Genomic DNA, 57,671 nt, shown 5'->3' with positions numbered 1-57,671 from the left:
ACGCGTCGGATCCGCACCGAACTCGTCGGCTCGCTCGACGAACCAGCGCAGCGCGGCGAAGCTGTCGTCGATCAACGTGGTGCCGGGGAACTCCGGCGACACCCGATAATCGATCGACAGGAAAGGCACTCCGGTCGCCTCGACATACTTGGCCACGAGTCGGTCATAGCTCTCCAGCGAACCGCAGATCATCCCCCCGCCGTGCATGTAGACGACGGCGGAACGCGTCTGCTGCCCGGTGCGGCGATACCACCGCACGAGGATGCGGGAGCCGTCGGCGGTCTCGACGAAGTGATCGGCTCGCGTGACGTTCGGCGACTCGGGCTCGATGAGGTTCATCTGCTCCAGTCCCGCATTCGCGGCATCACGGAGCCCGATGGCGTCGCCGCGGTCCGTCGGCGTCGCCGCGGGAGCATCGGCGAGAGCTGCGAACAGGACAGCGATCTCTGGGTCCAAGGTGAGGGGCATCATTGCCACCAATCTCCACGCCAGCGTGGCTAGAAACGAAGTGCCATCATCTTGGCACTACGTGCCAGCAATGACAAGCCCCGACCTCGCGGCACGTGGATCTTCTCCCCGGGGGAGCCGAGGAGTACCTTGTCAGCGTGTCGACTCATTCGAGGAGCGGACGGGCGCCCGGCGCCCCGGCTTCTCTCGACGCGGCCATCGGCGACGTCGATTGGACAGTCCCTCCGGAAGGTTCGGTGAGGTCGTGGTTCTCGGCTCCGAGCGGAGACCTCGCCGTCGTCTCGTTGGGCGATCCGGCGCAGCCACGCGTGGTCCTGGTGCCGGGGGCTACGGGCTCCAAAGAAGATTTCGCCCTGATGCTGCCGCTGCTGGCACGGGCTGGCTACTTCGTGCAGTCGTTCGACATCGCCGGGCAGTACGAGTCGCACGCAGCAGGGGCGAACTCTGCGTATACCTACGAGCTGTTCGTCGCCGACCTCATCGCATTCCTCGACGCAGACGCCCCCGCGCATCTGCTGGGCTACTCGTTCGCTGGCACCGTCGCCCAGCTCGTCGCCGACCGCCGCCCCGACCTCGTCCGCTCCCTCGCACTGCTGACCACTCCCCCAGGCTCCGGCAATGTCTTCGCGAGCATGAAGTGGCTGGGCCCGCTCGCCCCGATCACCACCCCTCACCGCGGAGCCGGCCTCATGATCTGGGGGATCGTGACGAACAAGAACCGGGTCCCGCCTCGGAGGCTCGAGTTCGTGCGCTCGCGGTTCGCGCTCACGAGCCGGCGCAGCGTCGACGAGATCGTCGGCCTGATGATGACCGCGCCCGATCTGCGCAGCCGCTTGCGGGCACTGCCTATCCCCAAGCTCGTCGTCGCCGGCTCGCACGACCTGTGGCCGCTCGCCGCCCACGCGCGATTCGCCCACGACATCGATGCGGAGTTCCGCGCGTACCCGACAGGGCACAGCCCGAGCGAGACGACACCGCATCAGCTGACCGCAGACCTGCTCGATCTCTACTCGCGGGCTCGCGCCTGAATCACGCGCCGAGCACCGGCCGCGTCACTGACCGACCGACGACCGGTCGGCCTCGCGGCGTGCCTGCCGCCGCCGATGCAGGGGCTCCTCCGCCAGATGCAGCCGCACGGTCGGCACCACGTAACTCAGCCGCCGTCGAAGCGACGCCCAGTCCTGGAACGGCCGCGCCGACACCTCGACGACGAGATCCCGATCCCTCAGCACCGTCATCCCCGGCCGGATGTGGAACGACAGGTCGAAGTCGTCATGGATGTTCGTCTGCTCGCGGTGCACCTCGGCGCTCAGCATCCGCCAAGCGGAGGCACGCATCGCCATGTTCGATCCGTAGAGGGGCGCGTGCCCGAGCACAGGAGCCATCGATGCGTACATGCCGCCGATGTAGAGGTGCTCCCCCATCCAGTGCACCAACGGGGTCGAGCCGTAGAAGCGCGGCTCTCCGGTGACGAAATCGACGCCTTCGCGGGTGCGGAAGGTGCGCTCGATCCGCGCGAGCCAGTCCGGTGCCGGCCGCGAGTCGGCGTCGAGCCGTGCGATGATGTCGCCGGTCGCCGCGTCGTAGCCGGCCGCGGATGCTCGGGGAATCCCCTGGATCGGCTCGCTCACGACCCGTGCACCGAACCTCTCGGCGACGGCGACCGTGTCATCGCTGCTGCCGTTGTCGACGATGACGATCTCCTCGGGCTGCCGGGTCTGCCGGGCGAGGGCGCCCAGACACACCTCCAGCAGGCGTGCATCGTTACGCACCGGGATCACCACGGAGACGGAACGCGGGAACACGGTCGTCATCGTTCTCCTCTTTGTGCAGCTCAGCACTCACGCACAGTCTCCACCGTGCGCGGTCATCGGAGGCGATTGAGCGAGGATGGTCGCCGACATCGACACGCGCTCATCCGTTCCGGCGCATCCGCTCCACTGGGAGAATCGATCCATGACGGATTCCTTCGAGACGCTGATCGAGGCCGGAAACACTGCAGACGTCACCGGGTGGGACTTCGCCTGGCTGGACGGCCGCGCAACGGAAGAACGCCCACCCTGGGGCTATGCCCGCCTGCTGTCCGACCGTCTCGTCGCGGCCTCGGCGTCACTCGACATCCAGACCGGCGGTGGTGAGGTCCTGGCCGAAGCAGCGTCTTTCCCGCCGGCGGCCGCGGCGACCGAGTCGTGGCCCCCGAACGTCCTCCGCGCGACGCAGCTACTCCGCCCCCGGGGCGTGGTGGTCGTCGCCGATCCGGACGAGCCACCCCTGCCGTTCGCGGATGAGGCCTTCGACCTGGTCACCAGCAGGCACCCCGCGACGATCTGGTGGTCGGAGATCACCAGGGTGCTCGAACCCGGCGGCACGTACTTCGCCCAGCACGTCGGACCGGCGAGCGCGTTCGAGCTCATCGAGTTCTTCCTGGGGCCGCAGCCCGAGGCGCGTCGCGGCCGTCACTCCGATGACGAGGTCGCCGCCGCCGAAGCTGCCGGCCTCGAGATCGTCGACCTGCGCACGGCGCGACTCCGCATCGAGATCCGAGATGTCGCTGCAGCCGTCTATCTCCTGCGCAAGGTGATCTGGTGGGTGCCCGGGTTCACGGTCGAGAACAGTCGCGACCGGCTTCGAGCCCTGCACGAACTCATCCAGGAGGACGGGCCGTTCATCGCCCACTCAACCCGTCACCTCATCGAGGCCCGCCGACCGTAACGAGCGCCTGGCCTCGAGCCACCCAGCACCTAGTACACGGTCCCCATCGCCTCGCGCACCTCGTCGAGGGTCACATCCGCGATCTCGCGGGCGTGCTCGTTGCCGCGCCGGAGGATGGAGCGCACGAGCTCCTCATCCGCGGCGAAGCTTCGACGCCGTTCCCGCAGGGGCGCGAGGAAGTCGTTCACCGCCGTTGCAGTCACCGCTTTCAGCTCGCCGCTACCACCGTCGCCGATGTCGTCCGCCAATTCCTCCGGTGTGACATCCAGGCACAGGGCGGCCGTCGACAGCAGCGCAGAGACACCCGGCCGCCGCTCCGGATCGAACGTGATCCGCCGGTCCTGGTCCGTCCGCGTGCGGCGGATCGCCGCGACCGTCTCGTCCGGTGTCATCGACAGGGCGATCGCGTTGCCGTAGCTCTTCGACATCTTCCGGCCGTCCAGCCCTGGCACCTCGGGAGTCGCGGTGATCAGCGCGTCCGGAACGGGGAAGATCGGGGCGTAGCGCTCGTTGAACCTCCGGGCGATCACGCGCGTCATCTCCACGTGCGGCAGGTTGTCCTTCCCCACCGGCACGAGGTTGCCCTTGCAGAACAGGATGTCGGCGGCCTGATGCACCGGATAGGTCAGCAGCAGTCCGCTCAGCGCACGCCCCGAGGCCTCCAGCTCCGACTTGACCGTCGGGTTCCGGTGCAGCTCCGCTTCGGTGACGAGGCTGAGGAACGGCAGCAGCAGCTGGTTCAGCGCCGGGATCGACGAATGCGTGAAGATCGTCGTGCGCGCAGGATCGATCCCGGCGGCGAGGTAGTCGAGGACGGCGCCGTACACGTTGTCGCGCACGTGCGCCGTCGTGTCCCGGTCGGTGATGACCTGGTAGTCGGCGAGCACCAGGAACGTCTCGACCCCGGCGTCCTGCAGCCGCACCCGCTCCCGGATGGTGCCGAAGTAGTGCCCGAGGTGAAGTGCCCCCGTCGGCCGTTCGCCCGTGAGCACGCGGAACCTCTCCGGGTTCCGGGCCACGGCATCGGCGACCTCCATCGATCGCTGCGCGGTCGCGGTGAACGAATCCATCTGTCTCTCCCAAGAATCGGGAGCCGCACGGAGTTCTCGGGTGCTGTCACGAACTGCCGTGCAGCCCGTGAACATGCTTCAACCGGCTGCTATCGCAGCCACCACCATGCGGTGCGGGTGAAGTTCATGAAACAGATGCTACCGCGCGGTGCGATCGCGCCTCGCTCGCGAGCACGGCCGCCACCCCCGCCGCGCAGAGGACGAAGCCAAGGAGCGTGATGACGGTGAGCGGCTCCCCGAGCAGCAGCGCGCCCGCGGCCGCGGTCGTCGGGGCGACGAGGAAGAGGAGAGCGTTCAGCGCCGTGATGCCCACCCGACGAAGCAGCCACCAATACAGTCCGTAGGCGGCGAGGGTCGGAGAGGCCGCGGCGAAGACGGCGGCGAGCCAGAACGAGACGGATGCCGGCGGGATGAGCGCCCCGAACGCCGCGGCGATGGGCACGAGCGCCACGGCGGTCACGCCCACATGGATCGTCAGCGTGACGAGCGTGCCAGTTCGCGGCACCGATCGCCGCTGGAGGAACGTGCCGGCGATCAGGCAGACCATCGCCAGCACCGGCCAGACGTACGCTGCCGGATGCGCCTCGGAGTCGTCGAGCTGCGAGCGCACGACCAACAGCACCCCGACCGCCCCGACGAGGAGCCCGATCCACTGCGCACCTTTGACCCGCAGCCCGAGCAGCGGACCGACCAGCACCGCGACGATGAGAGGTTGCACGGCATCGATCAACGCCGTCGTGCCGGTGGACACCCCCGCCGCGATCGCCGCGTAGACAGCGGCGCAGTAGCCGAACTGGGCGAAAAGGCCGATGAGCGCCTGCCGCCCGACGTCGGCCCGGGTGACGCCTCGAGCCGCACCGGTGAAAGCCACGATCACGACCAGGGCGGCGGCGAGAGGGACGAACCGCCACACGAGCAGGGTCAGCGGCGAGACGTCATCGGCGGCGATAGCGGGCACGAGGAAGCCGGAGCTCCAGGTCACCACGAATGCCGCAGAGGCCGCGACCGTCACCGCGACCGAAAGTATACCGATCTGTTTACTCATCTACTCGACTATACAGGTTGGTATAGTCGACGCATGGCCGTCCCCGTTCCCGAACTCGCCCCGCTCACACCTGGTGCCACTCGCGTCCTCGATGCGGCATCCCGCCTCTTCTACGAACGCGGCATCCATGCGGTCGGTGTCGACACGATCGCGGAGGCGGCCGGGGTCACGAAGAAGACGCTCTACGACCGCTTCGGCTCGAAGGAGGCTCTGGTCGTCTCCTACCTGCAGCACCGGGATGCCCTGTGGCGCGCACATGTCGCCCGACACCTGGAGAGCGTGCCCGCGCCCGGCATCGAGCGGGTGCTCGCGGTGTTCGACGCAGCGATCACCTGGTCGGACGAGTACAGCCCGAAAGGGTGCAGTGCGATCAACGCGAGGGCGGAGATCGGCGACGGCCACGACGGGCATCCGGTCTTCCCGGAGGTCTCGCGTCAGAAGGCGTGGCTGCTCGAGGTCTTCGCCGAACTGTGCGCCGAAGCAGGTGTCGCCGACCCCGCGCTGATGTCGAAGGCCATGATGCTGCTCTACGAAGGCGCGATCGTCACGGTCGGCATGGAGACCTTCGCCGAGCCGTTCGAGGTGGCACGCGGCCTGGCGCGCACGACGCTGGAGCAGGCTGGGCGCTGATCTGCTCAGCTCCCAGCCGGAGTGCGGCCCCGACCGCATGATCGGGGCCGCACTCTCTCGCCGCTAGGGAACTACGTCGTATCGGGTGACCCAGGTTCCTGAACCCTGGTTCCAGACGACGAGGTCGTCTTTCCCGTTGGGGTCGATGTCGGCGGCGCTGGGAGCCCCGTTCCCCGGTGCGCCTGCGAGCGCGGTGGCGGCACCGAGATTGCCGGCGCCGTCCCCGACCCTGACCGTCCAGTTCGCCCCCGACCAGTACGCGACGTCGGCCTTTCCGTCGCCCGTGAAGTCGCCTGCAGTCAGGGCCACACCGCTCCCTGGCGATGCGATCACCTGGTGAGTCTGGCTGCCGAACATTCCGTCGCCGACGCCGTATCGGATGTAGAGGTGGCCGTCGAGCTGCCAGGCGCCGAGGTCGCTCTTGCCGTCGCCGTTGAAGTCACCGACGACGAGCGACGCCCCCGGCTGGGCGGTCCACGTGTACGACGTCTCACCGCCGAACGTCGTCCCTGTCCCGTACCGGATCTTCCACGATCCGGACGACGTGCCGGACCAGGCGCCGATGTCGAGCTTTCCGTCGCCGTTGAAGTCACCGCCGAAGCGCACGCCGGCCGGGGCCCACACGGTCGGGCTCAGCGGGGTGAACTGCGTGCCCGAACCATCGCCGACCCGCGGGTACAGGTAGCCGTCCGCCCCCTGCCAGGCGACGATGTCACCCTTGCCGTCGCCGTTCACGTCTCCGGCGAGCGCGGTCGATCCGGGCTGCGCCGTCCACGTGTAGCTCGTGGTCTGCGCCGTGGAGCCCGGACGCACCGTGATGGTTCCGGCACCTGCCGACACGTCGTAGTCGACGACTCCGCCGACGCGTGACCCCTCGACCACGCGGCCGTTCGTGGTGTGCAGCTTGAAGGCCACATCCCAGTTCGACGGCCACGCGTTGAACAGGATCGCGTCGTCGCCCGCACCGGGGTGCAGAAGCATCGCCTGCAGCGCGATCTTGCCGATCGAGCGCGGTTCGTTGCCCGGCTCACCGTCACCGCCGCCGGGGCCGAAGCCCGTGTAGCGCCACGCGCCGCTGCGGAACGCCTGCACCGTCTGGTACCGCGCTTCCTCGGTCAGCCCGAGGTAGGCGGCATGGGTGGCGTCATGCCGCCAGTCCTGCGTGCCGTTCGCCGGATACTTCCCCCTCCGGTCGTTGTACGAGGCGATCGCGAGATCGAGGTTCGCCTGCCCGTTGCCGAACATCCGCAGCGGGAAGATGGGCCAGAGGTTCTGGTTGTTCGTGTCCGTGCCGAGGAAGACACTGGATGCCGTCTTCAACCGGTCGTTCGGCCCGTAGGTCAGGTCGTTGTCCGTCGCACTCGAGCCGATCGGCAGGTTGGGCAGTCGCCCCTTGATCTGCATCCAGTAGGTGCGTTCCGCAGCGCTCGTCAAGGTCGTGGGTAGTGCGAGCAGGCCGTCGATGGTCTTGTGGAGTCCGGCGGTGTCGGCCATCGGATTGTGGAGCATGCGATCACCCTCGCCCGAGTACATCGGGTACATGTCGATCTTCCCGTTCGCCAGGTTCCAGTGGGTGTCGTAGAACTTCACCACCTCGCGCGCGACCGGCAGGAGCTTCTGCTGTGCGAACGCGGTGTCACCCGTGTAGCTGAAGTAGTCGAGCATCATCGAGGTCAGCTCGACGTTGTTCGCATAGAGATAGCGAGTCCAGGTGCCGGACGACCAGTTGGCTGGCTTGCCGGCGCGGTTCCAGCCGTACTCCCCACCGACCGCGTGCCCCCAGAGTCCCATGACCTCGGGCCACATCGCGCCGTCGGTCGCCGGCACGCTGACGTTCCCGTCTTCGACGGCGCCGTTGCCCCAGAAGACCTCCACCCTCTCTTTCGCGAGGGGGAGCGATGACGCGTACTGGTCGAAGTAGGGCTGCATCAGATCGAAGTCGCCTGAGGGGAGCATGCTCCAGTAGGCGAAGCGCTGGTTGAACCCGTGATAGCTGTTCCACCACCGCGCATCGGCATCCGTCGCCGTGCCGGGGGTGAAGAGCGAGCCGTTGAAGCGGATCGGCATCTGCGGCGTGCGCCCGGCGATCGCCTCGGTGTAGCGGGTGTGCAGCCAGCCCTTGGTGACCCGATCCGCATCGGCATCGCCGGTGGCGAAGATGTACGACTTGTCCCAGAATCCGCTCCAGTACTGGCGGTGCGCGGCCCGGAGAGTGCTGATGGGCGTCGCCGCGAGCGTCGACGATGCTGCGGCGATGCTGTTCTCCCACGCCGGGAGCCAACCCGATCCGAGGTCGATCCGCGATTCGACGTTGATGTCGAGGCGGTGCGAGCTCGCCGAGGCTGAGACGAGCCGTGTGGGCGATGCCGTCGTGAATCCGGGTCCCTGAATCAGCCCGCCGAACGTGCGGCCGGTCAGTGGATCGTCGAACTCCGCGGGATCGAGACCCTGCAGCTGCATGATCTCGTCGTAGCGCGAGTCGGCGTTGTGGTGCGTCCACAGGAGCTTGTCCGTGCGCGTATGCACCGTGTCGGCCGTGACCGATGGCGCATAGGTGGAGGTGTACGGCGACTCGGTGTCGACCAGGTCCATGAAGTTGAAGTTGTTGCGTGGCGGGTTCGCCACGGCAGTGGGTCTCGCGCTGGCGAAGTCGACCTGCACCGTGAACGCCGATCCGGCATCGCTCTCCACGTGGAGGGCCTTGTTGTTCGCGTCAGCCCACACCCGCGTCGTGATCACCGGGCTCGTGCCGGAGGTGATGACGATCTCGCCCTCGAGCAGCTTCAACTCCTGCCGGAAGTCGCCCGCAGCGAAGGGGTTCGGACTGAACGTGATGTCGAGACGCCCGAGTTTCGCAAGTCGCACGTTCTCCTCCCACGCGTCGCCCGCCGAGAGCAGCAGTTTGAGAGTGGATCCCTCGACCCAGACGTTCGCCGCCTGGATGCCGTTGCCGATCGGCATAGATCCGGTGACACCGGTGCTCTTCGAGGTCCACACCTCGTTGTACGTGGCGAGTCGCTGCGTGACGGGAGAATCCGCCTGCACGGGACTCGGAGGAGCGAAACCGGTGAACACGGTCGCGATCAACGCGACCGCGACCGCGGCGGTCAGCCCCCTTCGAAGATACGGAACTCGATGACTGCGAAGCATGCGTCCTCCTCTGAATGGATGACCGGAGGGCAGCAGCCATCGCATCGGGGGGATGCAGGGGGCGACCGCCGTTGGTCACAGTGATTTCGGTGTGATGCGTTCTTGCTGTGCGTGGTGCGAGTACTGCGGTCGGAAATGTCTCGGGCTTACCCCTTCGTCGCACCTCCTGTGAGACCGGTGACGAAGTGTTTCTGGAAGAGCAGGTAGAAGATGAGGATGGGGATCGTCGCCAGGAACATGAAGGCGAAGACCGCACCGTAGTCGCGCAGATACGTGCCGATCGACCGGTAGATGCCGACCGTCACGGTGTTCCCCGCACCGGGCCCGAGCACCAAGAGCGGTGTGAGGAAGTCGTTCCAGATCCAGACCCCGAGGAAGATGAGCACCGAGGCGGACGCCGGCCGCAGCAGCGGGAAGACGACCTGCCAGAACGTGCGGAACTTGCCCGCACCATCCATCGCCGCCGCCTCTTCGAGTTCCCTAGGGATGGATCGGACGAAGCCCATGAAGACGAAGACCGCGAACGGAAGGTAATAGCCGACGTTCACGAGGATCGCGCCGGGCACGGTCGACATGAGGCCGATCTCGCGAAGGATCCGGGTGATGGGAACCATGATCACGGCGGGCGGGATCATGAGGCCCATGAGCATGATCCCCAGCAGAACCTTGCCCCAGACCTGTTCGGAACGGACGAGGTAGTGCGCACACATGGCCGCCAGCAGAGTGGCGATCACCATCGACACCCCGGTCAGCTGGATCGAGTTCAGCAGCCCGGACCAGAACAGACCGTCCGGGCGCGTGACCACGCCGATGATGTTGTCGAGCGTCGGATTCAGCGGCAGCGCGAGCGGGGAAGCGATGACCTCACTGCTGGGCTTGAACACGTTGACGAGCGCGATGTACAGCGGCAGGAAGAACATGGCCGCGACCACCACGGCGACGAGGGGTCGGATCCACAGGGAACGACGCATCAGTAGGTCACCTCTCGGCGCTGGAGGACTCGGAGGACGATGATGTTCGCGGCCGCGACGATGAGCAGCATGATGCCTGCCATGGCGGAGGCCATGCCCGTGCGCTGTTCGACGAAAGCCGTCTGGATGACCTCGAACGCGATCGTGGCTGTGCTGCCGGAACCCGGACCGCCGTTGGTCAGCACCGCGATCTGGTCGTAGACCTTGAACGAGCTGATCATGAGCATCACGGTCGTGATGGTGAGCGACGGCGCGAGAAGCGGCCAGGTGATCGCACGGAAGCGCGCGACGGGCCCTGCCCCGTCGATCGCCGCAGCCTCGGTGAGCTCGGTGGGGATGCCAGCGAGACCGGCGAGATACACGACGACCGCGAAACCGAGCATCTGCCAGACGATGATCGACGACACGCTGTAGATCGCGAGCGACGGGTCGGACAGCCACCCCGGAGGGTTCTCGACACCGAGGGAGATCAGCGTCGTGTTGAGGAGACCGTCGTCGACGAGTATCGAGCGCCAGATCACCGAGACGATCACGGCGGAGAGGATGACCGGGGTGAAGAAGACGCTCCGGAGCATGTTGTACAGCCATCCGCTGCGGTGCAGCATCATGGCGATCGCGAGCCCGAGGATGTTCGTGAGCCCCACCACCAGGACGGTGATCAGGAGAGTGTTGCCCAGCGCCTGAAGGAACGAGGGGTTCGTCAGCAGGAACGCGAAGTTCTCGAATCCGATGAACGAAGTCGTCGGTCTGGTCGCACGCTCATCCGTGAACCCGATGGCGAGCGTCCACACGATGGGGACGAACACCATCGCGGTGAAGACCACGAGGGAAGGAAGGACGAAGATCGCGAAGTTGCCGGCGGACTGCCACCTCCGAAGCCCCCGCTGGACCACGCTGGTGGGCCGCGGCGCGCGTGCTTTCTCCCTCGATCGCTCGACGATCTCGATCTCGGTGTCTGAGACGGGCATCGCCCGCTCCTCTCCGGCGCCATCTGCGCCTGGCATGGGTGCCGCCGCCGCTCCGAGAACGGAGTCGGCGGCGGCCGGCCGTGGGCTCACCGGGTGAGTTCGGCGTACTTCTGGTTGAGGTGGTCGACGAATCCGTCGACGTCGATGCGACCGTTCACGAGGTCTGTGATGGCGGCGAAGACCTCGGCGTTGAAGCCAGAGGGCAGCGACGGGATGCCGCCTTCATTGCCGAACACCGTGACCACGGTGCCGTTCTCGACGGCTTCGTCGTAGAGGGCGAGCGACTCGTCGTACAGCTTCGTGGTCCCGTCCGGCACCGTGAAGTCCTTCAGCGCGACGAACAGGCCGTCGTTGAGGACGCCGCCGTTGTTGTTCTCCTGCACCTGCGACCAGGCGAGAGCCCATTCCTTGGCCTTGTCGACGTCGGGAGCGCTGGAGCTCACCGAGAGTCCACCACCGGTGTAGGTCGGCATGATGAGCGATCCATCGTCCGACGGCCATGCGAACACGCCGAGGCCTTCCTGCGCGGCCTCGTCAGGGGCGACGCTGAACCAAGAACCCATCGGATACATGGCGCCTTCCCCGGCGAGGAAGGCCTCCTGGCCTTCGGCGTAGGTCTGGGAGAGAGTCGACGGGCTCACATACCCCTGATCGACCAGGTCCTTGAACTTCGTGACCGCGGTGACGAAGTCGGGGTCGGAGAAGTCGGTGTCGCCCGAGGCGAGCTGTCCCAGGAAGTCGGGGTTGTTCGCATAGACCTCGGTGCCGATGAGGCCGTCGAGCGCGTAGATGTTGGCCCAGGTGTCCGCGCCGCCGCCGTTGATGACGAAGGGCGTGATCCCGGCAGCCTTCAGTTTCCCGGAAGCATCGAGCAGTTCATCCCACGTCGTCGGCGTCTCGGTGATGCCGGCCGTCTCGAACGCAGCCTTGCTGTAGTAGATGTTGGGGATCGTCTGGGTGTTGGTGGGCAGCTGGTAGATCTTGCCGTCGAAGCTGTTCGATGTCGGATCGATCCAGTTGTCGAGCTCCTTCTCCGAGAACTCGGCGAGCTTGCCCGCCTCGGCGAGACCGGTGGGGTTCACCGCGACCATGATGTCGGGCAGCTCCCCCGTGGAGTCCAGCTGACGCGCATACGCGTCGCGGTCGGTGCTCGGGGCGACGAGCCGTTCGATCTTCACGCCGGGAACGAGCTCGTTCGTGCGCTTGATCGTCTCGTCCCAGTAGGCCGCATCGAGGTTCGGGGTCTCGAACGTCAGGAACGTCAGAGTCACCTCGCCCGATTCGTCGGAGCCGGTGTCTGCGCCGACCGTGCAGCCGGTGAGCATGGCGACGGCGGCCGCGAGAACGCCGACGCCGGCGATTGTCTTCTTGATCACGGGATCTTCCTCGATTCGTGGTGCTGTGGATGCAGGTGGAACACGCCAGCGATGCTGACTCGGTTGTCAGCGTGCGTTCGCTACATTACTAAAGGACGCTCCTTATTTATATACGAGAGTCACGACAGGCGCAACGTCGACGCCTCTGCGCACCCAGGCGGGTTCAGAGATATGTTGAGGGAGCGGTTACCACTGACGGGGCGCACGCCCCACGAGCTAGGCAGAGAATGAGCTATCAATCGAACGGTCGGACCGGGGACTCCTCGGCGCTTCGACGGATGAACCTTCAGTCGGTGTTCCGAGTCTTGCACTCCGGCGGAGTGCACACGATCACCGAGCTCACCGAGCTCGCCCAGCTCTCCCGCCCGACCACGCGGCAGGCCGTCGACGATCTCGTCGCCAGTGGGTGGGTCGTCACCGCGGAGGCGCAGCGCGAATCCGCCTCCGTCGGCCGCCCCGCGCAGGCCTTCGAGTTCCGCCCCGATGCCGGATTCGTGCTCGGCGCCGACATCGGCGCCGCAAAGGCCGTCGTCCTGATCAGCGATCTCGAGGGCAGAGTGGTCGCTCGCGCTCGCGCCACCCTCTCCCCCGACCTCGCACCCGAAGAGCGGCTGGAGGTTCTCGGAAAGACCATCGACGAGGCCGTCTCGGCGTTCGACCGGCCCATCGAGAGCATCTCCCACGCCGTCATCGGCACTCCGGGAACCGTGAACCGCGAGGGCGAGGTCATCTGGGGGCGAGCAATGCCCGGATGGGTGGGGCAGAACCCCGCACGATGGGTCGAAGACCGCTACCCGATCCAGGCACAGTGCGTGAGTGACATGCCGATGGCCGCGCTCGCGGAGCACTGGGTGGGAGCGGCAACGCATTCCGAGGCCGTGGTCTACGTCCACGTCGGACGCCGCCTCGGTGCAGCGGCGCTGGTCGACGGACGCCCGCACTACGGCTTCCACGGAGCGGCGACGCAGATCGGCCTCTGGCGTGCCACCCCCTGGCGCGAGGACTACGACGACCTCCTCGAGCCGGGCGGGGCCGGGGCGACCGGCGATGCCTCTGCTCTCTTCGCGAAGGCCGAGCGAGGCGACGAAGACGCCCGCTCCCGGGTCGACGCCCTCGCCGACGAACTCGTCGCCGGGCTCCTGCCGATGGTGATCGCGATGGATCCAGAACTTCTCGTGATCGGCGGTGGCGTCTCCCGCGCCGGAGAGGGCATCGCCGCACCTGTCCGCTCCCGTTTCCGTGAAGAGACGCCGTTCGCGCCGGATGTCGTCTGCTCATCGCTCGGCGACGAGGCCGTGGCGCTCGGCGCGCTTCGCGCGGCGCTCGACGCCGCAGAGGAGCGGCTCTTCGCCGAGCTCGCCCCCGTCACACGCGGCTGAAGCGCACCACCAGCACCTGCTCGGGATCGATGACCGGCGTCTCGAGGCCCGACTGTGCGAGGACTCGACCAGGGAGAGTCGTGCCACTCGTCACCCACGGCATCTCGGTGTATGCCCGTGAGCGCAGAGCCGGCCCCGGCGTCACGACATCCACCCGGTAGCGGGCGTCAGGGTCGAGCCCCGGAACGCGCACGCGACCTGCCGAAGGCGCCAGCGCGGATGTCAGCTGCGCGAGCGTGAAGATCGCTTCCGACCGATCGTGCGCGACGACGCCGCGCACCATCAGGGAGGGATCGGCATGATCGGTGTTGACCGCACGCCCCGAATGCAGCAGTCGTCGATGCGACTTGTACAGGGCGACCCATTCGGTGAGCTCCGAGAGTTCGACCTCCGTCGCCCTGGTCAGATCCCACTGGATGCCCAGATAGCCGAGGAAGGCGACTCCGGCGCGGAAATCGAGAGAAGACGTCCGCCCTGTCGTGTGCGATGCGCTCGCTGAGATGTCGTTGCCGCTCATCTCGATGGGCAACAGCAATCCGGTGTATTTCTGAGTCATCGCACGTTCGAGCGGATCGGCGCAGTCGCTCGTCCAGGTCCGCTCCGTCCGCGCGAGAATCTCCAGGTCGATCCGCGCGCCACCGGACGCACAGTTCTCGATGTCGACGTGCGGGTGACGCTCGCGCAGCTCGTCGATGAGCCGATACACGGCGAGCGTGTGTTCGTGGAGCACCGCATGCCCGCCGCGTCCCGGCTCGAGCACATCGCGGTTGTGGTCCCATTTCAGATAGTCGAGGTCGTGCGATCCCAGCAGCCAGTCGAGGCGTTCGAGGATATAGGCGTAGACCTCGGGGTTCGAGAAATCGAGGACATGCTGCCACTTGCCGACGGGCGGCAGGCGGTCGCCCGGGCGGAGGATCCAGTCCGGATGCGCGCGCGCGAGCTCCGAATCGACGCTGACCATCTCCGGCTCGACCCAGATTCCGAAGCCCATTCCCCGACCCTTGACGTGACGGATCAGGGGGTCCAATCCCTCCGGCCAGACCTCCGGATCGACGTACCAGTCCCCCAGGGCGCGGCGATCATCTCGCCGCCCCAGGAACCACCCGTCGTCGAGCATGTAGAGCTCTGCGCCCACCTCGGCACCGATGTCCGCCAGCTCGACGAGCTTGTCGAGACGATGCTCGAAGTACACCGCCTCCCAGACGTTCAACACGACGGGCCTTTCGCCCGACCGGGCTCGAGCACTCTCCCTGACCTGCCCGTGGAAGCGTCCTGCCAGCTCGTCCAGTCCGTCGCCGTGCGACGCATAGACCCACGGAGTCCGGTAGCTGTCTCCTGCTGCAATGGCGATCTCGCCGGGGAGCAGCAGCTCCGCCCCCGTGATCACGGTGCCGCCGAGCACCGTCCGCTCGGCGGCGAGCTCATGGTTGCCGCTCCACGCGACATGCACACCCCTGACCTGCCCGCGCTCGAATCCGAACCCCGGGGCGCCGGCGAGGAGAAGCAGAGAACCGTCGGCGCCCGGGCGCCCCTTCCGCCCTTCCCGCACGTGCCGCCCCACCGTGAGCGTGTGGCGTTGCGGAACCCGCTCGCGCATCCAGCGGCCCGTGAAGTCGAGCACCTCGGTCAGGTCGTCGGTGAGCGGGAAGCTCGCCCGCAGGGAGCCCAGACTGTACGAACTCGGCCCGAGGTTGTGCAGTTGCATCCGCTGTCGGACCAGACCTGATCGCGTGATCTCGATCTCGACCACGAGCCGGAGGCCGGACTCGGCGTCGTCGCAGCGGATGACGACCGACGCAGGTCCGACCTCGCCCTCCACGGATACTCCCGGTCCGCCGTCCACAGCCGTGAGAGTGAACGCCGGCGAGAACGCGAGACCCTGCCGATCGCCTTCCAACCCTGGCGCGCCCGTCCACCCGTCCGACGGCAGCGGAAGAAGCGAGACCGCACGGGGCTCGTCGACATCACCGACGCGGTGCTGCGGCCTGTTCGCCTCCACCAGGGATGCGAGATCAGCAGCGATGAGCACTCCGAGGTCAGGACCCCAGTAGCGGATCGCCGGCACACCGACGGTGGGGAACTCGATGACCACCGACGTTCCACCCTGCCGCAGGTGCAGCGGATTACAAGCGCGCATAACTTCCTCTCGATTATGAAAATACATTACATAATCAGGCGACATAATTGCAATCGCGAGAGTGGAGGCGCACCTCACGGGATCGTCGCCGGCGCTCAGCCGCCCGCCGAGACGCCCTGTTTCACCCGGGAGTCCGACGACGTATGAGCGGCACCACGGCGGCGACGACCACCACTATCGCGGCGACCAGCGCCGCCGTGGTGAACCCACCGGCGACCACCGCGGCGATCGTTCCGAGAACCGCGATGCCCAGGCCACCGCCGAGCGCGAAGCCGACCTCCTGGATCGCACCGACCTGGCCGGCATCGTCTTCGGTGGTGGCATCGAACAGCGCGGTGGCCGCGAGCGTGGCTCCGATGCCGAACCCGAGCCCGACCAGCACGAGCGGCACGGCGACGACCTCGGGATCGGTGAACAGCCACGCCATGCCGGCAGCCTGCAGCAGCAGCGCCCAGACGGTGAGCGCTTCGGCCCGCACCCAGCGGAGCGCGATCGGAGCGACCACTCCGCCGATCGCGATGGCTGCCGCCTGCGGGAGGATCGCGAGACCGGCTTCCGCTGCGCTCCATCCCCTCGTGTCCTGCAGATGCAGGCTCACGAGGAGGACGGATGCCGACGAGACACCACTCGCGACGAGGATGCGGGTGATGGCAGGACTGAATCCCGGGATCCCGAACAGACGCATGTCGATGAGCGGCTCGGACAGCCGGCGCTGGCGCAGGATGAAGTACACGAGGCTGCCGACCGCGACCACTCCGGCGATGGCTGCCGGCACCGGTGCGGCGAGCGCCTCGTGCAGCGCGAAGGCCAGGGCGCCGAGGGCGACGATCGACGTGACGATGCTCGGAAGGTCCCACGACGGCGTCCGGGAGCTGCGGGAGTCGGGCACCAGCCAGAGGGCCAGCACACCGGCGAGCACCGCCAGCGGCACGCTCCCCAGCAGCAGCCAGCGCCATCCCGGTCCCTCCGCCAGAAGTCCGCCCAGCACCGGCCCGAGCGCACTGCCCACCCCGAACGTCGCCGTCCACAGTCCGTAGGCGAGCACCCGCTCCCTGGCGTGATACTTCGCGCCGATCGTGGCCACGACCCCGGCGACGACGAACGCCTCGGCCACACCCAGCAGCGCCCGGATCACGATGAGCAGCATCCCACTCTGCGCGAAGCCGCCGACGGCGTTGAGCACCGCGAATCCGGCGAGACCGATCAGGACGATCTTCTTCCGCCCGAAGGCATCACCGATCCTCGCCGCGAGGATGAGGGTCGCGGCGAGCGAGAGCGCGTACACGTCGGCGAGCCAGAGACCCTCGGTGTCACTGAGCGCGAGCTCGCCGCGGATGGCCGGAAGCGCCGTGGAGACGCTGCTGATGGCGAGCGCGCCGATGAGGATTCCGAGGAGCAGGGGGACCATCGCGAACCAGAGGCGGAGGGTCGAGCGCGAGGCGGCGATGGTGGGGGTTGAAGTCACAAGCTCAGTCTGTAAAGTACAGACAGAAGGTGCAAGTACGGTCATTTATGACACGTACTGACATTTTGGATACCAAGGCAGACGACACGAGGAGCGTGTGATGAGGGAGAAGACCGAGCGGATCGTTCGCGACTGGTCCGAGTCGTGCGACGCCGAGGTGTCGATCGCGGTTCTCGGCGGCGCCTGGAAACCGAGCATCCTCACGCTTCTCGGCGAGCACGAGGTGCTGCGCTTCGGCGAGCTCGGCCGCCTGCTCGAGAACCCGACCGCCCGCGTGCTCACCCGCCAGCTGCGCGAGCTGGAAGAAGACGGCCTCATCACCCGTACCGTCTACCGGCAGGTGCCGCCGAAGGTCGAGTACCGCCTCAGCGAACTCGGCACCAGCGCCACCCCGTTGCTCATCGAGCTGACGCGGTGGGGCACGCAGTACGCCGAGCGGCAACGCGCGGCCTCGACCGCCAGTGAGCCCCTCGACCGCGACCCCGTCGTCGCGTAACCCCTCGCCTACTCGCTGTCGAGGAAGACCCCGACGCGCTCGCCGTCGTACACGAACTGCAGCGCCGTCCCCGAGGGGAAGCGTTCGCTCAGCTCCTTGGGGACATTGCTGTCGAACGGCACTTCCACGGTCGCGGGGAACGTACCCACGGCGCACCCGGAGTACGTGGGTCCGTCGTAGCTCCAGCCCTCGGAGGAGTCGAACTCGTCCTTCTCAGGAATCTGATCGGCACGGGCGACGGTGAGGCAGTCGGCTCCGACAGAGCCGTTGAAGTACCCGCCGGTGCTCTCCATGAGAGCCAACCCGTAGAAGTCGAACACCGCGGAACTCGGCCCAGCCCCCATCCACCCGGCCGGAATCTCCAGCGTGGATGTCGCCTCCAGCGTGGCGATCTGCGGAGCGCCTGCGGAAGTGGAGGAGACGGGAGAGATCTTCACCAAGGCGAAGGTGACGGCAGCCGACACGGCGGCCGCCGACAACGCGGCCGCCGCCACGATCGCGGCCAGCCAGACGATCCTGGACGTCCGTGCCGAGAACCACGCTGACAGCCGCTCGGCTGATCTCTCGCGTGCCGGGACCGGCTCCGACGGTTCGGCGGGGGCGCCGGCGAACACGTCGAGCGCATCCTCCACCGAATCCTGGGCGCGTCGCCCCGAACCTGCCTCTCCCCGAACGGGTTCAGCCGGTCGAATCGGCTCCACGTGCCGAACGGTCTCCGCTTCCGGAGCGGGCACGACGGCATCGTCGACAGCGGCCCTCGGCTGTCTCATCGCCTCCAGCTGTTGGAGGCGGCGGAGCGCGGCAGGATCGTTCTCGATGTCCGCCGTCGGACCATAGGCGCGGGCCCGGAGGGCGCGAAGCTCTTCATCAGCCGCAGTGCTCATCTCCGGCATCGTCTCACAGGCCGGACGGTCAGCCGCAGAACGCCGAGGCCGAGTCCTTGAGCTGCTCGATGGCCTCCACCGTTTCCGGAGCCTGCAGGTCGGTCATGCCCCCGATCTGGGTGGCGCCGGAGCGGATGAGGTCGCCCAGCTGTCCGTCGACGTTGGCCGCGAGACCTTCGAGTGAGGCGACGAGTTCGTCGCGCGCCGCGTCGGCCTGCTCCGCCGAGACCTCGCCCTGGTCGAGCAGCGCCTGGTACTGCCCGTAGGCGTCGTCGATCGTGGTGCAGGTCGCCTGGACGTCGATCCCCACTGCGTCACCGGCCATCTGCGTGACCTGCGAGCAGCCGGAGAGGACCCCGGCGGCGAGCCCTGCAGCGAGGACGAGAGGAAGGACCACGATTCGGCGCATGGCATGAGGGTAGCGGCTCGACCTGACGCCTTCCTGCGACCCATGCCGGTCGCCGCATGGAGCACTTGCACGGGCGAAGGCGTCTAACATCGCAAGCGCGCGATGGCCGGGGAGGTGGGCGCCTGATGAAGGTCATGCTCGTGGATGACGATGCGGAGATCCGCCTCGGTTTCACGACCGCCCTGCGGCGCCGCGGCCACACCGTCGACACCGCAGCGGACGTCGCCTCTGCCCGCCTGCTCGCCGAACGGATCAGTCCGGATGTCGCGATCATCGACGTCATGCTCCCCGACGGCGACGGGTTCTCGCTGTGCCGCGAGATCCGCACCCGATGGGGCTTCCCGACCGTCATGCTCACTGCGCGCGATGAGGATGCGGATGTCGTCATCGGCCTCGACGCCGGAGCCGACGACTACATCGCGAAGCCGGTCAGCGTGGCAGTGCTCGAAGCGCGCCTGCGGACGGTCCTGCGTCGCAGCTCCCGCCTCACCGCGGAGCCGCTCCGGGTCGGATCGCTCGCACTGCACGAGGATTCCGCAGAGGCACTGGCTGCCGGCGAGGCCCTTCCGCTGAGCGCCACCGAATTCCGCCTGCTGTACGAGCTCGCCCTCAACGACGGGCACACCCTGAGTCGTTCGCGTCTGATCGATGCGGTCTGGGCGCAGTCCCGGCCCGACACCCCGCGGGTGGTCGACACCGCCATCCAGCGCCTGCGCGCGAAGCTGACCGCGGCGAACGTCTCGTCGCCACAGCTGGAGACCGTCCGCGGGATCGGATATCGGCTGCGATGACCGCACGCCGCCGCCTGACCCTCCGCTCTGCCATCGCCCTCGCTCTCATCGGCAGCACGATCGCGGTGTCGGTCCTCGTCACCGGTGTCGTCGTGTTCACGGCCGGCAAGATCGTCTACGAGTCCAGACAGCAGGGTCTCCTCGACGAGTTCGCGACGACGGCCGACGCCCTGTTCACCTCCATCTCCACCGCATCACCGGAGGACACGTGGAAGTACTACGCCGAGATCCTCCCCGGAGAGACGGTCATCATCGACCTCGACAGCGGCCGGAGCGCCGGTGAGCTCCGGCCGGATCAGGTGCCCGACGCACTGCGCATCGACGACAGCAGCCGCTCCGGCGAACCGACCTCGCTGATGACCACGCTCGACGGCCGAGAGGTGTTCTTCGTCTCGGTCGTGCGGGACGATCTCCCCCAGGACCCGAGCGCCCGGCTCGCCGTGGTCACCGCCTACTCGATGCAGCCGCAGCAGGAGCAGGTGCGAGAGCTCATCGTGTCCGGAGTGCTCCTCAGTGGCGGGGTCGTGGTCCTCGTCATCCTGCTCGAGCGCCTGCTCGGTGGCGCGTTGACGCGTCCGCTGCGCCGCCTGGTCGACACGGCGCGCGCGGTCGGGTCCGGCGACGGTCCGCCGGAATGGAAACCGTCGTTCGATGACGTCGACCGCGTGGCCGACGCCCTCCGTCTCTCGTCCGAGCGGCTGGGCGACACCATCGGGCAGCTGCAGCGCCGTGAGGCGGAGTCCCGGCAGCTCGTCAGCGACGTCGCCCACGAGCTGCGCACCCCACTCACCTCGATGATGGTGGTCGACGAGCTCCTCGACGAAGACGAGCAGGCGACCGCGGAGGAACGGGCTGTCGCCGCTGCGGTCGTGCGTACCGGAACCCGTCGGCTGCACGCCTTGACCGAGCACCTCCTCGAACTCTCCCGCCTGGATGCCGGAGTCGCGCGAGTACACCCGACGACAGTCGTGCTCCACGACCTGCTCATCGACGTGGTCGACGCGACAGGGGTCGATGTCTTCGAGGCCTCGGTCGCCCCCGATCTTCGGATCCACACCGACGCCGCGCGGCTGCACACCGTGCTGGCGAATCTGCTCACCAACGCCTCGCGGCACGGCCGACCGCCCGTCACCGTTCGCGTGCATGAAGACGGCGATGTGCTGCACATCGATGTCGGCGACCACGGCCCCGGCATCGCCGAGACCAACGTCGAGCGGGTGTTCGACCGCTTCGTGACCACCGACCGTTCGCGCTCCGACGGGGCCGGCACCGGGCTCGGACTCGCGATCGCCCGCGACAACGCGCGACTCCTCGGCGGGGAGCTCGCGCTGCTCGCCCGCTCCCCCGGTGCGACGTTCCGCGTAAACCTCCCTCTTCTGTGACACTCGTGTGACATTCGTCGTCGACACTGGCTGCTCGCCGATGTCGAGAGGTCTTCCCATGAGTCTTCCCCCGCCCGCTGCCCCGAGCAGGCTGCGCCGACGACGGCTGCGGCGCTTCCTCACTCTGACCGCGGTCGCCATCCTTGTCATCGGTGGAGGGACGGTCGCCGTCGCAGCGATCCGACTCTCGCAGAACGTCACCACGGTCGAGCTGCACCCCGCACACACCGACGAGCCTCCCTCCGTCGCAGACTTCGACGGCGAATTCGACGTGCTGCTCGTCGGATCAGACGGTCGTGCAGGGCAGGGCGCCCAGTACGGCGAGGGCGGTGACGTCGAAGGCAGCCGGAACGACGTCACCCTGCTGCTGCACGTGAACGAGTCGCACGACGCGGCCACTGTGATCTCCTTTCCCCGCGACCTGCTCGTCGATATGCCCTCGTGCACCGACCCCGACACCGGGAAGACCTGGGATGCCGGTCACCGGGTTCAGTTCAACGAATCGCTCGCCCGCGGAGGGCTGGGGTGCGTCGCGTCGACGGTCACGGCGCTCACCGGAATCGACCTCGCCTACGCGGCGGAGATCAGCTTCACCGGGGTCATCGACGCCTCCAATGCGGTCGGGGGCGTGCCCATCTGCTTCGCCGGCCCCATCCACGATCGGCACTCCGGGCTGGAGATCCCGGAAGCGGGAACCTACGACCTCAGCGGCGAACAGGCTCTGGCGCTCCTGCGCTCCCGCTACGGCATCGGTGACGGGAGCGATCTCGCCCGCATCTCGACCCAGCAGGTGTTCCTCTCATCTCTCGTGCGAACGCTGCGCGACCAGTCGACCCTGACCGATCCGGTGAAGCTGTTCGGGATCGCCGATGCCGCGACGCGGAACATGACGCTGTCCACGCCGCTCGCAGACCTCGGAACACTCGCATCCATGGCGAAGGTCTTCAGCGACCTGCCCCTGGAGAACATCGCGTTCGTGTCGTACCCGCACCTTCCCGCCGGCGACCGCGTCGTCCCCGACGAGCAGGCCGCCGCCGCTCTGATGGGGCGGGTGAAGTCGGGCGAGACGGTGAACATCAGTGCCGACCACACGGGCCGTGGGAGCGAGTTGTCCGAGCCGTCCGCCCCGCCGTCTGCCGACACCGAAGAACCGACGACGACGGAGCCCGAGAGCCTGCCGGAGAACATCGACGGGCAGAGCGCGGCACAGGACACCTGCGTGCGCCCGTACTCCGGGTAGCGTCGGCCGCGCTGCGAGCGCGGTGCCGGCTATCGACGCAGGACATTACTCCGACCTGTCCGGAAGGTACTCAGCGAGATCGCGGCGGCTCGTGGTCGCGGTCTTCTTCATGATGCGGTGCAGATGGCTCTCGACTGTGCGCACGCTCAGCACCAGCTCCGTGGCGATCTGCTGGTTCGACCAGCCCATCGCCGCCAGGCGCGCCAGTTGGATCTCACGCTTCGTCAACAGGATGTCTGCGCTGCGGAAACGTGCAGCGTCGAACGTACCCGGTTCGAGACCGGCGATGAGTTCCTCGCCCGCACGGCGCGCTCGCTCCGCGTCCTCGGCATGGCCGACGTCTTCGAAGAGCTGCGCCGCACGATCGTAGGCATTGACGGCGAAACCGGCACGTCCGGTCCGCAGGAGCCGCGGTGCCGATTCCTCCAACTGTGTCGGGTTCTTCGTGACGAGAGCCTCCACGTACGTGCGCAGCGCGCCGACGAACTCCCCCTCCACAGCGTCGAGGCGTGGGCGGAGATCTTCGAATCGCTCAGGATCCGGCCACAACTCCAACTCGATCAGGTGCACCAGCACTGCATTCCACCGCGCACCGCGGCGCCAGAGTCGCTCGGCTCCTTCGAGTAGTTCCTGCCGTGCGGCATCGGCGCGTCCGGCGGCGAGTTGAATCTGACTTCGTGGCCAGCTCGTCGACATGGCGGGAAACGGCCCGTCCGAGATCACGAGGCGTTCGGCCTGATCGAGTCTCGTCTGAGCGAGTCCGGGGTTCCCGGTGCGTCCGGCCACGATGCTTCCGATGCACAGCGCTCCCAGAAGGGATGTCGGGGCGTTCGAGTTCGGAGTTCCGACGGCGAGCGCCGTCTCCACCAGGGTGGTGGCTTCCCGATAGTCGCCGCGGATCAGCTGGCACAAGGCCGCGAAGTAGGCGGTCGTGCGCACGGCCGTCGCATCGGCGGAGGCGCGCGCATGGTCCAGGGCACTGTATGCGAGGAGAGTGGCTTGGGAGTGCTCGCCCTTCGCCAGGCGCACCAGGCCGCGGATGCTCTCGTGGTCTGCCCAGTCCGCCCCCAGACTGTGGGGATCGACTTCGGCGAGCTCTTCCTCCGCCGCCATGATCCGCCCGGCGATGAGCAGGCCGGCGGCGCGGATCACGTGGACGGAACCGCGCACGTCATCGGGGAGACCGACGGGAGGAGCCACCTCGTCACGGATGTCGCCATCGTGTCCCTCGTACAGCACCTCGAGGCGCATCCGCGCCGCCTGCAGGGCTGGGCGGAACTTCCCTGCAGCCTGCTCCCCGTCGCGCAGCAGCTCTTTCGCCTGTGCGACATTGCCCCGGCCGGCAAGCCAGGCCGAATGCCACCCCAGCAACCGGATGCTGGGCATCAGGTCATCACCATGAACCGTGCGGCTGAGGATCGAGCGGACCTCTCGCGGGGCAAGATCCCCGGAGCCCAGCGCGAGCAGATAGGTGAAGGCATTCTCCGCGCTCGGTTCCTGCTCCCACTCAACACGGGCGTGAACGAGTCGTGCGCGCGCCGCGTCCTGCACGGCGCGGACGAACATCGCATCCGGTTGCGCGGCGCGGAGGTCGGCGACGTCGGTGACACCGGCCATGAGCGAGTCGACCCCGATGTATCCCTCGTGCCCTCGGGACAACCGAGCGGCGCGGGCCGGGAGCCCGAGGTGTCGGAAGTACTCGGCGATGAGGGGCGGTGCCACTGCCGAACGCTGCTCGCCGTTGACCGACTCGAACGTGAGGAGTGCTTTCTCCTCGAGCTTCTCGACGAGAGCCGCACCGAGAAGAGAGACGGTGCTGTCGAGGTCGAGCGGACCACCGAGGCTCAGTCGTTCGAGCGCTTCCCTCTCCCGTCGCCGCAAAGGCCCGATGTGACGTTCCACGAGGCGTCCGAGCGCCGGGCTCCACAATTCGCTCTGCGCTATCCATACGCCGTCCACGAGAGCCAATTGCCCCTCCTGGATGCCGACTTCCCAGATGCCGATGGCGAGTCCGGCGAGCCCTCCGGACTTTCCGAAGATACGGCTCAACGTCGCCGGGTCGATCGCCGCGTCTGCGCGCTGTTCCAGCAGACCCTCGAGTTCATCCAGCCGCAACGGCTGCAGGCGCAGTTGGTAGGCCCGTCCGAGGTGGGGATTCCGTGCTCCCTGCAGCACTTCCTTGACGCGACGGTGGGTCGTCACGATGGGGAACATCGCCTGATGCTGCGCGGCACGGATGACCCCCCACGATGCGTCGTCCAAGTGATCGGCGTCATCGACGAGGAGGACGAACTCGCCCTTTGCTGCTTCCTTGACGAGGCGCTGCGCGTACCCACCGACGTCAGGCACGCGCGACGCCTGCGTCGAATCACTGAAGTACGCCGACAGTCCTCCCAGCGGCACACCCTTCAGCCCCGGCGTCCCCGCGAGGAGGAGAGCCGTGTGGCCGCTCGCTCGCAGCACCTCCTGGAGACGTCGCACGAATGTCGTGCGCCCGTTTCCTGGCCGCCCGTAGACGACGACGTCGACACCGGAGCGGATATAGGCGACCGCATCGGTGAGGGCGATCTGATTGCCGAACATGCGCTCAGTCTGGCCTGGTAGGGCCGAAGAAGCGAGGGACCGGTAGGTCCGCGACCCCGGGCGGGAGTCAGGGGACAACGAGATGAGCTTCGATCACCGTGTTCTGCACCGAGCGTTCGCCGGACGGGAGCTGCTGACAGGTGATGATGACGAGCCGTCCTGGACGGTCCTCCCACAGCGCGGATCGCTCGGAGAGCTCCGTCTTGTCCACGGAATACGACGAGTCGATCGCATATATCGCCTCGCCCACCTGAACCTGTTCGCCGGCCTGCACTGCGGCGCGACCGTCGGCGACGTCGATCAGATAGTTGCCCGGAGCGACACCTGGATCCGGAATCGAGTGCATGACGACGTAGGTGCTGCCCACAGCGGGATCCGCCGGCGTCCCCAGATTGCGCACCGTGTACGCCGAGGTGAAGCCGGGAGGAGTGATCTCCCCGTCGACCATATCGAGCCCGCCGAGCGGCACATCCAATCCCACGGACGGAACCCTGAAGCGCGTGCCCTCGTCTTCGACGACATCCATCAGGGCGAGTGCCTGCGGATCCTCGATCGGGTCTTCGAGCACCACCGCATTGCCATCCATGTCGAGCGTCGACGAGGTCGCCGCAGACGAGGGCGCCCACGCGCCCGAGGCCAGCCACAGGGTCGCTGCGACGATGACCAGGCCGACAGCGCACGCGACCCAGACGAGCGCGGTGCGGCGTCCCCGTCGGCCAGGGGAAGAGTCAGGACCGCCGGGTGATGGCGATGCGAGCGAAGTGTTCATGTCAACCAGTTTGTCCAGAGGGTTCGATCACATTGGCGAGCCTGTGAGGATCGGCTCGCACCGAGAAGCCGGCCCGCGTCGTCGGGAGACGACGGGACCGACTTCACGGAAGAGGTTCTCAGCTGCGCTGGGCGCGGACCTTGCGGAAGCCGATCACACCGGCAGCAGCGGCCAGCAGTGCGAACAGCGCGGATCCGCCGACGAGCCACGGAGCAACCGAACCGCCATCGGCGTCGACGACGCCACCGGTGTGGACGGAGGGTCCACCCGCGGTCGTCGCACCGGTGTCGGTGTTGCTACCGGTGCCGTTGTCGTCCGGTGCCGGGACGACCGTCGCGTTGACGGTCCAATCGAACGTCGTGTCGACAGCCGCGACCGTGTCGGACGAAGCCGAGACCGTGACGGTGTAGTCGCCAGACGTGGTCGGGGTTCCCGAGATCACGCCGGTCGCGGCGTCGATGGTCACGCCCTCGGGGAGGTTGCTCGCGGAGTAGGTCAGCGTGGACGAGTCGCTCGACGTCGCCTGAACCTGCACGGACACGTCGTCACCGACGGTGTTGATCTGGTCGTCGACAGCGCTCACGGTGATCGCCGGAGCGGGCACGACGTCCGAGGCGACGACGGTGACGGTGCTCGTGGCCGCGGCCGTCGGGGTGATGACACCGGTCTCGGGGTCCATCGCCGCTGCGATCTCACGGGGGGCGAACAGGGGGTGCGTGCCGTAACCGCCGGCGATCGCGGTCAGCGAAGAGCCCGTTGCGGCATCGTCGTGGACGGTGACCTGGAAGGTCGCGGTCACGGGGTCGCCGGAGCCGTTGTCACCGAGGCCGGCGGAATCGAGCTCGCCGGTGGTCCAGTTCAAGCGGTCATCCGAGTCGATGCTGGCGACACCGCTGGTGGAGGTGAGGGAGCCATCGACGAGCGTCGCGTTCGCGAACAGGTCGCTGAGGTCGGCCGCCGCAATGACGGACTCATTGCCGTTGTATGCGTGCGTGAGGGCGGTCAGCGTGTAGGTGATCGTGTCACCGGCCTGCACCGTGCTCCCGGTCGCTGGGCTGCTGGCGAGGGTGACCTCTGACAGGAACGTCTGGGGCAGAGCCCAGCTCGCCGCACAGCCCGACTCGCCGCCGGTCTGGCAGTTGCCGTTCTCTGTTCCGGCGCTGGTCGTGATCGTGCTGCCGGTGACCGCGAACGACTCGGTGTGCGCGTCAACGGTCCAAGACCGCATCGTGATCGGAGCCGACACGATCGCCGTCTTGCCGGCGGGAACCTCGAAGCTCAGCGTCTTGTCGAGAGTGCCCGATTCGCTCGTGTAGGTCAGAGGGATCTCGGTGCCGTCGACGGTCGCCGTCACGGGTACGGAGGTGTGACCGAGGATGCTCGCGTCCCATTCGGTGCCGATGACGCCGGTGGTGTCGACGACCAGTTCGACGGATCCATCTGCGTCGGTGTTGTTCGCGGCGGCGATGCTGACGATCTGCTCGTCACCATTCGCCCACTCGGAGGTGGGCGTGACGGTGATGTCGAGCGCATCGGTCTCAGCCGCAGTTGCGGCGAGCGGGGCCCCGAACAGACCTACGGCCAGGATGGCGACGGCGCCTGCGCTCAGCGCGAAGCGGCCGGTCTTGGCGTTTCTCATTTTCTTCCTTACTTCGGCGGCCGAGTGGAGGATCAGCCGCAGTTGTCGATGGGCACGGCTCGCGATGTGCTTTCCCCCAGATCGGCGGACCGTGCACCAATCACTCCACCCTTGCGTCACGGCGCCGAACCGCGATCAGCCCCATTTGCCGCACTCCCTGGGCTTGATTGCAGTGGTCATCTTGAGCGCCTGCCGGGGAGGGTCAGGAGGCCTTCAGTAGGCCGCGGGGTGCGGGGTGCGGGGTGCAACCAGGCGGGCGGGCGACTGTGCCGCTCTGAGGAGTGGGCCGCCGCTGATTCAGTACGTGCCGGATCGTGATTCGCCTCGTCCCACGGCAGAGCGCCGTGCCGGAGATGGCCGCCCGACGCGGATATCTCTGGCCGCTGAGACGGCATGACGATGCGAAACGTGCGTACGGTGATGGCGTTCATTCCGAAGAAAGAGGGCTCCTCGTGTCCGAAAGCAACCACTCCGCTGAGAATCCCGTCGCGCCGTCCAACAGAGCGAAGGGCGTCAAGATCGTGGGGATCCTCGGAATCGTCGGCGGGATCGCTTTGATCGTCGTCGGCCTCGTCGTCTGGGTCATGGTGTCGACTCAACTGCGTGCCGAGAACATCACGATTCCGGACGACGCGATCGCCTTCCAGGGCCAGACGGTCGCCGGTCCCTTCACCGCCTTCGTCCAGGCTGACATCATCCAGCATCACGCACTCGAGGCCTCCGGCGGCAGCACATACTCAGAGCTGGCTTCAGATGACCCGATCCGCGCGACAGTGATGAATGCATCGTTCCTGCGAGCCTCGCTCTTCACGTCTGTCGTGTCGTTCGGAGTCGCTGCATTCGCCATGGGGATCGGCGTGCTTTCCATCCTGTTCGGCTGGGCACTGCGTTCGCTCGCGATCACGCGGCGGACCACAGCGTCCTGAAGATGTCGGTGGGCGGTATCTCGGCTCCACCGAGATACCGCCCACCGCGTCAATGTTGCAGATTGAGGTGTGCCGGTAACGGAACGTGAGTGAGGCCGCGCCCGTCCGAATCCAGCACGCGCCCCATGAGCTTCACCGTTCGCAGCACGAGCACCCTGTCGTGGATCCTCGCTGCGGGTGTGCTCTCCTCGATCGCGCCCTCGACCACATCGACGTCCGTGAGATCACGCAGCCAGGTCACCGCGGCGAGATCGAACGGACCGATGGTATGCATCACCGCGCGGCACTCCGGCATGGCAACCAGGGTCTGCACATCACGCTCTCGATGAGCTGCGGAGGAGGAAATGAGGAACCATGCGCAGAACGGCCACCCCGAGAGCGGCCGTGCGACCTCGGTGCGGAAGCGTAGTTCTCCTGATTCGACGAGCTGTCCGAGGGCGCTGCGTGAGGCCCGGATGCCGATGTCGAGTTGCCTGGCGACATCGTGTGCTGTGGCACGACCGTCGTGCGCGAGGACCGTTGCGATCGCCTCAGCCAGGTCCCGTTGTGGGAGCTGCGGGCGAATGCGGCTAGCGGGTCTCGCTCGTCGATCATGCTGTTCGCTGGCGGCGCCGGCGAACACGCGCCATCGACTCGCATCGCGATAGGTCCAGCTGGCTGGGTAGGAGCGGATGCCTTCGATTGACTCGTGCGTGTCGAGGGCGTCGAGAAGGAACTCGGACAGCGCATGCGGGCTGCCTGCGATCACGGTGAGCATGAGGCTTCGCGCCCCGGCGGCGAGTTCGATTGTCGCGATCTCGGGATGTGTGGAGAGAGTTGCAGCTGTGCTCGTCAGGCATCCGGATTTGACGCGGACTTCCACCAGAGCCATGCCCATCGCGAGCGCACCGTGTCCGAGCGACAGGTTCGGTGCAACCGTCATCCAGGCGGCCCCGGCCTCGTTGAGAATCTGCCATCGGCGAGCCAATGTCGCGTCGCTGGAGCCGAGCGCGCGGGCGAGAGAACTCCACGACGCCCGAGGACGGGTCTGAAGAGCGTTGATCAGCCTTAAATCCAACGCATCGAGAGCATCTTTCTTCATCGTGAACTCAGTCTGACGTCGAATTCCGCATTCGGCTCGGGCGGGAGCCGTAGATATTTAGCGTGATGAGTACCCGGAGCCCATTCCGGGTCGCCAGCCACCAAAAGTAGCCGGCGTTTGAATGAGCCCGCCCGGATAGAGCGGCTCGACCACCACGAAAGGTCACGAACGATGACACCCGCGGACAGAGTTCTCGCTGAACTCGCAGCGATCCGAGACTGGCAAGAACTGCTCTACCTGGACTTCCATCGCAACCCCGAACTCAGCTCGCACGAAAAACGTACGAGCCAGGTGATCGCACGCCAGCTTCTGGAGTTCGGGTACAAGACGCATCACGTCGGAGGCGGAATCGTCGGGATCCTCACGAACGGATCAGGACCTCGCGTGCTCCTGCGGGCGGACATGGACGCCCTGCCGGTCATCGAACGGACCAGCCTGCCCTACGCTTCCACCGTCACGACTGTGGATGACGACGGAAACGCCGTCGGCGTGATGCACGCGTGCGGACACGACGTGCACGTCACCGCGCTGCTCGGCGCGGCCCGCTTGATGGCTGAGAACCGCGACGCCTGGACGGGGACCCTCATCGCGCTGTTCCAACCGGCAGAAGAGACCGCGGCAGGCGCACAGGCGATGCTCGATGCGGGGTTGCGCGATATCCTGCCTCGCCCGGACGTGGCTCTCGCGCAGCACGTTCTCGGACATGAAGCGGGAAGCGTCGTCACCGTTGCCGGCCCCAGCCTGGCGTGCGCTGACAGCATCCGCATCACCATCCACGGAGTGGGCTCGCACGGGGCTATGCCGCACCTCGGTATCGACCCGGTTCTCGTGGCCGCTGCGGTGATCCAGCGGCTGCAGGGCATCGTGTCGCGCGAACTGCCTCCCGGAGAGCGAGCCGTCGTCACCGTCGGAGCGGTGCATGCGGGGTTGAAGAGCAACGTGATCTCCGACCGGGCGGAGCTTCTCGTCAACACGCGGGCGTACTCGTCCGAGACGAGGAACAAGATCGTCGCAGCGATCGAGCGGATCGTTCGCGGCGAATGCGCCGCGTCGGGCTGTCCGAGCGAACCCGAGTTCACGTACTACGACCAGTTCCCCTTGACCGACAACGACCCGGCGACCACGCAGAAGGTCACGGACGCGCTTCGCAACCGGCTGGGCGACGACAAGATCGGCGTGCTGGCGCCGCTGGCGGCCAGCGAGGACTTCAGCCGGATCCCGGATGCGTTCGGGGTTCCATACACCTACTGGGGCCTCGGCGGGTTCCCGCCGGGGGTCGACGCGCCACCGAACCACTCGCCGTTGTTCGCGCCCACGATGCGACCGACCCTGAGCACCGGCACTGAGGCGCTCGTGGTCGCTGCCTTGGCATACCTCGCGGAGGCTGAAGGGGAGGCGACCCGATGAGCACCGACATGGCTCCAGTGACCGGATACCGCGGCACCACCAAGCTCCTGACCGGCATCGTCCTCGGCGTCTTCACGTTCTGGCTGTTCGCCGGTTCGATGGGCACAGTCGCGCAGGAGGTCCTGGCGGACATCAACACGGACCAGACCTACATCACCCCGGACCAGATGAACCTGGCGGTCTCGATAACCGCCCTGTTCTCGGGACTCTTCATCGTGCTGATGGGTGGGGTCGCCGATCGGATCGGCCGAGTGAAGATCGCGATCGCCGGCAACATCATCGGCATCGTCGGCTCGCTGCTGGTGGTGTCGGCGGCTGGTTCCGTCGCCCTCCCGCTGATGCTCAGCGGTCGTGCCCTGCAGGGTTTCTCCGCCGCGCTCGTCATGCCCGCAACGATGGCGCTCGTTCGCACCTACTGGGAAGGCCCAGGGCGCCAGCGCGCCGTGTCGATGTGGTCGATCGGCTCGTGGGGCGGGTCTGGACTCTCCGCGATCGTCGGCGGGCTTCTAGCCGAGCAGAACTGGCGTTGGATCTTCATCGCGTCGATCATCGTGTCGCTGATCTCGACCGCCCTCATGTGGGGGACACCCGAGAGCAAAGCGCCGGCAACCGGTCACAAGAAGTTCGACGTCCCCGGCCTCTCCTCGTTCATGGTCATGACGCTGGCGCTGATGATCATCATCACGTTCGGTCGCCAGATCGGCTGGACGACGCCCGTGATGCTCATGCTGGTGCTCGTCCTAGTGGTCGCCGCCGTGGCGTTCTTCCTCATCGAGCGCCGCAACACGGAGAACCCGTTCATCGACCTGGCACTGTTCAAGAACGTCACCTTCACCGGCGCAACCCTGTCGAACTTCATCCTCAACATGACGATCGGCCTGCTGCTCGTGTCGCAGCAGTTGTTCCGAGCCGCGGAACCGAACGGGCTCGGTTCTCTGCAGGCCAGCATGCTCACCCTCGGGTACGCGATCTCGGTCATCGCCCTGATCCGCGTAGGCGAGAAGATGCTGCGCCGATTCGGACCACGCAAGCCGATGATCTGGGGCACGCTCGTCGTGGCCGTGACCGCCATCCTGCTCATGCCGACCAATCTCCTGCTCGGACAGTACGAGATCCTCGCGGTGATCGGCTACACGCTCTTCGGCGTCGGTCTGGCCTTCTACGCCACACCGTCGACCGACGCCGCTCTCTCGAACCTTCCCCCGAGTCAGTCCGGATCGGGTGCAGGTATCTACAAGATGGCTTCGTCCCTTGGCGCCGCCATCGGTGCGGCGATCTCGCTGACGATCTTCACCTCGATCACGGATGCGGGTGGCGTGGCGTGGCTGCGTGATCTGGTCAGCTTCCAAGGGGAGCAGGCGAACATTGCCGTGCGCGAAGCGGCGATGGTCGCGTGCGGAGTCAACCTGATCTTCCTCGTGATCGCGGTCATCTCGATCGTCGCGACCGTCCCCAAGGGACGCAAGTACAACGACGAGGACGATTTCTCCGAAGACACCGCCACACCGACGAGAAAGGGCTGACGAGGAACCGGATCGGAGTGGAGGGTGAGGAGCAGACGGTGCTTCTCACCCTCCACTGGTGCGTCCGTGCATCGCTGAAGACGAATCCGTGGCGCACGTTCGCTCGAGATCCGCGCCGACACCTACGTATCGGCCGGTGACCACTTGCTGCTGCCCGACCGGTACGTCAGTCGAGTGCCGTCGATACTGAGCCGAGGCGGAACCGCGTCGGAACGCCTCCCCAGCTGGTCTGATGGTCTCAATGGAGACGGGGGGTTGTCTCCACCCTGGCAGCGGCTTCCCCGCTGCCACGACTCCGGCTCCCCGGCCGGTGTCCATGAAGACGGTGGGGACTGTCTTCATTTCGGTAGCGGCCTTCCCCGCTACCGGCAATGCTGGCTCCCCGGCCAGCGGAGGTGGGTGGCTCGTGCTCTCCCCAGCGCCCAGGCCACCCCCTCCCCCTTCGCTCGATGACGCACCGACATCCGCCGATCGTCCCGACTTCGAAGGGGACACAGAAGGCGGTCCCCGGGATGCAGAACATCCCGGAGACCGCCTTTCCAGTGACTTCGACTACCCGCTGACGCCCGTCAGTGTGAACGGGACGGTCGTGGCATTGCCCGCCACGTCGTAGACGACCAGGGAGTTCGCGCCGGCGACGGCGCCGAACGCTCCCGGCTTCACGAAGTTGAGGTCCGACCAGACGTTGTCCGTCAGATCCTTCCCCGCTCCGTTGAGGGTCAGCCGGTCCACCTTGCCCGCATCGTTGAGCTTGTACGAGACCAGGCTGTAGGCGCCGTCGGCCCCGACGGTGAACTGTCCGCCCTCCTTGACCGTGACCGCGGGCGCGGTGACGTCGAGCGTGAATCGAACGGTGGTGGCATTGCCGGCCAGGTCGTACACGACCAGGGTGTTGGCCCCTTCCACCGCCCCGAACGCACCCGGCACCACCGCGTTCAGGTCAGACCAGACATCGTTCGTCAGGTCCTTCTCGCCGCCGTTGAGCGTCAGCCGATCGATCTTCCCGGCATCTTGCAGCTTGAACGACACCTTGCTGTAGATGCCATCGCGTCCGACCGTGAAGTCGGCCCCGCTCTTGACGGCCGCGACGGGTGCGGTGGTGTCCTCGGCAGCGGCCGTGACCGAGAGGTCGCGGAGGCGTCCGAAGTTGTCGAAGGACCCGAAGCCCACCCGCCCCTCGGGGAAGGTCTTGTCGTTCGCGGTCATCAGCGGGGTGTCGAGCCCGTCGACGTACACGGCGATGTCTCCCGTGTCGGCGCAGCGCAGCACGCGCACGTCATGCCACTCCTCGTCCGTGACCGCGGGCGGCGCCCCGACCGCACCGTCCCACTGGTCGTCGATCCGCTCCCGGTCGGCCTTGTTCACCTTGAAGATGCCGTTGTGCGGGTAGATCGAGTTGTCCTGCGAGAGGTGCGCGTAGTAATACTCCGTGTCCGACTTCCACCCGAAGACGATGATGACGTCGCGGTTGTTGACCGATGCCTTCTCGTCGAGTCGCACCTGGCCGGTGAGGTCGAACGAGCCGAGCTCTTCGCCCTCGGTGAGCACGGCGTACTCAAACGGACGGCGGATCCCGTCGTTCGGGTTCGTCCCCGCCTCGGTGAGCACGACCTCGTCACCGGGGAAGTCCCACTTGGCGGGTGTCCGCGGCGCCCAGTCGTCCTCCGACATCACGTCGGTGAGGGTCTCGCCGTCCGGCGTGCACGCGGGCGGCACCGGCGGTTCGACGGGCGGCACGGCGTAGAGCGCGTACTGCGCGGCGACCTGTTCGGCCGTCGGCACCGTGTCGAGCAGCATGATGTCGTCCATCCGCCCGTTGAACGGATTGGCCTCCTTGGTGTTCTGCGGGAAGCTGCCGCCGATCTTGATGCCGGCCGGTGCGGTGTCGGAGGTCGATCCGTCTCCCCACGGGTTCGCTGCGGTGTACTTCCCCGCGAGTTCCTCGCCGTTCATGAACAGCTTCATCTCGCCGGCGGCGAAGTCGAAGGTCGCCGCGAGATGCACCCACTGCCCCTTCTTGAGGATCTCGTTCCAGGGCAGGTCAGCCGCGAACGTCCAGGAGCCGGCACCGTCGACGCGGCGCCCGAGCGCCACGAGCTTGAGCTCGCCGTCGACGGTGATGACCTCGAGCAGCGCTCGCACCGCGTGCCCGTCCGAGGTGCCGGTGAGCACACCGGCGAGACCGATGGCGTTGTACACGTCGTCAGGATTCACGGTGCCGGAGTTGAGGGCCGGGTGATCGCCGGTCGGCTTGAACCAGCCCATGACGGAGGCCTTGTCGGTGCCGGCGAACCTGTCGAGCGACTCGACGCCGTCCGCATCGTAGACACCGGCCTTCCAGTCGTCGTTCGATGCGGTCCGCGGACTCATCTGCTGGGTCTGGAGGGCCTCGCCCGCACCCGGGTAGGCGCGATCGGCGACCCTCATCTCGACCCCGCCGTTGATCAGCGAGATGGGGGTGCCGGAGCGACCCTGATCGAGCTCGATCGTCGGCTTCGCCGCATCCGGGTGATCGAAGTCGTGGTGCGTGACGAGGTTCGGTGCGAGCGCAGGGAGAACGAACGGGTTGGTCGGCTCATCGACCGAGCGCGCGCCCGTCACCTTCCAGATCTTGCCGTTCGCCTTCGACACGAGGTAGAGCTCACCGTCGGCGTCGGAGCCGAACCGCAGGTCGACGCGCTTGTCGCCGACCAACTCCTGGAACGTGGTCTCCACGCCGTCGGCGAAGACCCGCAGCTCCTCGATCGTGGCGAGGTCGGCGATGTCACCGTCATTGCGCACCATCTCCGCGGAGTCGGTGGACAGCACCCAGCCGCGCACCAGATCCGTGAAGAGGTAGCGGCCCTGGAGCTCGGGAATCTCGCCGCGATAGACGAACCCGCCGTTCACGGCCACGCCGGCGTCTCCGGTCTGCCCGGGATCGCGGTTGTGGTCGTAGGCGGCCACCGGATACGTGAAGCCGTTCTCGGCATCGTCCTCCGGCAGCGGGAAGATCTGTCGGTTCTCGGCCAGGAACGAGCCCTCGCGCACCGACCAGCCGAAGTTGTCTCCCGGCTCGACGGCGTAGACCGACTCGACCTGCCATTCGCCGATGTGGGCGAGGTACATGGTGTGGTCGCCCTCGGGGTCCCAACTGATCCGGTGCGGGTCGCGCATGCCGACGGCGTAGATCTCGGGCAGCGCATCCGCCTCGTCGACGAAGGGGTTGTCGTCCGGAACGCCGTAGGCGCCGTTCTCACTGTCATCGCCGGTGGGGTTCACTCGCAGGATCTTGCCCTGCGGAGTCGCCAGGTCCTGCGGGTTGCCGTTGCCGACGCCGTTCCCGCCGTCGCCGACGAGCACGTAGAGGTTGCCGTAATCGGCGTCTCCGGCCGACACCGTCGGGTTGAACGCGATCTGCTGCACGGTGTGCACACGTCCGGCGAACGGGATGCGCATGACCTCGCGGTGCGTACCGGCGAAGGTCGCAGCCGACGGGTCATCGGCCTTCCACTCGGTGATCACACTGTGGAACGCGGTGGTGCCGAACGCGGGGAAGTCCGGGGTGTCTTCCGTCAGCGCCGTGCCGCCCTCGGTGTGCACGGTGTAGAACAGCCCGTTCTCGGCGAAGTCGGGGTGGAACTCGGCGGAACCGAGACCCGTGCCGAGCCCTGCGCTGTTGTGGAAGTTGTCGATGAACTCGTTCCGGACGTTGAGGTACGGGACGTATTCGCCCGATTCCTTGTCGACCAGATAGAGGATGTCGTTGTTGTCGGGCACCATCAGCCGGCCGGAGTCGTCGGGCACCTCGTCGAGGTGCGTGATGCGGTTGTGCCGAACGAGACGCTGGTCCTGGGTGGCCGGGGTCGTCTGCGACTCCGGAAGCTGCGCGAGCTCGGTCACCTCGATCCCGAGGTCGGCGAGAGCGGGATCGGGCAGCGGGTTGAGCAGCGGCTGGTTCGCCGTGCCACCCGGTGCGCAGTCGCCCGGGTTGCCTGTCGCGATAGCCAGGTTCTCCCCCGTGTTGTCGACGGCCACGTCGTCGAGCAGCAGGCGTCCTGTGCTCGTGGCACCGTTCTTCCAGAAGAAGCGGTCGAGCGCGCCGTTCACGGCCTGACGGAAGCCGAACTGCTGCTCGGTCCCCTCCGGGAGGCGGGTCTGCTCCTCGTACGCGCCGCCCTGGCTGTACACGGTGACCTTGTCGGCCGCGTTGTCGGCGACGATCCACACGCACTGCCAGGCATCCTTCGACCACACGCCGGCAGGCTTGAAGGCCCCGCCGTCACGGACACGCAGCACGTCGTCGTTCTGGTTGTTCACGTAGGCGCGACTGTTCACGTAGTCGTTCGGTGCATCCACATCCGTGAGTCCGAACGAGGTGTCGACGCTGCCGGTGCGCAGGAAGCGGAAGAACAGCGTGCCGGTGTCTCCCTCTGCGATGGCGGGGATGGCACGGTACGACTGCTGCCCTCCCCCGACGGATTCGACGACCTGATTGTTGCCGTTCAACGGGTCGGCGATCACGCGAGGCGCCCCCGACGCCGCCCATCCGTCCTGACCGTTCAGGGCGACGCGCTCGTATCCCTCGAAGTCGATCAGCTCGGTGAAGGGTTCCGCCGCGGCAGCGGGAGTCGCGGTCAGCAGGGCTCCGACCACGGCGACCGCCGCGACCAGCGCCCCCGTTCGTCGGACGCCGAAGGATCGAGGAGGCGGTGCGGCCGATCGAGTGCTCGAGCTCGCGGGGCGCATGGTTCGTTCGTGCATCAGAAACCTCTCAACGTCGTCGTCGTGTGGTGTCGTGCCGATGGTCGTGCCCCTTCTCCGGGGCGGCACTGCAGCGGAGAAGGCGTGGGACGGAACTGCGGCTCAGGACGCAAACGCTTTCGCAAGCGCTTTCGTCGAATGGACGAGAAAGGCGGGAGGAGGCCGTCGTCGCCTCCTCCCGCCGGAGGTTCACCCCGCGTCGGTTACCGAGGGCTTGCCGCCGAGATACAGCGCAGCGAGGGTCGGATCCGCGAGCAGCTCGGACGCGGGGCCCGAGATGTGCACCCGACCGAGGTCGAGGACGCACCCGATGTCTGCGGTCTCGAGGGCCCGCCGCGCATTCTGCTCCACGAGCAGCACGGCGGTTCCGGCGTCGCGCATCCGCACGATCTGCTCGAAGACCTTCTCGGTCGTCTTGGGGTCGAGGCCCATCGACGGCTCGTCGAGCAGCACCACCTTGGGGCTGACCATGAGCGACCGCGCGAACTCGACCTGCTTCTGCTGACCGCCCGAGAGCAGACCCGCGAGCTGCTTCCACCGCTCCCCCACGATGGGGAAGAGGTTCTGCACGAAATCGACGCGCTCCTGGATGACCGTCTGGTCCTTGAGGGTGAAGGCACCGAGCATCACGTTCTCGCCGACCGTCATCTCGCGAAAGACGCTGTGACCCTGCAGCACGTGCGCGAGCCCGTGGCGCAGCATCGACTGCGGTCCTTCGCCGGTGATGTCGCGGCCGTCGACGCGGATGCTGCCGGAGCGCGGCTTGAGCATGCCGCTGGCGACCTTGAGCACGGTCGACTTGCCGGCGCCGTTGGGCCCGACGAGGCAGACCACCGATCCGGGCGGCACCTCGACCGTGAGGCCGCGGAGCACGAGCGCCGCACGGCCGTAGCCGGCCTCGATGTCGCGCAGCTCGAGCAGGTTCTTCGCTTCAGACTCCAAGGTAGGCCTCCAGGACTCGGGGGTCTTGCTGGATGATCGCAGGCGTGCCCTCGGCGATCTGACGCCCACGGTCGAACACCACCACGTGATCGCACAGGCTCATGACCATCTCCATGTTGTGCTCGACGATGATGAACGTCTTGCCCTCTTCGTTGAGCTCGCGCACCAGGGTGGCGATGCGTCCGATGAGAGCGGGGTTCACGCCTCCCGCCGGCTCGTCGAGCATGATCGTGTCGGGCTCACCCATGAGCACGCCAGCCAGCTCCAGCAGCTTCTGCTGCCCGTAGCTGAGGTTGCGCGCCTCGGCGTGCTCGAGGTGGTCGATGCCGACGCGCCGCAGCCAGCCCCGCGCGCGTTCCAGCTCCTCGGGGTCTGCTGCCGAGCGGAGCTGATGCCAGATGCTCGGGCTGCGCACCGCCACGAGCAGGTTCTCCATCACCGTCATGCGCGGGAACACCCGGCACAGCTGGAAGCTGCGGCCGATGCCGGCGCGGGCGATGCGGTCGGGCGACTTGCGGGTGATCGCCTGCCCTCGGTAGCGCACCTCTCCCGAGTCCGGCTTGATCATGCCGGTCACGCAGTTGAAGAAGGTGGTCTTGCCCGAGCCGTTCGGCCCGATCAGGCCGTTGACCTTGCCCTCCTGGAACGTGACCGTCGCGCCGTCGACCGCCGTGACGCCGCCGAACGACTTCGTCATCGAGACGGTGCTCAGACTTTCGAGCGTGGTCGTGGACTGTGCGGTGGGGGCGTTCATGACGACGTCTCCTTCGACGAGGCATCCGCTGTTCGCGTCTTGTTCTGTTCGAGCAGCTCCCCCGCAGTCACCTCGCGGATCGAGGCCGCATTCGATGACCTGGTGAAGAGGCCCTTCACCGCCGGGATGATGCCGTCGGGCATGAAGAGCACGACGATGCCGAGCAGGATGCCGGTGGCGATGAGGTGGAACTGCGTGTCGCCGAACTCGAGCTTGAAGTACTCGAGCGCGACGCCGACGACGACGGCTCCGAGCAACGGCCCGAAGAGGTTCCGCACCCCTCCGAGCAGCGCCATGAGCACCATGTACGAACCGATCAGGATCGAGAACTGGAAGATCGGATCCAGGTCGCCGAACCAGAGGGCGTAGAGTCCGCCGCCGAGCGAGACGAACAGCGCGGACAGCACGTAGGCGATCAGCTTGTACCGTGTGGTCGGCACTCCGAGTGCCTGCGCTTTGTCCTCGTCTTCGCGGATCGACTTGAGCGCCGTGCCGAACTTGGACCGGTCGATGATCCACCACACCACGAGAGCTACGGCCAGGAGGCCGGCGAACAGGTAGTAGAAGATGCGGTGATGCTCGGGCCGCAGCACATCGAACGGGCGCGGGACGTTCAGGCCCTCGGATCCGCCGGTCACGTCGCGCCAGCTCTGGAACACCAGCAGCATGATCAGGACGAACGCGATGGACACGATCACGAACGAGGCGCCGCGCACGCGGAGGGCGGCGATGCCGATCGGGATCGCGATGATCGCGACGAGCACGGCTGCGAGGATCCAGGCCAGGAACCCGGGAAGGTCGAGGAACTTGATCAGCAGACCCGTGCCGTAGGCGCCGAGCCCGAAGTACGCGGCATGCCCGAGGGAGATGTATCCCGTGAAGCCGCCCATGAAGTTCCACCCCGTCGACAGCACGGCGTAGTTGAGGATCACGACGCCCGCCGAGAGGATGTACGGGTTCGGGGCGATGGTCGGGAAGGAGAGGACGAGCGCTGCGCCGACGATCAGGAGGACGATGCCCACCCACCTCGAAGTCGTGCGCCGCACGGGGGCGGATGGAGCGATCACTACCGTCTCGGTGGCGATCGGCTCTCTGCTAGAAACGCTGGGCAAGACGACCTCCGAAGAAACCTTGCGGACGGAACATGAGCGTGGCGAAGAGGGCGACGTAGAAGACCGTCTGCGCCCAGGTCGGCCCCAGCGGAAGCTGGAGCAGGCTCTGCGCGACGCCCAGGATGAGAGCCGCGATGGCGGCACCGGGGATGCTGCCGAGGCCGCCGACGACGATGATCGCCATGAGCGGTCCGATCCAGTGCCAGTGCAGGGAGGGATAGATGGTGGCGTCGAGCGAGAGCGCCGTGCCGCCGATCGCGGCCGTCGCGAGTCCGAGCCCGAACCCGTAGCCGGCGACACGGTCGGTGTTGATGCCGACGAGCCGCGCGGCTTCGGGATGCTGGATGGTCGCCCGCAGCGCCTGACCGAACTTCGTGTACTTGAGCAGCACGAACAGGAGCGCGAGGGCCACGGCCGCGAGACCGAACGCGATGAGCTTGACCACCGGCACCTGCGCGCCGAAGAAGTCGAGACTGGCGCTGGCGTACGGCAGCGGGATGCGTCGCTGGGTCCCGGTGAAGAAGAACCCGAGCGCCCCCTCGATGATCAATGCCACCGCAAACGTGAGCAGCACCGACATCATGGTCAGCGTCAGCGGCTTGAGCCTCGAGACGAGCAGCCGCTGCATCACGACGCCCGTCAGGAAGAACAGCGGCACCGTGACGATGAGCGAGACGAGCGGATCGATGCCCGTCTCCCGGTTGAACCACCACGCGAGGTAGGCGGCGAGGATGAGGAAGGCCGAGTGCGCGATCATGACGACGCGCATGATTCCGAAGTACAGCGTGAGCCCGGCCGCCAGGAGGGCGTAGAGCCCTCCCAGCAGGATGCCGAGGATCAGGCTTTGCAGCAGCAGTGCTCCGCTCACGTGCAGATCACCACGTCGGCTTCGGGAAGAGGAAGTCGGCTTCCTTGACGTCCTCGGGGAGGACGATCAGGATCTCGCCGTCGATCCACTGCTGGATGAGGTGGGCGCCCGCGGGCTTGCCGGTCTCGTCCCAGCTGAGGGGTCCGACGACGGTCTCGACCTCGTTGTCGCGCAGCCAGTCGATGAGCTCCTGCTGGCATTCACCCTGCTCGGCGCAGCCCACGGCCTCGACGGCCGCCGCGACGACCTGACCGGTCGTGTAGGCGTTGGCCTCGTCTTCCGACGGCGGGTTGCCGTGCATCTCGGTGTACTTCTCGACGAACTCGACGTTGCTGGGGAACTGCGACTTCGGCGAGTATCCGGTCGGGGCGAGGATGCCCTCGGTCGCACCGCCGATGGCTGCGGCGAACTCGGGGTTGGTCGGAGCGGTGGAGAAGGCCGCGAGCTCCGGCTGATAGTTGAGCTGCTGGAGCGCGATGATCAGGTTGACGGCATCCTGATACTGCGTGCCGCCGATCACGATGTCGGCGTTCGACTGCGCGATCTTGGCCGCGATCGTGGAGAAGTCGGTGGTGTTCGGCGGGTAGACCTCGTTCACGAGGATCTCGACGCCGGCGTCCTCCAGCTTGTCCCTGAGACCGTAGGCCGTGCCCTGGGCGAACGGGTCGTCCATCGAGGCGACAGCAGCCGTCTCGGGGCGCTCGCCCTCCGGCAGCGCGAGCAGGTAGTCCGCGAGGTTGTTGTAGTGGTCGTTCGCGATCGCGGGTGCGGCGTAGAAGAGGTTGTCGAAGCCCTGTTCGAAGACCTCTTCCGCGGCGCCCGCCGGCTCGACGAACAGCATGCCGTACTCCTGCGCGACGCGGGCGGAGGGGACGACGAGGCGGGTGGAGAACGGACCGAACACGAGGTCGACACCGTCCTGCGCGATCAGCGACTCGTAGTCGGAGACGACCCGGTCGGCGTTGGACTGGTCGTCGAGGATCTTCAGCTCGACCTGTCGGCCCAGCAATCCGCCGTTCTCGTTGACGATGTCGCGCCACGCCTCGTAGCCTCGCTCGACTCCCTTGCCCGGTTCGGAGAAGTCGCCCGTGAGCGGCAGCGAGATGCCGATGACGATCGGATCGTCGGAGCCACCTCCCTCGGCCTGGTCGCCGGTGGCCGAACAGGCCGAAACCGTGAGCGCGGCGATCGACAGCGTTCCGATCGCTGCAGCGATCCGTCGACCGTATCTGGGTGCAGTCATCCGAGTCTCCTACGTCATCGTAGCGAAAGCGCTTTCGTAAGCGCTTCCGCCACTATAGTGGGACCGAAGAACGAAGAGCAACCTACAGCGCAATCAGCGTTGATCTTGCTCCATGGGGGAGGTTTCGTGAAGCGTGAAGGTGCGCCACGACTCATCGATGTGGCCGAAGCTGCAGGGGTCTCCCTCGCGAGTGCGTCTCGGGCGATGACCGGCGGCTCCGGCATCTCGCCGGAAGTGGCGGCGCACGTCCGCGGGATCGCGACGCAGCTCGGATACGAACCCAACATGCACGCGCGAGGACTCGCCGGCGGGCTCGTGCCGACGATCGGCCTCGTGGTGCACGAGATCGGCGACCCCTACTTCTCCGACATCGCGAGCGGTGTGATCCGCAGCGCAGCGCTCGAGAACCGGTCGGTGCAGATCGCTCAGGCCGACCGCACCCCCGACAGCGAGCTCGCGCAGGTGAAGTCGCTGCTGCGTCAGCGCGTGGGGTCGATCATCATCGCCGGTTCGGGGTACGCCGATCCGGGTCGCGAGCAGGGCATGACCGAGGCGCTCCTCAACTTCACCCTGGCCGGAGGCCGCGCCGCGGTCATCGGCCGACACCACCTGCCGGTCGATGCCGTGCTGCCCGACAACCACCGTGCGGGCGTCTCCGTCGGACGACACCTCGCAGAGCTGGGACACCGCCGGATCGGGGTCGTCGCCGGTCCACTCGATCTCAACACGGTCGCCGACCGCATCGCGGGCCTCCGGGAGGGCACGAACGACACCGACGTGGAACTGACCGTCGTTTCGCGGGAGTTCACCCGCGAAGGCGGCATCGAGGGCGCGCGCGAACTCCTCGACCGCGATGTCACCGCCATCGTCGGCCTCAACGACGCGATGGCGATCGGCATCCTCAGCGAGCTGCGCCAGCACGGGATCAGCGTGCCCGACGAGATGTCCGTCGTGGGTTTCGATGACATCGCCGTCGCCGCGGATGTCGCCCCGGCGCTCACCACCGCGCGGATCCCGATGTTCGAGATGGGCCAGCACGCCGTCTCCCTGATCCTCCGCCCCGCGAGCGACGAGGCGAGGACCATCACCACGGCCCACGAACTCATCGTCCGCCGATCGTCCGGCCCTCCCCGCAGCTGAGCGCGGTCGGCTTCCGAGCTACCGCCCGAGCCGGCACGAGCAGGAAGATCCCGCTCAGGGGGCGGCGTTCCACGCATCAGCGAACGCGCGCCCGCCCGGCATCTCGCCGAGATCGCTCGCGTCGATGACCTGGGCCGTCCGCGTACAGAAGGAGCCAGCGGGCCAGGTGATGCAGAGCCGCTCATCGAACTCGGACAGCGCCTTGAGAGGTGCGGCCGTGCCCACGAGAACGCGCTCAGAGGGAGCGGAATCGAAATCCACCTCAAGAACTATGCCGGGGTTCACGCGTACGGCCGCAACGCCGTCCGTGCGCATGAGTCTCATCGCGGTCTCCGTATCACCCCGCAGGTCGCCTGCGGAGGACGCCAGCCGGAACACGGTGTCGTCACCCTGTCCAACCGCGATCCTGACCGGAACCTCGGCAGCGCCCGAGCTGCGCGAGACAGCACCCGCCAAGTGCTCGACGGCTCCGACCGATGTGGCGGTGAGAGTGAGGGAGCGGTCGTCCGTCCACACCGACGCGACGCTCGCGCGGGCGCGCTCGTCCAGCTCGTCCAAAATCCCCCGCGCCTCGTTCCCGTTCGCCCCCGGCGACAGCGTGACCAGGTTGCTCTGATAGAACACGGTCGTCGACGTCGGATCGAGAATCTCCGCGACGATCGTTCGCGCTGCGTCGACGTCGCCCTCATCGGCGAGGGTGACGCTCACAGCCGCCTCCTCTGCCCGGAACGCGGTGACGGGGACCTGTGCCCGCAGAGTCTCGTACGCGCGAACCGCGTCCGAGGCCCATGCCCCCAGCCGTCCCGACACCTCGACGGCGCTGCCCCCATCTTCGGGGGACCTCACGGTGATCGACGGCGTCTTACCCGCTGCCGTGGCGATGGCCGGTGCGTCGAGGATCAGACCAGCGATCTCCGACGTGGAAGCCGCGATGAGGGTCACGTGGTCGAGGTCGTTTTGGTAGTCGGTCGAGATGAATGTCCCGGAGCGCACCCGTGGATCCCCGCGAAGCTCGAAGACGGCATCAAGCACGGCAGCGCTGGACTCCTGGGTCGCGAGGACAGGGAAGGTCCAGTCGCTCACCACGACGTCGATCCTCACACGCGACTCGTCCTCGTCTCCCGCCGTGTCTCCACGAAAAGACACGATCCGGCCCACGAGCCCACGCAGCTGTTCCTCGTCGAGCTCATCGCGAACAGTGACCGTACCCCCGACTCCGCCTGTGAACGGCATGTTGTCCGCGGTGGACAGATCCAGCCGGACGACCGCAGGATCGTCACCGAACTCGCGCTCGAACGAACCCTGCACCGCATCACCCGACGCACAGCCGGCCAGCGCGAGCAGAAGCACGCAGGCCGCGAGCACGGCTGATATCCCCCGTCCCGCACGCGCGTGATCCATGCTTTTGCATCCCCTCCCATGGTCTGCGTACAGCCTCAGCCCGTCTCCTTGGCGGGCGCACGCCGGATCACGAGTATCCCACTCGGACCGCACCGAGCCCGTCACCGCAGACGGCGACGGGCTCGGTGCTCGGGCTCAGGACAGCGGTGGATCAGGAGCTGCCGGTAGTCGAATCCAGCTTCGCCATCACCTGGTTGATCGTGAACGACGCCGACTCCTGCCGCGCGGGGAACTCCACGAGGCTCTGCAGCATCCGGGCGACGTACGCCTGCGCCGGCACGAACAGGAAGATGCGGTCGATGACCCAATCCCAGTACGTGTTCGAGGTGATGTCCGCCCGCTCATAGGGATCGGTGCGGAGGTTGAACAGCTTCGGGAAACGCAACTCGATGTAGGGCTCCTGCCAGACGAGCAGCGTGCCCACGGCGCGCTGCTCGAGGAACACGAGCTTCCAGTTGTCGAAGCGGAGCCCGGTGAGGTCGCCGTCGTCCGAGACGTAGAAGAAGTGTCGACGTGCGCTCTCTTCGACGGCCCCGGTGATGTAGTCGAGTTGGTTGTTCCCGTCGAGATGCACCTTGAACTCGGTCCCGTGCAGTTCGGTCCCCGCCTTCAGACGCTCGGCGATGTCGCCGTCTCCGACTGCCGCGAGCAGCGTCACGAACCAGTCGTTGTGGCTGACGATGCCGTTGAGGGTCGTCCCCGCCGGGATGTGGCCTGGCCAGCGGACCATCGCCGGCACGCGATATGCACCCTCCCAGTTGGAGTTCTTCTCGTTGCGGAACGGCGTCATGCCGGCATCCGGCCAGCTGTTCATGTGCGGGCCGTTGTCGGTGGAGTACATGACGATCGTGTTCTCGGCCAGCCCGAGCTCGTCGAGCAGATCGAGCAGGCTTCCCACCACGTCGTCGTGGTCGAGCATCGTGTCGTGGTACTCCGACTGCCAGCGTCCGGCGCGCCCCTTGCTCTCCTCCTTGGTGTGGGTGCGGAAGTGCATGTGCGTCGAGTTGAACCAGACGAAGAACGGGGTGTCGTCGTCGGCCTGTTTGCGGATGAAGTCGGACGCGGCGTCGCGGAACTCCTCGTCGACCGTCTCCATCCTCTTCTTCGTCAGCGGTCCGGTGTCCTCGATGCGCTGAGTTCCGTCGGCGTTCGCCCAGGTGTGGAGCACGCCGCGCGGACGGAACTTCTCGCTGAAACCGGGGAACTCCTCATCGGTGGGATAGTCGGGATGCTCCGGCTCCTCCTCGGCATTGAGGTGGTAGAGGTTTCCGAAGAACTCGTCGAACCCGTGCGCGGTCGGCAGATGCTCGTCGCGGTCACCGAGGTGGTTCTTGCCGAACTGCCCGGTGGCGTAGCCGTGATGCTTGAGCGCATCGGCGATGGTGGGATCCTCGGGCTGCAAGCCCAGCTTCGCCCCGGGCATCCCCACCTTGGTGAGTCCGGTGCGGTACGGGTTCTGTCCGGTGATGAAGGCCGCGCGGCCGGCCGTGCAACTCTGCTCGCCGTAGTAGTCGGTGAACTTCACGCCCTCATCGGCGATCCGATCGATGTTCGGCGTTCGATAGCCCATGAGACCGTCGGAGTACGTGCTCAGGTTGCTGATGCCGATGTCATCGCCCCAGATGATGAGGATGTTGGGCTTGTCTGCCATGGGTGGCTCCTTGCGTCAACCGGTGAGATGGGGCGAATGCCCTCGGTCGAAGCCAAACAGTTCCCTACGCAGAAGCCCAGGGAGCCTCACTCGGAGCGGGTGAGGCGGAACCCGATGTGCGACATTCCGGTGTCCTCGGCCTGCGGCGAGCGCGCGGCCGGACGGAAGCGCAGGCAGTAGTCGGGCGAACAGAGGTGCGACCCGCCCTTGAGCACGCGGCGCGGGATGTCGGGGAATCCCTCCTGGGCGCTGGCGGCGGCGAGCAGGTTCGTGCGCTTGCCGGCGTCGACGGGAGTGTCGGAGAGGCGGATGTGCCGCGGGGTGTAGAAGTCGGTCGTCCACTCCCAGACGTTCGCGATCATGTCGTAGAGGCCGTAGCCGTTCGGAGGGTACGAGCCGACCGGAGCCGTGCCGCCCACGCCCTGGTTGTCGTAGGGGAAGCGTCCCAACCACGAGTTCGCCTGCGCGACGCCGTCCGGGTATGCCTCATCCCCCCAGGCGAACGGGGCACCATCCACTCCCCCGCGGGCCGCGTACTCGTGCTCGGCTTCGGTGGGCAACCGCATCCCCACCCAGTCGGCGTAGGCCACCGCGTCCTCGAACGCGATGTGCACGACCGGATGCTGCAGCCGGTCGTCGATCGACGAGTCGGGTCCGAACGGCCGGCGCCAGAACGCACCCGGCTGCCAGCGCCACCAGTTGCGCCAGTCGCCCAGGTTCGTCGGCCCTGAGGTCGGGGTGAAGACCATCGCTCCCGGCACGAGGTCTGCGGGATCGGCACCGGGGAAAGCGTCGGGATCGAGCTGGCGCTCGGCGACCGTCACGTACCCGGTCGCGTCGACGAACTCGGCGTACTGCTCGTTCGTCACCTGGTAGCGGTCGATGTGGAACGACGCGACCTCACGCTGGTGGGCCGGCCGCTCATCCGGATAGAAGTCGTCCGAGCCCATCAGGAACGTGCCGCCGGGGATGTGGACCATGTCGCGCGAGTTCGTCACGCGACTCAGCGTAGTGTCCGTATTCCGCGGCGGGCGGTCTGATCTGGGAAGATCATCCGCATGATCACCGTTCACCTGCGCTACGAGATCGACCCCGACAAGCTCGACGATTTCACCGAATACGGCCGCACCTGGATCCGACTCGTGGCGAAGCACGGCGGCACCCATCACGGCTACTTCCTGCCGAGCGAGGGTGACAGCGACGAGGCGTTCGCCTTGTTCACGTTCCCCTCCCTGGCGGAGTACGAGGTGTACCGCACCGCCTCGAAGACAGACCCTGAGTGCATCGAGGCGTTCGACTTCGCGCGCCGGACGCAGTGCATCCGCCGCTACGAGCGCCGCTTCCTCAGCCCGGTCTTCGAGGGCGCCTGAGCATGATCGCGCCGGCGGTGGACGCCTCCGCGCTCACGTCCGTCACCACACTGTCGACCCCGCGTCTTCGGCTCGAGCCCCTGGGCATCGCGCATCTCGACGGCGTGTGGGAAGGCCTGTTCGACGAGGAGACGCTGCGACTCACGGGCACACGTCAGACCTTCACCCGCGAGGCGGTCGTGCGGCACTTGGAATCCCTCGCGGCCAGGGACGATCGTGCGGACTGGGCGATCATCGACCTCGCGACCGAGGGGTACGTCGGCGAGATCGTGCTCAACGAGCTGGATGACGACGACGCGTCGATGAACTTTCGCATCGCACTCAATCCCGGCCGCCTCGGTCGCGGCTTCGGCACCGAGGCCACCCGCGCCGTCCTCGACCACGCGTTCGACCGCATCGGACTGCACCGGGTCGAGCTCGACGTGTACTCCTTCAACCCCCGCGCCCAGCGCTCCTACGAGAAGGCCGGGTTCCGATACGAAGGGCGTCAGCGGGAGACCCTGTTCTGGGACGGCGAGTGGGTCGACTCCATCCTCATGGCGGTGCTGAGCACCGACGGCCGTCAGATCGCCACCGCCCACGCCCCGCTCTGATCCGAAGCCGCTGACAGCGCGGATCCCCCGGTAGTACCGTGGCTCCCATGCCTCTGAGCGACTTCCCGTTGCGCGCTTCCGTCGCCGTGTCCGACATCGACCGCGCCGTGACGTTCTACGAGGGCACGCTCCGGCTCCCCGTGGTGCGGTCGGGTCCGAGCGCGCGGATCGCGGGTGGCAGTCGTGTCTATCGATCAGGCGGCGACGAGGCGTTGCACGTCTACCAGTCGACGACCGCAGGCAGCTCGCAGGCCACCGTCGCCACCTGGTACGTCGAGGACCTGGATCAGGTCGTCGACGAGCTCACGGCGAACGGCGTCGATTTCCTGCACTACGACGGACTGACCCACGACGCGCGAGGCATCACGGCGAGAGCCGGCGGAGGTCGGATCGCGTGGTTCGCAGACCCCGATGGCAACACGTTCGCCCTGGAGAGCGACGGCTGATCATCTCTGTTCCGATGCCGGTTCTTCGGAAGCGTCGTCGGAGCCTGGTCTGAGGTGCCGGCGCAGCGAGGTGGTGACATCGTCGACTGCGGCGAGCTGCTCGGGCGAGAGTGCGTCGACGAACAGCTCGCGGATGGTGCGGAGGTGCGGGACGTTCGCCGCCCGGAACGCCTCTGCTCCCTCATCGGTGAGGAGTACGTCGACGCCGTGCGCGCCGTCGGGGCACGGGACGCGCCTCACGAGACCGCGCTTCTCCATCCGCCCGAGGTGATGCGACAGTCGGCTGCGCTCCCAGTCGATGAGGACCGCCAGCTCGGAGGAGCGCGCGCTGTGCCCGTCGGCCTCGCTCAACGCGAGAAGCACCTGGTAGTCGCCGGAAGACAGCGATGAGTCGTTCTGCAGTTGCGCGGCCAGACGTGCGCGCAGCTGTTCGCCGGTCTCGATGAAGTCCCGCCAGATGCGCAGCTGGTCGGGTGTCGGCGTGCGACGACGTCGTTCTTCGGTCATGACACCTCCCGGGAATTGATATGTCAATCTTACGGTTACAAGCTATTGATACGTCAATCCGGATGGACCGGGGGCGTCGAGAAGGAACGTGATGGAGATGACGGAACTCGAGTTCGGACTGAACTCCTTCGGCGAGGTGGCGACCGATGGCGGTCGGATCATGTCGGACCCCGAGACGCTGCGCCTGCTCGTGGAAGAGGCGCAGCTGGCCGAATCGGTCGGCCTCGACGTGTTCAGCATCGGCGAGCACTACCGCGAGGGGCACATGGACTCCGCGACCCCCGTGGTGCTGGCGGCCGCGGCGCAGGCCACCTCGACGATCGGCCTGGGTTCGTCCGTCACCGTGCTGTCGACGCAGGACCCGGTGCGGCTGTACCAGGAGTTCGCGACCGTCGACGGGCTCTCCGCCGGACGCGCCCAGCTCATCCTCGGACGAGCATCGGCCATCGAGTCGTTCCCGCTCTTCGGCTATGACATCGCCGAGTACGAGCAGATCTTCGAGGAGAAGCTCGACCTTTTCCTGCGCCTGATGCGCGAAGACCGCGTCACCTGGAGCGGCACCTACCGCAGTCCGCTGGAGAACGTGCGACTGCAGCCGCGCATGCCGGAGGGCGGCATCCCCGCATGGATCGGCATCGGCGGCAGCCCCGACTCGGTCATCCGCGCCGCCGAGCACGGACTGCCCCTCATGATGGCGATCATCGGCGGACGCCCCGAGCGCTTCGCCGGCCACGCCCGCCTGTATCTGCGCGCCCTGGAGCAGTTCGGGCGCCCCGAGCTCCCGATCGGACAGCACTCGCTCGGCCTGATCGCCGACACCGACGACGAGGCGAAGAACGTGCACTGGAAGCACTGGGAGCCGGTCGTGACCCAGATGAGCAAGGAGCGCGGCTTCTACGCGCCGACGCTCGAGCGGTACGAAGAAGAGGTCGACACCGGGGCGCTCTACGTCGGATCGCCCGAGACCGTCGCGCACAAGCTCGCGGCCGCCGTCCGGAGTAATCGCCTGTCCCGGTTCGACCTGAAGTACGACATCATGCACCTGCCGAAGGATGTGCGCGCGCGCAGCATCCGCCTCTTCGGAGAGAAGGTCGCCCCGCGCGTGCGCGAACTGCTCGCCGAGGATCCGGGAGAGGGCGCGTTCGCCGACCCGGGTGTCGCCCGCATCACGAAGGACGGCAAGGCCGTCCACGCCTGAAGGAGAGCGTCATGAACGACACCATCGAGACCATCGGCATCCTCGGCGCGGGCAAGGTCGGCACCACCATCGCCCGCCTCGCCCTCGCCGCGGGATATCGCGTGCTCATCGCCGGTTCGGGCGCACCGGAGCGGATCGCGCTCACGATCGACGTCTTCGCGCCGGGGGCCACCGCAGTGACGGCCGAAGATGCAGCGGCCGAGGCGGACGCCGTCATCCTCGCCCTTCCGCTGGGCAAGTACCGGACGCTCCCGGTCGAGCAGCTGCACGGAAGCCTTGTACTCGACGCCATGAACTACTGGTGGGAGACCGACGGGATCCGCGACGACCTGAGCGATCCACGCACCTCGACCAGCGAGCTGGTGCAGGACTTCCTGCCCGGGTCGCGCATCGTGAAGGCCCTGAACCACATGGGTTATCACGACCTCGAAGACGAGGCCCGGCCGACGGGAGCGCCGGGACGGAAGGCAATCGCCATCGCGGGCGACGACCCCGACGACCTCACCACGGTCGCGGCGGTGATCGACAGGCTCGGCTTCGACCCCGTCGTCCTCGACAGCCTGGCAGAGGGCGCCGCACTCCAGCCCGGGAACCCCGCGTTCGGCGCCGACGTCACCGCAGAGGAGCTGCGCGGGCTGATCGACCAGCGGGTGCGATCGGTGTGAGACCGGTGTGTGATCAGTTACCGGGGAGTGCACGAAGCAGGGCCACCACATCGACTTCGAGGAGCGGGTGACACCGCTACGCTGACCCCGGCCGTCCGGAAATCGTCGACCGCCCCGGGCTAGGATCCCAGAAGCCGGTGACGACGCGGCCGGACACGACGCCGAACACGACCATGGAGGCATCGATGCCCAGCACCCCGAGACTCCGCACGAGTGCGCTCGTCCTCGCCGGGATCCTGGCCTGTGCCGGGTGCTCCGCGACGAACACGATCCCGAGCCCGCCCACGGCTGTCGGCGACGGCTTCCCGGGCACGTGCCTGCCGTCGGAGGTGTCGTGGCCCTCCGACTTCCTCGAATCCCTGCCGGGGGAGTCCGAGGCGATCGGCGGCACCATCGTGGGCCTTCGCCTCGAGTGGGTCGACTCCGACTTCGCGTGGCGGTTGCGCAGCGCCGACACCCGCCTCGACATGTTCGGCGAACGGGTCGACGATCCGAGCTTCGGCAAGGAGTCGCTGGTCGACGTCCGCACACTGGAGGTCATCGCGACGGGTGAGACCGAGCTCACCGAGGCGGAACAGCAGATGAACGGCAGCAGTGCTTACAGCGTTGCCCAGCTCTCGGGCGAGACGTACCCGAGCCCGCTGATCGTCGAGATGGCACGGGTCATGAAAGACAGCTCGCCCGTGTGGCAGCTCACCATGTGCGACACCGCCACGAACGAGATGACCGTCACGACCCTGGACTGACGCATTCGTCCGCTTCCAGCTAACTTGCACGTTGATGTGCACGTACTGTGTAAACTCGTTCTGTGAAACAGAGCTGGCGGGTCTACAAGCGCGACGTCAAGAGACTCTCCCGTGTACCCAAAGCCTGGATCATCATCATCGGGGTGCTCATCACCCCGGCCCTCTACGCATGGTTCAACATCAACGCGTTCTGGGACCCCTACGCCAACACCGCGAACATCCGCGTGGCGGTGGTCGATCTCGACGAGGGCGCCACCTCCGACCTCACCGGTCACATCGACATCGGCGAGCAGGTGACCGCGCAGCTGGAGGACAACGACCAGCTCGGCTGGACCTTCATGGGCGAGGGCGAGGCTCAGGAGGCAGTCAAGAAGGGCGACGTCTACGCCGCCATCGTCATCCCCGCGCAATTCAGCGAAGACCTGCTCAGCATCACGAGCGGCGACTTCACCCAGCCGGCGCTGGAGTACTACGTCAACGAGAAGGCCGGAGCGATCGCGCCGAAGATCACCGACGTCGGCGCGTCCGAGCTCGACAAGCAGGTCACGAGCGCCTTCAAGGAGCAGGTGGCCCTCGCCGCGACGAACGCCCTCAAAGACGTCGGCGACTCGACCGAGCTGCGACTGCTGAATGCCAGGGACAACACCCTCAACGCCTTCGATCAGGCGGCGCAGACCCTCTCGTCGGCGCGCGAGAACCTCGCCGAGACCCAGGACGGGCTCGCCTCCTCCCGCGGCACGCTCTCCTCTGCGCGGAACACGCTGGGCGCGGTCGACGAGACGCTCGGCGACGTACAGAAGTCGCTCGCTCAGACGCAGTCGATCATCGCCGAGACGCAGAAGGAGGTGATCGCCTTCACCGACAGCGCCACCACCGCGTTCCTCCAGGGCACGACGCTGCTCGCCGACGCCTCCTCGAAGGCGAACGTCTCGATCACCCGTCTCACCCAGAGCCTCGAACAGGCAGGCGTCCGCATCGACGCGGGAATCGACGACGTCTCGAACGTGCTGAAGGCGAACGAGGCGGCGGTCACCCGGCTGCAGACACTCCTCGACAACACCGACCTCAGCGACGACACGAAGCAGCGCCTGACCGAGGTCATCTCCTCGCTGCAGCAGCGCAACACCACCGACCAGCAGCTGCTCGCGGACCTGAAGGGCCTCAAGGCCAGCGCCTCCGACACCGTGCGTTCCGTGCAGGCGACGGCCGACGCGGTCGATCAGGCGATGCAGGACACCAGGGATGCCTCATCGGCCATGCGCGACATCCTGACGCGCACCGTCCCCTCGCTGAACAGCGCCATGTCGCAGCTGTCGGCGAGCGTCGGTTCGTTCTCGGCGGCACTGGATGCGCAGAAGGGCGTGCTCGCGCAGGCCGATCAGCTGCTGGCCGGGTTGGACTCGCAGCTCGTGGCCACTTCGTCGGCATTGGCGAGCTTCGACAGCGACCTCGCCGGCATCGAACAGGGCCTGCAGACATCGCGCACCGACGTCGTCGCGCTCAATGCCGCATCCGAGTGGGGACTGCTGGGCACCCTGACCGACCTGGAGCCGGAGCAGATCGCCCAGTTCATCTCCTCCCCCGTCGAGGTCGACGAGCACCTGGTGTTCCCGGTCGACACCTACGGGTCGGCGATGGCCGCGCTCTTCACGAACCTCTCGCTGTGGATCGGCGCCTTCGTGCTCATGGTGATCTTCCGCGTCGAGGTCGACACCGAGGGCGTCGAGGGCGTCACCGTGCGCGAGGCCTACTTCGGCCGCTTCTTCCTCTTCGCGACCCTCGCCGTCGGCCAGGCGCTGATCGTGTGCATCGGAAACCTCATCATCGGCGTGCAGACCGTCAGCGCCGCAGCCTTCGTCGGCACCGGGGTGCTCATCGCCCTCGCATACGTGAGCATCATCTACGCCCTCTGCGTGGCGTTCGGACACGTCGGCCGCGGCCTGTGCATCCTGCTCGTGATCATGCAGATCCCCGGCGCGTCGGGTCTGTACCCGATCGAGCTGATGCCCGGATTCTTCCGTGCGATCTATCCGCTCCTGCCGTTCTCCTACGGCATCGACGCGATGCGCGAGACGATCGGAGGCTTCTACGGCGGCCACTACTGGCGCTTCCTGGGCGCCCTCGCCGTGTTCGTCGCTCTCGCGTTCCTCATCGGACTCGTGCTCCGCCGCCGCCTCGCGAACTTCACCCAGCTCTTCAACCGGCAGGTGCTCTCGACCGACCTGTTGATCGGCGAGAAGGTGCAGGTCGTGGGCAACGGATACCGGCTCACCGACGTGATCCGGGCACTCTCGAACCGCAACGAGTACCGCGAAGACCTCGATCGACGCGCCGAGCGGTTCACCCACCGCTACCCGGCCCTGCTGAAGGCGACGGTGCTCACGGGTGTCGCAGGGCTCGTCGTGCTCGGCGTGATCACGTGGGCGCTTCCCAACTCGAAGGCACTGCTGCTCGGGCTGTGGACTGTCTGGATCCTGCTCGTCATCGGATTCCTCGTGGCCATCGAGTACGTCAAGCACAGCTTCGAGAACGGCGAGGAGGTCGCCGCTCTCGACGACGCCGAGCTGCGTCGGCTCGCCCTCGCTGGGCCCGCCGGCCATGCAGCGGTCCTCCCCACCACGACGGACGAACCGCTCGACACGACCCCCTCCGCCCCGATCGCCTCGATCGAGGCCGACGTGACGGATGCGCCGGCCGAGCGGGACGAAGCGGCCGAGCGGGACGAACCGGCCGCCGGTGTCGAGGCCGATGCCCTGCTCACCGAGTGGTTCGCTTCCGAGCCGCAGCCGAGCCCCAGTGCTGAACCGGATGCCGAGCCCGTGCAGCCTGAGACCACCGCGGCGGCGGACGCCCCCGCGAGCTCCTCCGATGCACCTCATGCCCCGGACGACGAGGGGCGGACAGACGACGAGCGGACGGAAGTAGACGAACGAACGGAACAAGAACGAGCAGAAGGGGAGGATCGCGCGTGAAGGACATCCTGCACCTGACGCTCCGCGACGTGCGTCACGCGACCCAGAACGTGATGGCGTGCATCGTGCTCTTCGGTCTCGTCGTCATCCCGTCGCTGTTCACCTGGTTCAACGTCATCGCCAGCTGGGATCCGTTCGCGAACACGAAAGACCTGAAGATCGCCGTCGCGAGCACCGATGCCGGGTACGAGAGCGACCTCGTCCCGATCCGCGTGAACGTCGGCGAGCAGGTTCTCTCCCAGCTCCGCGGGAACGACCAGCTCGACTGGGTCATCACCGACGAGCACGACGCGATCGATGGGACGAAGTCAGGCGAGTACTACGCCGCGATCGTCCTGCCGGAGACGTTCAGCGCCGACATGCTGACCTTCTACGCCGACGGCGGCGACCGCACGCACATCGCGCTCTACACGAACGAGAAGAAGAATGCCCTGGCCCCGAAGATCACCGGACAGGGTGCGGAAGGGGTCTCGGCCGCGATCAGCGAGACGTTCACCCAAACGCTCGGCGACGTCGCTCTCGGCCTCATCTCATCGATGTCGGACTACCTCACCGACGAAGACACCCAGGCGGCGCTCACCCGCGTCGAGGCGCGGCTCGGAAGCGTGGGCGATCAGTTGCGCTCCGGAGCGCACACGGCCGACACGTTCACGGCTCTGCTCGCGTCGAGCCGGCCGCTGCTCGACAGCGCCTCGGCCCTGGTCGGCGAGGCCGGTGATGCGTTCAAGGACACTTCGGGGGCGCTCGGCAGCGGGGTGGACGCGGCCGGCACGTTGAAGTCGACCCTGCAGACGGCGGCGCAGTCACTGGCGGATGCACTGCAGGCGACCTCGAGCAGCTACGACGCCGTCGGGCAGCGCATCGATGAGCTGTACGCCGGGGCGGGTTCGCTCAGCGGCAGCCAGGCGCAGGCGATCACCACACTCGCAGAGCGCGTGCAGCAGCAGATCGATCAGTACGCCGCGGTCAAGAACACACTGGTGACCGAGGTCGGACCGAGCCTTCCGGAATCCGCGCAGCCCGACTTCGCCGCCGTGATCAGCCGACTCGACGAGGCGATCGCCCGGCAGCAGGCCCTGCAGGAGCGGCTCCAGAAGGCGGCGACCGAGATCACGGCCGGCAACGATTCGGCGCAGAGCTCCCACCAGGAGATCACGGCCGCGATCGCCGAGGCCAAGAAGGCGATCGCGGATGCGCGGAGCACGTACGACAACGGACTGAAAGCACAGCTGAACTCCCTCTCGTCGACGCTCACGCAGATCGGCTCCGATGTGTCGGCGATCCGCTCCGACCTGTCCGGTATCACCTCGGGTCTGTCCGGCGCATCCGATTCCGTGCTGTCGACGCTGTCGCGGGCGCAGGAGGCCACGACGCAGCTGTCGGCGTCGCTGAACGCGATGGCCGACCGTTTCGACGCGGTCCAGCAGTCGATCGGGAAGGCTGCCGACACCGGTGATCTCAGCGAGCTGATCGGCGCCGATCCCGGCGTGCTCGCCACCTCGCTCGCCGAGCCCGTTCGTCTCGACCGCACCGCTGTCTTCCCCGTGGCAGGGTTCGGTGCGGCCATGGCCCCGCTGTACATGATCCTGGCCCTGTGGGTGGGCGCACTGCTGATGACCGTGACGATCCGCGTCGACGTGAACGCCCAGACGCTCCCCGACCGCCCCGAGCTCACCCCCACGCAGAAGTACCTCGGCCGGTACGGCATCTTCGGCCTGGTCGGTCTTGCGCAGAGCACCCTGCTGACCCTCGGGCTGATCCTCTTCGTGCAGGTCCAACCCGCGCATCCGCTCCTGCTGATCCTGGCCGGGTGGGCGATCTCGACCGTCTTCACGCTCATCGTCTACACCGCGGTGGTCGCATTCGGCAACGCGGGCAAGGCGCTCTCGGTGCTGCTCCTCGTGATCCAGATCTCGGGTTCGGGCGGCGCGTACCCGCTGCAACTGCTGCCCGACTGGTTCCAGAGCATCAGCCCCTTCCTTCCCGCGACCTATGCGGTGAACATGGTGAGGTCGGCGATCGCCGGCGTCTACCAGGCCGACTTCTGGTGGGCGCTGGGCGCGCTCGCACTGTTCATCATTCCGGCGCTGCTCCTCGGGCTGGTTCTGAGGCGTCCGTTGATGACCTACAACCGAAAGCTGGTCGAGGCGCTCGCATCGACCAAACTGATGTCGTGACTCCTGCGTCTGCGCGAAAGGACCCGATGTGACCACGCCGAACCCGCGACGTCGACGCGATGCCCTGGCCAATCGCGAGGCTCTGCTGCGTGCGGCGCAGTCGATGCTCGCCACCAACCCCACGGCGTCGCTGGATGTGATCGCCCAGGCCGCCGGCCTCACCCGTCGGGCCGTCTACGGCCACTTCGCCGACCGTGACAGCCTGCTGCGCGAGGTCATCGCGGTCGGCGCTCAGCGCTTCAACGCGATCGCCGAGACGACCGACGAGTCCGATCCCCGGGTGACCCTGGCGCGGATGGCGACGCGTCTGTGGCGGGAGGCCTCCGCGGTGCGCGCCACGGCCAACATCGCTCTCGACGATGCACATCTGGCCGACACCGTGCTCGCTCTCGCACCGCTGCGTCGACGCATCCGCGACCTGACCAAGGCCGGGGTCGACTCGGGGGCGTTTCGCGCAGACATGCCGGCCGAGTTGCTCGCGTTCCTCATCGAGGAGACTGCCCGAGCCACGCTGCGCGAGCTGCGACTCACCACGACCGACGCCGACTCGACGGTCGTGCGCGTGGTGTTGAGCATCGCAGGCCTCTCCTGGAGGGAGCAGGCAGAGCTCATCGACGCGCACCCCGAGATCTTCGCGGAGGA

The 57,671-nt window shown here is 67.2% G+C and carries 47 protein-coding genes (2 of these 47 running past the window's edge); 21 read left to right on the top strand and 26 right to left on the bottom strand.

Annotated features, from left to right (window positions below; all coding sequences use genetic code 11):
- Positions 1–471, bottom strand: the beginning of a protein-coding gene (locus tag ACIQTX_RS05315; RefSeq protein ID WP_402969823.1) for an alpha/beta hydrolase. Its footprint begins 477 nt before the window's first position; only the first 471 of its 948 coding nucleotides appear in the window; it begins with the start codon at positions 469–471; its stop codon lies beyond the left edge, outside the window.
- A gap of 134 nt (positions 472–605) precedes the next feature.
- On the opposite strand from ACIQTX_RS05315, the gene ACIQTX_RS05310 reads away from it, so the two are divergent.
- Complete coding sequence (locus tag ACIQTX_RS05310) at positions 606–1,496, top strand: alpha/beta fold hydrolase (protein WP_402969820.1); 891 nt, start codon at positions 606–608, stop codon at positions 1,494–1,496.
- Between the two features lie 24 nt (positions 1,497–1,520).
- On the opposite strand, the gene ACIQTX_RS05305 is transcribed toward ACIQTX_RS05310, so the two are convergent.
- Positions 1,521–2,282, bottom strand: a complete 762-nt coding sequence (locus ACIQTX_RS05305; protein WP_402969817.1) for a glycosyltransferase family 2 protein — start codon at positions 2,280–2,282, stop codon at positions 1,521–1,523.
- 142 nt (positions 2,283–2,424) lie between these two features.
- Between ACIQTX_RS05305 and ACIQTX_RS05300 the strand changes: the two genes are divergently transcribed.
- Positions 2,425–3,180: a methyltransferase domain-containing protein gene (locus tag ACIQTX_RS05300; RefSeq protein ID WP_402969814.1), complete on the top strand. Its 756-nt coding sequence runs from the start codon at positions 2,425–2,427 to the stop codon at positions 3,178–3,180.
- Between the two features lie 29 nt (positions 3,181–3,209).
- Here ACIQTX_RS05300 and trpS read toward each other — a convergent pair whose 3' ends face one another.
- Positions 3,210–4,250, bottom strand: coding sequence for a tryptophan--tRNA ligase (trpS, locus tag ACIQTX_RS05295; protein ID WP_402969811.1), 1,041 nt, complete (start codon positions 4,248–4,250; stop codon positions 3,210–3,212).
- Between the two features lie 124 nt (positions 4,251–4,374).
- A complete protein-coding gene (locus ACIQTX_RS05290; RefSeq protein WP_402969808.1) occupies positions 4,375–5,295 on the bottom strand; it encodes a DMT family transporter in 921 nt (306 codons plus the stop codon).
- A gap of 33 nt (positions 5,296–5,328) precedes the next feature.
- Here ACIQTX_RS05290 and ACIQTX_RS05285 point away from each other — a divergent pair, with 33 nt between their 5' ends.
- Entirely contained in the window at positions 5,329–5,925 is a 597-nt protein-coding gene (locus ACIQTX_RS05285) for a TetR/AcrR family transcriptional regulator (RefSeq protein ID WP_402969805.1), read from the top strand.
- Positions 5,926–5,988: 63 nt separating this feature from the next.
- On the opposite strand, the gene ACIQTX_RS05280 is transcribed toward ACIQTX_RS05285, so the two are convergent.
- The 4 genes from ACIQTX_RS05280 to ACIQTX_RS05265 all read right to left on the bottom strand — a co-directional run bounded on the left by ACIQTX_RS05280 (position 5,989) and on the right by ACIQTX_RS05265 (position 12,390).
- Positions 5,989–9,075 carry a DUF5703 domain-containing protein gene (locus ACIQTX_RS05280; protein WP_402969802.1) on the bottom strand — a complete coding sequence of 1,029 codons (3,087 nt, stop codon included), beginning with the start codon at positions 9,073–9,075 and terminating at the stop codon, positions 5,989–5,991.
- Between the two features lie 146 nt (positions 9,076–9,221).
- Positions 9,222–10,046 carry a carbohydrate ABC transporter permease gene (locus tag ACIQTX_RS05275; protein WP_402969799.1) on the bottom strand — a complete coding sequence of 275 codons (825 nt, stop codon included), beginning with the start codon at positions 10,044–10,046 and terminating at the stop codon, positions 9,222–9,224.
- Entirely contained in the window at positions 10,046–11,014 is a 969-nt protein-coding gene (locus tag ACIQTX_RS05270) for a carbohydrate ABC transporter permease (RefSeq protein ID WP_402969796.1), read from the bottom strand. The genes ACIQTX_RS05275 and ACIQTX_RS05270 overlap by 1 nt, the downstream gene beginning before the upstream one ends.
- A gap of 86 nt (positions 11,015–11,100) precedes the next feature.
- Positions 11,101–12,390, bottom strand: a complete 1,290-nt coding sequence (locus tag ACIQTX_RS05265) for an ABC transporter substrate-binding protein (RefSeq protein WP_402969793.1) — start codon at positions 12,388–12,390, stop codon at positions 11,101–11,103.
- 293 nt (positions 12,391–12,683) lie between these two features.
- Between ACIQTX_RS05265 and ACIQTX_RS05260 the strand changes: the two genes are divergently transcribed.
- Positions 12,684–13,769, top strand: a complete 1,086-nt coding sequence (locus tag ACIQTX_RS05260; protein ID WP_402969790.1) for an ROK family protein — start codon at positions 12,684–12,686, stop codon at positions 13,767–13,769.
- On the opposite strand, the gene ACIQTX_RS05255 is transcribed toward ACIQTX_RS05260, so the two are convergent.
- A complete protein-coding gene (locus ACIQTX_RS05255; RefSeq protein ID WP_402969787.1) occupies positions 13,756–15,906 on the bottom strand; it encodes an alpha-galactosidase in 2,151 nt (716 codons plus the stop codon). The two genes, ACIQTX_RS05260 and ACIQTX_RS05255, sit on opposite strands and share 14 nt — an antisense overlap.
- 121 nt (positions 15,907–16,027) lie before the next feature.
- Entirely contained in the window at positions 16,028–17,371 is a 1,344-nt protein-coding gene (locus ACIQTX_RS05250; RefSeq protein WP_402969784.1) for an MFS transporter, read from the bottom strand.
- A 100-nt stretch (positions 17,372–17,471) separates the two neighbouring features.
- Here ACIQTX_RS05250 and ACIQTX_RS05245 point away from each other — a divergent pair, with 100 nt between their 5' ends.
- On the top strand, positions 17,472–17,867 hold the full coding sequence (locus tag ACIQTX_RS05245) for a helix-turn-helix domain-containing protein (RefSeq protein WP_028502629.1): 396 nt from the start codon (positions 17,472–17,474) through the stop codon (positions 17,865–17,867).
- An 8-nt stretch (positions 17,868–17,875) separates the two neighbouring features.
- Here ACIQTX_RS05245 and ACIQTX_RS05240 read toward each other — a convergent pair whose 3' ends face one another.
- Positions 17,876–18,751 (bottom strand): hypothetical protein, encoded by an 876-nt coding sequence (locus ACIQTX_RS05240; protein ID WP_402969781.1) that lies wholly within the window; start codon positions 18,749–18,751, stop codon positions 17,876–17,878.
- A gap of 28 nt (positions 18,752–18,779) precedes the next feature.
- A complete protein-coding gene (locus tag ACIQTX_RS05235) occupies positions 18,780–19,160 on the bottom strand; it encodes a hypothetical protein (RefSeq protein ID WP_402969778.1) in 381 nt (126 codons plus the stop codon).
- A gap of 125 nt (positions 19,161–19,285) precedes the next feature.
- Between ACIQTX_RS05235 and ACIQTX_RS05230 the strand changes: the two genes are divergently transcribed.
- The 3 genes from ACIQTX_RS05230 to ACIQTX_RS05220 are packed head-to-tail and all read left to right on the top strand — an operon-like array spanning position 19,286 to position 22,573.
- Positions 19,286–19,951 carry a response regulator transcription factor gene (locus ACIQTX_RS05230; RefSeq protein ID WP_402969775.1) on the top strand — a complete coding sequence of 222 codons (666 nt, stop codon included), beginning with the start codon at positions 19,286–19,288 and terminating at the stop codon, positions 19,949–19,951.
- Entirely contained in the window at positions 19,948–21,333 is a 1,386-nt protein-coding gene (locus ACIQTX_RS05225) for a sensor histidine kinase (protein WP_402969773.1), read from the top strand. Before ACIQTX_RS05230 ends, ACIQTX_RS05225 begins: the two co-directional genes overlap by 4 nt.
- A gap of 58 nt (positions 21,334–21,391) precedes the next feature.
- Positions 21,392–22,573 carry an LCP family protein gene (locus ACIQTX_RS05220; protein ID WP_402969771.1) on the top strand — a complete coding sequence of 394 codons (1,182 nt, stop codon included), beginning with the start codon at positions 21,392–21,394 and terminating at the stop codon, positions 22,571–22,573.
- Between the two features lie 45 nt (positions 22,574–22,618).
- Here the strand turns inward: ACIQTX_RS05220 and ACIQTX_RS05215 are convergent, their stop codons facing one another.
- From ACIQTX_RS05215 to ACIQTX_RS05205, 3 genes are all read right to left on the bottom strand, one after another.
- Entirely contained in the window at positions 22,619–25,156 is a 2,538-nt protein-coding gene (locus ACIQTX_RS05215; protein WP_402969768.1) for a LuxR C-terminal-related transcriptional regulator, read from the bottom strand.
- A gap of 67 nt (positions 25,157–25,223) precedes the next feature.
- Complete coding sequence (locus ACIQTX_RS05210; protein ID WP_402969765.1) at positions 25,224–25,925, bottom strand: class F sortase; 702 nt, start codon at positions 25,923–25,925, stop codon at positions 25,224–25,226.
- A 118-nt stretch (positions 25,926–26,043) separates the two neighbouring features.
- Positions 26,044–27,564, bottom strand: a complete 1,521-nt coding sequence (locus tag ACIQTX_RS05205; RefSeq protein WP_402969762.1) for a putative Ig domain-containing protein — start codon at positions 27,562–27,564, stop codon at positions 26,044–26,046.
- Positions 27,565–28,016: 452 nt separating this feature from the next.
- On the opposite strand from ACIQTX_RS05205, the gene ACIQTX_RS05200 reads away from it, so the two are divergent.
- Positions 28,017–28,490 carry an aromatic ring-opening dioxygenase LigA gene (locus ACIQTX_RS05200; RefSeq protein WP_402969759.1) on the top strand — a complete coding sequence of 158 codons (474 nt, stop codon included), beginning with the start codon at positions 28,017–28,019 and terminating at the stop codon, positions 28,488–28,490.
- A gap of 49 nt (positions 28,491–28,539) precedes the next feature.
- Here ACIQTX_RS05200 and ACIQTX_RS05195 read toward each other — a convergent pair whose 3' ends face one another.
- On the bottom strand, positions 28,540–29,571 hold the full coding sequence (locus ACIQTX_RS05195; RefSeq protein WP_402969756.1) for an AsnC family transcriptional regulator: 1,032 nt from the start codon (positions 29,569–29,571) through the stop codon (positions 28,540–28,542).
- A 171-nt stretch (positions 29,572–29,742) separates the two neighbouring features.
- Here ACIQTX_RS05195 and ACIQTX_RS05190 point away from each other — a divergent pair, with 171 nt between their 5' ends.
- A complete protein-coding gene (locus ACIQTX_RS05190) occupies positions 29,743–30,978 on the top strand; it encodes an amidohydrolase (RefSeq protein ID WP_402969753.1) in 1,236 nt (411 codons plus the stop codon).
- Positions 30,975–32,501 carry an MFS transporter gene (locus ACIQTX_RS05185; protein ID WP_402969750.1) on the top strand — a complete coding sequence of 509 codons (1,527 nt, stop codon included), beginning with the start codon at positions 30,975–30,977 and terminating at the stop codon, positions 32,499–32,501. Before ACIQTX_RS05190 ends, ACIQTX_RS05185 begins: the two co-directional genes overlap by 4 nt.
- A gap of 552 nt (positions 32,502–33,053) precedes the next feature.
- Here the strand turns inward: ACIQTX_RS05185 and ACIQTX_RS05180 are convergent.
- The 6 genes from ACIQTX_RS05180 to ACIQTX_RS05155 all read right to left on the bottom strand — a co-directional run bounded on the left by ACIQTX_RS05180 (position 33,054) and on the right by ACIQTX_RS05155 (position 42,163).
- On the bottom strand, positions 33,054–37,244 hold the full coding sequence (locus tag ACIQTX_RS05180) for a PQQ-dependent sugar dehydrogenase (RefSeq protein WP_402969747.1): 4,191 nt from the start codon (positions 37,242–37,244) through the stop codon (positions 33,054–33,056).
- A gap of 189 nt (positions 37,245–37,433) precedes the next feature.
- Entirely contained in the window at positions 37,434–38,186 is a 753-nt protein-coding gene (locus tag ACIQTX_RS05175) for an ABC transporter ATP-binding protein (RefSeq protein WP_402969744.1), read from the bottom strand.
- Positions 38,176–38,940, bottom strand: a complete 765-nt coding sequence (locus ACIQTX_RS05170) for an ABC transporter ATP-binding protein (RefSeq protein ID WP_402969741.1) — start codon at positions 38,938–38,940, stop codon at positions 38,176–38,178. The genes ACIQTX_RS05175 and ACIQTX_RS05170 overlap by 11 nt, the downstream gene beginning before the upstream one ends.
- Positions 38,937–39,962 (bottom strand): branched-chain amino acid ABC transporter permease, encoded by a 1,026-nt coding sequence (locus tag ACIQTX_RS05165; protein WP_028502636.1) that lies wholly within the window; start codon positions 39,960–39,962, stop codon positions 38,937–38,939. The genes ACIQTX_RS05170 and ACIQTX_RS05165 overlap by 4 nt, the downstream gene beginning before the upstream one ends.
- 73 nt (positions 39,963–40,035) lie before the next feature.
- Entirely contained in the window at positions 40,036–40,920 is an 885-nt protein-coding gene (locus ACIQTX_RS05160) for a branched-chain amino acid ABC transporter permease (protein WP_105528557.1), read from the bottom strand.
- 7 nt (positions 40,921–40,927) lie between these two features.
- Positions 40,928–42,163: an amino acid ABC transporter substrate-binding protein gene (locus tag ACIQTX_RS05155; RefSeq protein ID WP_181157079.1), complete on the bottom strand. Its 1,236-nt coding sequence runs from the start codon at positions 42,161–42,163 to the stop codon at positions 40,928–40,930.
- Between the two features lie 126 nt (positions 42,164–42,289).
- On the opposite strand from ACIQTX_RS05155, the gene ACIQTX_RS05150 reads away from it, so the two are divergent.
- A complete protein-coding gene (locus ACIQTX_RS05150; RefSeq protein WP_028502639.1) occupies positions 42,290–43,303 on the top strand; it encodes a LacI family DNA-binding transcriptional regulator in 1,014 nt (337 codons plus the stop codon).
- Positions 43,304–43,357: 54 nt separating this feature from the next.
- Here ACIQTX_RS05150 and ACIQTX_RS05145 read toward each other — a convergent pair whose 3' ends face one another.
- From ACIQTX_RS05145 to ACIQTX_RS05135, 3 genes are all read right to left on the bottom strand, one after another.
- Complete coding sequence (locus ACIQTX_RS05145) at positions 43,358–44,704, bottom strand: hypothetical protein (RefSeq protein ID WP_402969736.1); 1,347 nt, start codon at positions 44,702–44,704, stop codon at positions 43,358–43,360.
- Positions 44,705–44,855: 151 nt separating this feature from the next.
- On the bottom strand, positions 44,856–46,355 hold the full coding sequence (locus tag ACIQTX_RS05140; RefSeq protein WP_402969733.1) for an arylsulfatase: 1,500 nt from the start codon (positions 46,353–46,355) through the stop codon (positions 44,856–44,858).
- An 86-nt stretch (positions 46,356–46,441) separates the two neighbouring features.
- Positions 46,442–47,335, bottom strand: coding sequence for a formylglycine-generating enzyme family protein (locus tag ACIQTX_RS05135; RefSeq protein WP_402972965.1), 894 nt, complete (start codon positions 47,333–47,335; stop codon positions 46,442–46,444).
- Positions 47,336–47,413: 78 nt separating this feature from the next.
- On the opposite strand from ACIQTX_RS05135, the gene ACIQTX_RS05130 reads away from it, so the two are divergent.
- From ACIQTX_RS05130 to ACIQTX_RS05120, 3 genes are read left to right on the top strand one after another with little or no spacing between them, the layout of a single operon-like run.
- A complete protein-coding gene (locus tag ACIQTX_RS05130; RefSeq protein WP_105528552.1) occupies positions 47,414–47,725 on the top strand; it encodes an NIPSNAP family protein in 312 nt (103 codons plus the stop codon).
- A 2-nt stretch (positions 47,726–47,727) separates the two neighbouring features.
- Positions 47,728–48,318: a GNAT family N-acetyltransferase gene (locus ACIQTX_RS05125; RefSeq protein WP_402969729.1), complete on the top strand. Its 591-nt coding sequence runs from the start codon at positions 47,728–47,730 to the stop codon at positions 48,316–48,318.
- Between the two features lie 47 nt (positions 48,319–48,365).
- Positions 48,366–48,764: a VOC family protein gene (locus ACIQTX_RS05120; protein ID WP_402969726.1), complete on the top strand. Its 399-nt coding sequence runs from the start codon at positions 48,366–48,368 to the stop codon at positions 48,762–48,764.
- Here the strand turns inward: ACIQTX_RS05120 and ACIQTX_RS05115 are convergent, their stop codons facing one another.
- Complete coding sequence (locus tag ACIQTX_RS05115; RefSeq protein ID WP_402969723.1) at positions 48,765–49,271, bottom strand: MarR family winged helix-turn-helix transcriptional regulator; 507 nt, start codon at positions 49,269–49,271, stop codon at positions 48,765–48,767. It abuts the gene before it with no gap.
- 91 nt (positions 49,272–49,362) lie between these two features.
- On the opposite strand from ACIQTX_RS05115, the gene ACIQTX_RS05110 reads away from it, so the two are divergent.
- The 6 genes from ACIQTX_RS05110 to ACIQTX_RS05085 all read left to right on the top strand — a co-directional run.
- On the top strand, positions 49,363–50,469 hold the full coding sequence (locus tag ACIQTX_RS05110) for an LLM class flavin-dependent oxidoreductase (RefSeq protein ID WP_402969720.1): 1,107 nt from the start codon (positions 49,363–49,365) through the stop codon (positions 50,467–50,469).
- A gap of 11 nt (positions 50,470–50,480) precedes the next feature.
- Positions 50,481–51,134, top strand: a complete 654-nt coding sequence (locus tag ACIQTX_RS05105) for an NADPH-dependent F420 reductase (RefSeq protein ID WP_402969717.1) — start codon at positions 50,481–50,483, stop codon at positions 51,132–51,134.
- 137 nt (positions 51,135–51,271) lie between these two features.
- A complete protein-coding gene (locus ACIQTX_RS05100; RefSeq protein ID WP_402969715.1) occupies positions 51,272–51,880 on the top strand; it encodes a hypothetical protein in 609 nt (202 codons plus the stop codon).
- 62 nt (positions 51,881–51,942) lie between these two features.
- Positions 51,943–54,852: a YhgE/Pip family protein gene (locus tag ACIQTX_RS05095; RefSeq protein WP_402969712.1), complete on the top strand. Its 2,910-nt coding sequence runs from the start codon at positions 51,943–51,945 to the stop codon at positions 54,850–54,852.
- Complete coding sequence (locus ACIQTX_RS05090) at positions 54,849–57,029, top strand: YhgE/Pip family protein (protein WP_402969709.1); 2,181 nt, start codon at positions 54,849–54,851, stop codon at positions 57,027–57,029. The genes ACIQTX_RS05095 and ACIQTX_RS05090 overlap by 4 nt, the downstream gene beginning before the upstream one ends.
- Positions 57,030–57,057: 28 nt before the next feature.
- Positions 57,058–57,671 carry the 5' portion of a TetR/AcrR family transcriptional regulator gene (locus ACIQTX_RS05085; protein WP_028502649.1) on the top strand. 4 nt of this gene lie beyond the right edge of the window, so 614 of the gene's 618 nt are visible here — the first part of the coding sequence; it begins with the start codon at positions 57,058–57,060; the stop codon falls past the right edge of the window.

Source organism: Microbacterium sp. NPDC090281 (assembly GCF_044769635.1).
Taxonomy (GTDB): domain Bacteria; phylum Actinomycetota; class Actinomycetes; order Actinomycetales; family Microbacteriaceae; genus Microbacterium.
This window is presented reverse-complemented; position numbering and strand designations above follow the sequence as displayed.

What these genes read in the sequence shown, in the direction of transcription:
- ACIQTX_RS05305 (WP_402969817.1), bottom strand. Translation starts at nt 2,282, where the DNA reads ATGACGACCGTGTTCCCGCGTTCCGTCTCCGTGGTGATCCCGGTGCGT.
- ACIQTX_RS05300 (WP_402969814.1), top strand. Translation starts at nt 2,425, where the DNA reads ATGACGGATTCCTTCGAGACGCTGATCGAGGCCGGAAACACTGCAGAC.
- trpS (WP_402969811.1), bottom strand. Translation starts at nt 4,250, where the DNA reads ATGGATTCGTTCACCGCGACCGCGCAGCGATCGATGGAGGTCGCCGAT.
- ACIQTX_RS05290 (WP_402969808.1), bottom strand. Translation starts at nt 5,295, where the DNA reads ATGAGTAAACAGATCGGTATACTTTCGGTCGCGGTGACGGTCGCGGCC.
- ACIQTX_RS05285 (WP_402969805.1), top strand. Translation starts at nt 5,329, where the DNA reads ATGGCCGTCCCCGTTCCCGAACTCGCCCCGCTCACACCTGGTGCCACT.
- ACIQTX_RS05280 (WP_402969802.1), bottom strand. Translation starts at nt 9,075, where the DNA reads ATGCTTCGCAGTCATCGAGTTCCGTATCTTCGAAGGGGGCTGACCGCC.
- ACIQTX_RS05275 (WP_402969799.1), bottom strand. Translation starts at nt 10,046, where the DNA reads ATGCGTCGTTCCCTGTGGATCCGACCCCTCGTCGCCGTGGTGGTCGCG.
- ACIQTX_RS05270 (WP_402969796.1), bottom strand. Translation starts at nt 11,014, where the DNA reads ATGCCCGTCTCAGACACCGAGATCGAGATCGTCGAGCGATCGAGGGAG.
- ACIQTX_RS05255 (WP_402969787.1), bottom strand. Translation starts at nt 15,906, where the DNA reads ATGCGCGCTTGTAATCCGCTGCACCTGCGGCAGGGTGGAACGTCGGTG.
- ACIQTX_RS05245 (WP_028502629.1), top strand. Translation starts at nt 17,472, where the DNA reads ATGAGGGAGAAGACCGAGCGGATCGTTCGCGACTGGTCCGAGTCGTGC.
- ACIQTX_RS05240 (WP_402969781.1), bottom strand. Translation starts at nt 18,751, where the DNA reads ATGAGCACTGCGGCTGATGAAGAGCTTCGCGCCCTCCGGGCCCGCGCC.
- ACIQTX_RS05235 (WP_402969778.1), bottom strand. Translation starts at nt 19,160, where the DNA reads ATGCGCCGAATCGTGGTCCTTCCTCTCGTCCTCGCTGCAGGGCTCGCC.
- ACIQTX_RS05230 (WP_402969775.1), top strand. Translation starts at nt 19,286, where the DNA reads ATGAAGGTCATGCTCGTGGATGACGATGCGGAGATCCGCCTCGGTTTC.
- ACIQTX_RS05225 (WP_402969773.1), top strand. Translation starts at nt 19,948, where the DNA reads ATGACCGCACGCCGCCGCCTGACCCTCCGCTCTGCCATCGCCCTCGCT.
- ACIQTX_RS05220 (WP_402969771.1), top strand. Translation starts at nt 21,392, where the DNA reads ATGAGTCTTCCCCCGCCCGCTGCCCCGAGCAGGCTGCGCCGACGACGG.
- ACIQTX_RS05215 (WP_402969768.1), bottom strand. Translation starts at nt 25,156, where the DNA reads ATGTTCGGCAATCAGATCGCCCTCACCGATGCGGTCGCCTATATCCGC.
- ACIQTX_RS05210 (WP_402969765.1), bottom strand. Translation starts at nt 25,925, where the DNA reads ATGAACACTTCGCTCGCATCGCCATCACCCGGCGGTCCTGACTCTTCC.
- ACIQTX_RS05205 (WP_402969762.1), bottom strand. Translation starts at nt 27,564, where the DNA reads ATGAGAAACGCCAAGACCGGCCGCTTCGCGCTGAGCGCAGGCGCCGTC.
- ACIQTX_RS05195 (WP_402969756.1), bottom strand. Translation starts at nt 29,571, where the DNA reads ATGAAGAAAGATGCTCTCGATGCGTTGGATTTAAGGCTGATCAACGCT.
- ACIQTX_RS05190 (WP_402969753.1), top strand. Translation starts at nt 29,743, where the DNA reads ATGACACCCGCGGACAGAGTTCTCGCTGAACTCGCAGCGATCCGAGAC.
- ACIQTX_RS05185 (WP_402969750.1), top strand. Translation starts at nt 30,975, where the DNA reads ATGAGCACCGACATGGCTCCAGTGACCGGATACCGCGGCACCACCAAG.
- ACIQTX_RS05180 (WP_402969747.1), bottom strand. Translation starts at nt 37,244, where the DNA reads ATGCACGAACGAACCATGCGCCCCGCGAGCTCGAGCACTCGATCGGCC.
- ACIQTX_RS05170 (WP_402969741.1), bottom strand. Translation starts at nt 38,940, where the DNA reads ATGAACGCCCCCACCGCACAGTCCACGACCACGCTCGAAAGTCTGAGC.
- ACIQTX_RS05155 (WP_181157079.1), bottom strand. Translation starts at nt 42,163, where the DNA reads ATGACTGCACCCAGATACGGTCGACGGATCGCTGCAGCGATCGGAACG.
- ACIQTX_RS05145 (WP_402969736.1), bottom strand. Translation starts at nt 44,704, where the DNA reads ATGGATCACGCGCGTGCGGGACGGGGGATATCAGCCGTGCTCGCGGCC.
- ACIQTX_RS05140 (WP_402969733.1), bottom strand. Translation starts at nt 46,355, where the DNA reads ATGGCAGACAAGCCCAACATCCTCATCATCTGGGGCGATGACATCGGC.
- ACIQTX_RS05135 (WP_402972965.1), bottom strand. Translation starts at nt 47,335, where the DNA reads ATGGTCCACATCCCCGGCGGCACGTTCCTGATGGGCTCGGACGACTTC.
- ACIQTX_RS05130 (WP_105528552.1), top strand. Translation starts at nt 47,414, where the DNA reads ATGATCACCGTTCACCTGCGCTACGAGATCGACCCCGACAAGCTCGAC.
- ACIQTX_RS05125 (WP_402969729.1), top strand. Translation starts at nt 47,728, where the DNA reads ATGATCGCGCCGGCGGTGGACGCCTCCGCGCTCACGTCCGTCACCACA.
- ACIQTX_RS05120 (WP_402969726.1), top strand. Translation starts at nt 48,366, where the DNA reads ATGCCTCTGAGCGACTTCCCGTTGCGCGCTTCCGTCGCCGTGTCCGAC.
- ACIQTX_RS05115 (WP_402969723.1), bottom strand. Translation starts at nt 49,271, where the DNA reads ATGACCGAAGAACGACGTCGTCGCACGCCGACACCCGACCAGCTGCGC.
- ACIQTX_RS05110 (WP_402969720.1), top strand. Translation starts at nt 49,363, where the DNA reads ATGGAGATGACGGAACTCGAGTTCGGACTGAACTCCTTCGGCGAGGTG.
- ACIQTX_RS05105 (WP_402969717.1), top strand. Translation starts at nt 50,481, where the DNA reads ATGAACGACACCATCGAGACCATCGGCATCCTCGGCGCGGGCAAGGTC.